The 55712-nt window shown below is 65.9% G+C and carries 49 protein-coding genes; 12 read left to right on the plus strand and 37 right to left on the minus strand.

Translation table 11 applies throughout. From position 1 onward, the window contains the following. Positions 1-88: 88 nt before the first annotated feature. The 5 genes from A7D27_RS19740 to A7D27_RS19760 all read right to left on the minus strand — a co-directional run bounded on the left by A7D27_RS19740 (position 89) and on the right by A7D27_RS19760 (position 4415). On the minus strand, positions 89-1108 hold the full coding sequence (locus A7D27_RS19740; protein WP_069565849.1) for an AraC family transcriptional regulator: 1020 nt from the start codon (positions 1106-1108) through the stop codon (positions 89-91). A 153-nt stretch (positions 1109-1261) separates the two neighbouring features. Next, positions 1262-2029 (minus strand): SDR family oxidoreductase, encoded by a 768-nt coding sequence (locus A7D27_RS19745; RefSeq protein ID WP_069561783.1) that lies wholly within the window; start codon positions 2027-2029, stop codon positions 1262-1264. Between the two features lie 24 nt (positions 2030-2053). After that, a complete protein-coding gene (locus A7D27_RS19750) occupies positions 2054-3124 on the minus strand; it encodes a phosphotransferase family protein (protein WP_044408457.1) in 1071 nt (356 codons plus the stop codon). Positions 3125-3333: 209 nt separating this feature from the next. After that, a complete protein-coding gene (locus A7D27_RS19755; RefSeq protein WP_021221784.1) occupies positions 3334-3648 on the minus strand; it encodes an SCP2 sterol-binding domain-containing protein in 315 nt (104 codons plus the stop codon). A 56-nt stretch (positions 3649-3704) separates the two neighbouring features. Further along, the gene (locus A7D27_RS19760; protein WP_069561781.1) at positions 3705-4415 is read right to left on the minus strand and encodes a histidine phosphatase family protein; all 711 of its coding nucleotides are present in this window, start codon (positions 4413-4415) and stop codon (positions 3705-3707) included. 210 nt (positions 4416-4625) lie between these two features. On the opposite strand from A7D27_RS19760, the gene sohB reads away from it, so the two are divergent. Further along, positions 4626-5651: a protease SohB gene (gene sohB, locus A7D27_RS19765; protein ID WP_069561780.1), complete on the plus strand. Its 1026-nt coding sequence runs from the start codon at positions 4626-4628 to the stop codon at positions 5649-5651. A 426-nt stretch (positions 5652-6077) separates the two neighbouring features. Here sohB and aceK read toward each other — a convergent pair whose 3' ends face one another. Together aceK and A7D27_RS19775 are read right to left on the minus strand one after the other, a co-directional pair. Beyond that, positions 6078-7808 carry a bifunctional isocitrate dehydrogenase kinase/phosphatase gene (aceK, locus tag A7D27_RS19770; protein ID WP_069565850.1) on the minus strand — a complete coding sequence of 577 codons (1731 nt, stop codon included), beginning with the start codon at positions 7806-7808 and terminating at the stop codon, positions 6078-6080. Between the two features lie 114 nt (positions 7809-7922). Next, the gene (locus tag A7D27_RS19775; RefSeq protein WP_069561778.1) at positions 7923-8837 is read right to left on the minus strand and encodes a LysR family transcriptional regulator; all 915 of its coding nucleotides are present in this window, start codon (positions 8835-8837) and stop codon (positions 7923-7925) included. 106 nt (positions 8838-8943) lie between these two features. On the opposite strand from A7D27_RS19775, the gene A7D27_RS19780 reads away from it, so the two are divergent. Then, the gene (locus tag A7D27_RS19780; RefSeq protein ID WP_069565851.1) at positions 8944-10686 is read left to right on the plus strand and encodes an amidohydrolase; all 1743 of its coding nucleotides are present in this window, start codon (positions 8944-8946) and stop codon (positions 10684-10686) included. A gap of 78 nt (positions 10687-10764) precedes the next feature. Here the strand turns inward: A7D27_RS19780 and A7D27_RS19785 are convergent, their stop codons facing one another. After that, entirely contained in the window at positions 10765-11850 is a 1086-nt protein-coding gene (locus A7D27_RS19785; protein WP_069561776.1) for a polyamine ABC transporter substrate-binding protein, read from the minus strand. Positions 11851-12157: 307 nt separating this feature from the next. On the opposite strand from A7D27_RS19785, the gene A7D27_RS19790 reads away from it, so the two are divergent. Both A7D27_RS19790 and A7D27_RS19795 read left to right on the plus strand, forming a co-directional pair. Further along, positions 12158-12679 carry a GNAT family N-acetyltransferase gene (locus tag A7D27_RS19790; RefSeq protein WP_044408498.1) on the plus strand — a complete coding sequence of 174 codons (522 nt, stop codon included), beginning with the start codon at positions 12158-12160 and terminating at the stop codon, positions 12677-12679. A gap of 210 nt (positions 12680-12889) precedes the next feature. Continuing rightward, positions 12890-13561: a TIGR04211 family SH3 domain-containing protein gene (locus tag A7D27_RS19795; protein WP_069565852.1), complete on the plus strand. Its 672-nt coding sequence runs from the start codon at positions 12890-12892 to the stop codon at positions 13559-13561. Between the two features lie 39 nt (positions 13562-13600). Here A7D27_RS19795 and A7D27_RS19800 read toward each other — a convergent pair whose 3' ends face one another. The 6 genes from A7D27_RS19800 to A7D27_RS19825 are packed head-to-tail and all read right to left on the minus strand — an operon-like array spanning position 13601 to position 19104. Then, positions 13601-14329, minus strand: a complete 729-nt coding sequence (locus tag A7D27_RS19800) for an alanyl-tRNA editing protein (protein WP_069565853.1) — start codon at positions 14327-14329, stop codon at positions 13601-13603. Between the two features lie 4 nt (positions 14330-14333). Then, entirely contained in the window at positions 14334-15320 is a 987-nt protein-coding gene (locus A7D27_RS19805; protein WP_069561773.1) for a serine O-acetyltransferase, read from the minus strand. Between the two features lie 23 nt (positions 15321-15343). Further along, positions 15344-16258, minus strand: a complete 915-nt coding sequence (locus tag A7D27_RS19810) for a PLP-dependent cysteine synthase family protein (protein ID WP_069565854.1) — start codon at positions 16256-16258, stop codon at positions 15344-15346. Positions 16259-16267: 9 nt separating this feature from the next. Then, entirely contained in the window at positions 16268-17683 is a 1416-nt protein-coding gene (moeB, locus tag A7D27_RS19815; RefSeq protein ID WP_069565855.1) for a molybdopterin-synthase adenylyltransferase MoeB, read from the minus strand. Positions 17684-17709: 26 nt separating this feature from the next. Continuing rightward, the gene (locus A7D27_RS29225; RefSeq protein WP_044408514.1) at positions 17710-18162 is read right to left on the minus strand and encodes a Mov34/MPN/PAD-1 family protein; all 453 of its coding nucleotides are present in this window, start codon (positions 18160-18162) and stop codon (positions 17710-17712) included. A 3-nt stretch (positions 18163-18165) separates the two neighbouring features. Further along, positions 18166-19104 carry a DMT family transporter gene (locus A7D27_RS19825; RefSeq protein ID WP_044408517.1) on the minus strand — a complete coding sequence of 313 codons (939 nt, stop codon included), beginning with the start codon at positions 19102-19104 and terminating at the stop codon, positions 18166-18168. 98 nt (positions 19105-19202) lie between these two features. Between A7D27_RS19825 and A7D27_RS19830 the strand changes: the two genes are divergently transcribed. Further along, complete coding sequence (locus A7D27_RS19830) at positions 19203-20627, plus strand: PLP-dependent aminotransferase family protein (protein ID WP_069561770.1); 1425 nt, start codon at positions 19203-19205, stop codon at positions 20625-20627. Here the strand turns inward: A7D27_RS19830 and A7D27_RS19835 are convergent, their stop codons facing one another. The 4 genes from A7D27_RS19835 to A7D27_RS19850 are packed head-to-tail and all read right to left on the minus strand — an operon-like array spanning position 20628 to position 22920. Beyond that, positions 20628-21152 carry a DUF2937 family protein gene (locus tag A7D27_RS19835; protein WP_069561769.1) on the minus strand — a complete coding sequence of 175 codons (525 nt, stop codon included), beginning with the start codon at positions 21150-21152 and terminating at the stop codon, positions 20628-20630. A 13-nt stretch (positions 21153-21165) separates the two neighbouring features. Beyond that, positions 21166-21939 (minus strand): class II glutamine amidotransferase, encoded by a 774-nt coding sequence (locus A7D27_RS19840; RefSeq protein WP_069561768.1) that lies wholly within the window; start codon positions 21937-21939, stop codon positions 21166-21168. A 3-nt stretch (positions 21940-21942) separates the two neighbouring features. After that, entirely contained in the window at positions 21943-22389 is a 447-nt protein-coding gene (locus tag A7D27_RS19845; RefSeq protein WP_069561767.1) for an HIT family protein, read from the minus strand. Positions 22390-22428: 39 nt separating this feature from the next. After that, positions 22429-22920, minus strand: a complete 492-nt coding sequence (locus tag A7D27_RS19850) for an MFS transporter (RefSeq protein ID WP_069565856.1) — start codon at positions 22918-22920, stop codon at positions 22429-22431. A 99-nt stretch (positions 22921-23019) separates the two neighbouring features. On the opposite strand from A7D27_RS19850, the gene A7D27_RS19855 reads away from it, so the two are divergent. Next, the gene (locus tag A7D27_RS19855) at positions 23020-25056 is read left to right on the plus strand and encodes a S9 family peptidase (RefSeq protein ID WP_069565857.1); all 2037 of its coding nucleotides are present in this window, start codon (positions 23020-23022) and stop codon (positions 25054-25056) included. Further along, the gene (locus A7D27_RS19860) at positions 25053-25382 is read left to right on the plus strand and encodes a low molecular weight protein tyrosine phosphatase family protein (RefSeq protein ID WP_069565858.1); all 330 of its coding nucleotides are present in this window, start codon (positions 25053-25055) and stop codon (positions 25380-25382) included. The genes A7D27_RS19855 and A7D27_RS19860 overlap by 4 nt, the downstream gene beginning before the upstream one ends. On the opposite strand, the gene A7D27_RS19865 is transcribed toward A7D27_RS19860, so the two are convergent. Next, positions 25379-25696, minus strand: a complete 318-nt coding sequence (locus tag A7D27_RS19865; RefSeq protein WP_069565859.1) for a hypothetical protein — start codon at positions 25694-25696, stop codon at positions 25379-25381. The genes A7D27_RS19860 and A7D27_RS19865 overlap by 4 nt on opposite strands. Before the next feature lie 82 nt (positions 25697-25778). Between A7D27_RS19865 and A7D27_RS19870 the strand changes: the two genes are divergently transcribed. Beyond that, positions 25779-26249 carry a DUF1456 family protein gene (locus A7D27_RS19870; protein WP_069561762.1) on the plus strand — a complete coding sequence of 157 codons (471 nt, stop codon included), beginning with the start codon at positions 25779-25781 and terminating at the stop codon, positions 26247-26249. A gap of 97 nt (positions 26250-26346) precedes the next feature. Then, complete coding sequence (locus tag A7D27_RS19875; RefSeq protein ID WP_069565860.1) at positions 26347-27027, plus strand: type 1 glutamine amidotransferase domain-containing protein; 681 nt, start codon at positions 26347-26349, stop codon at positions 27025-27027. A 242-nt stretch (positions 27028-27269) separates the two neighbouring features. On the opposite strand, the gene A7D27_RS19880 is transcribed toward A7D27_RS19875, so the two are convergent. From A7D27_RS19880 to A7D27_RS19940, 13 genes are all read right to left on the minus strand, one after another. Further along, positions 27270-29753, minus strand: coding sequence for a TonB-dependent receptor (locus A7D27_RS19880; RefSeq protein WP_069565861.1), 2484 nt, complete (start codon positions 29751-29753; stop codon positions 27270-27272). A gap of 128 nt (positions 29754-29881) precedes the next feature. After that, complete coding sequence (locus tag A7D27_RS19885) at positions 29882-30841, minus strand: FecR family protein (RefSeq protein ID WP_069565862.1); 960 nt, start codon at positions 30839-30841, stop codon at positions 29882-29884. After that, the gene (locus tag A7D27_RS19890) at positions 30838-31371 is read right to left on the minus strand and encodes a sigma-70 family RNA polymerase sigma factor (protein ID WP_069565863.1); all 534 of its coding nucleotides are present in this window, start codon (positions 31369-31371) and stop codon (positions 30838-30840) included. Before A7D27_RS19890 ends, A7D27_RS19885 begins: the two co-directional genes overlap by 4 nt. A gap of 198 nt (positions 31372-31569) precedes the next feature. Next, entirely contained in the window at positions 31570-33945 is a 2376-nt protein-coding gene (locus tag A7D27_RS19895) for an RND family transporter (protein WP_069565864.1), read from the minus strand. An 18-nt stretch (positions 33946-33963) separates the two neighbouring features. Beyond that, the gene (locus A7D27_RS19900) at positions 33964-35049 is read right to left on the minus strand and encodes a YCF48-related protein (RefSeq protein ID WP_069565865.1); all 1086 of its coding nucleotides are present in this window, start codon (positions 35047-35049) and stop codon (positions 33964-33966) included. A gap of 201 nt (positions 35050-35250) precedes the next feature. Then, positions 35251-36618, minus strand: coding sequence for a DUF1329 domain-containing protein (locus A7D27_RS19905; RefSeq protein ID WP_069561755.1), 1368 nt, complete (start codon positions 36616-36618; stop codon positions 35251-35253). A gap of 61 nt (positions 36619-36679) precedes the next feature. Continuing rightward, the gene (locus A7D27_RS19910) at positions 36680-38656 is read right to left on the minus strand and encodes a DUF1302 domain-containing protein (protein WP_069561754.1); all 1977 of its coding nucleotides are present in this window, start codon (positions 38654-38656) and stop codon (positions 36680-36682) included. 513 nt (positions 38657-39169) lie between these two features. Further along, entirely contained in the window at positions 39170-41830 is a 2661-nt protein-coding gene (pepN, locus tag A7D27_RS19915; RefSeq protein ID WP_069565866.1) for an aminopeptidase N, read from the minus strand. A 70-nt stretch (positions 41831-41900) separates the two neighbouring features. Beyond that, positions 41901-42737, minus strand: a complete 837-nt coding sequence (locus A7D27_RS19920; protein WP_069565867.1) for a DUF2797 domain-containing protein — start codon at positions 42735-42737, stop codon at positions 41901-41903. Positions 42738-42751: 14 nt separating this feature from the next. After that, complete coding sequence (locus A7D27_RS19925; protein WP_044408569.1) at positions 42752-43012, minus strand: YeaC family protein; 261 nt, start codon at positions 43010-43012, stop codon at positions 42752-42754. 90 nt (positions 43013-43102) lie between these two features. Next, on the minus strand, positions 43103-43966 hold the full coding sequence (locus tag A7D27_RS19930) for a rhomboid family intramembrane serine protease (RefSeq protein ID WP_069565868.1): 864 nt from the start codon (positions 43964-43966) through the stop codon (positions 43103-43105). Then, on the minus strand, positions 43963-44937 hold the full coding sequence (locus A7D27_RS19935; protein ID WP_069561750.1) for a metallophosphoesterase: 975 nt from the start codon (positions 44935-44937) through the stop codon (positions 43963-43965). Before A7D27_RS19935 ends, A7D27_RS19930 begins: the two co-directional genes overlap by 4 nt. After that, positions 44937-45827: an NAD(+) kinase gene (locus A7D27_RS19940; protein ID WP_044408577.1), complete on the minus strand. Its 891-nt coding sequence runs from the start codon at positions 45825-45827 to the stop codon at positions 44937-44939. Before A7D27_RS19940 ends, A7D27_RS19935 begins: the two co-directional genes overlap by 1 nt. Before the next feature lie 96 nt (positions 45828-45923). On the opposite strand from A7D27_RS19940, the gene A7D27_RS19945 reads away from it, so the two are divergent. Next, entirely contained in the window at positions 45924-46862 is a 939-nt protein-coding gene (locus tag A7D27_RS19945) for a DUF1853 family protein (RefSeq protein ID WP_069565869.1), read from the plus strand. A gap of 18 nt (positions 46863-46880) precedes the next feature. Here the strand turns inward: A7D27_RS19945 and A7D27_RS19950 are convergent, their stop codons facing one another. The 5 genes from A7D27_RS19950 to A7D27_RS19970 form a co-directional block, all read right to left on the minus strand. Further along, the gene (locus A7D27_RS19950) at positions 46881-47984 is read right to left on the minus strand and encodes a cyclic nucleotide-binding domain-containing protein (protein WP_069565870.1); all 1104 of its coding nucleotides are present in this window, start codon (positions 47982-47984) and stop codon (positions 46881-46883) included. Beyond that, positions 47981-48955 carry a 1-aminocyclopropane-1-carboxylate deaminase/D-cysteine desulfhydrase gene (locus A7D27_RS19955; protein WP_170832311.1) on the minus strand — a complete coding sequence of 325 codons (975 nt, stop codon included), beginning with the start codon at positions 48953-48955 and terminating at the stop codon, positions 47981-47983. Before A7D27_RS19955 ends, A7D27_RS19950 begins: the two co-directional genes overlap by 4 nt. Before the next feature lie 62 nt (positions 48956-49017). Further along, positions 49018-50388, minus strand: a complete 1371-nt coding sequence (locus A7D27_RS19960; protein ID WP_069561747.1) for a chromosome partitioning protein ParA — start codon at positions 50386-50388, stop codon at positions 49018-49020. Positions 50389-50598: 210 nt separating this feature from the next. After that, the gene (locus A7D27_RS19965; RefSeq protein WP_069565872.1) at positions 50599-51030 is read right to left on the minus strand and encodes a nuclear transport factor 2 family protein; all 432 of its coding nucleotides are present in this window, start codon (positions 51028-51030) and stop codon (positions 50599-50601) included. Positions 51031-51095: 65 nt separating this feature from the next. Then, a complete protein-coding gene (locus A7D27_RS19970; RefSeq protein ID WP_069565873.1) occupies positions 51096-53126 on the minus strand; it encodes an NADPH-dependent 2,4-dienoyl-CoA reductase in 2031 nt (676 codons plus the stop codon). A gap of 205 nt (positions 53127-53331) precedes the next feature. Here A7D27_RS19970 and A7D27_RS19975 point away from each other — a divergent pair, with 205 nt between their 5' ends. Further along, a complete protein-coding gene (locus A7D27_RS19975) occupies positions 53332-54402 on the plus strand; it encodes a carbon-nitrogen hydrolase family protein (RefSeq protein WP_069561744.1) in 1071 nt (356 codons plus the stop codon). Then, a complete protein-coding gene (locus A7D27_RS19980; protein ID WP_069565874.1) occupies positions 54399-55436 on the plus strand; it encodes an AraC family transcriptional regulator in 1038 nt (345 codons plus the stop codon). The genes A7D27_RS19975 and A7D27_RS19980 overlap by 4 nt, the downstream gene beginning before the upstream one ends. Positions 55437-55712 lie beyond the last annotated feature (276 nt).

The following is a 55712-nucleotide window of genomic DNA, read 5'->3' on the forward strand; positions in this document are numbered from 1 at the left end:
GCGTCGCACGGCCAATGATGGGCTTCGCACAGCTCAGCCCATCCTACGGTTGCCGTCGTAGCCCCACCGCCGGCCGGGTCGTGAGTCGTCAGCCTCGGAAGTGGCTGGGTGGCTGGCCGCTCCAGCGCTGGAAGGCGTGGCGGAGGCTGGCGGTTTCGCTGAAGCCGAGGATTTCGGCGATGCGGTAGATGGGCAAGTCGCCTTCGCGCAACAGGGCCTTGGCCCGTTCGAAGCGCAATTCATCGAGCAGTTGCTGGTAGCTGGTCTGCTGCTGGGCGAGGTGGCGGCGCAGGCTGCGGGTGGAGGTGTTCATGGCGCGGGCGAGTTCGTCGAGCCCGGGCGGGGTGGCGAGGCGCTGGGCCAGGAGGTCGCGCACCCGCTCCAGCCAGGCGCGGCGGGCGGCGAATTCGGCGTTCTGCCGGCGACACTGTTCGAGCATTTCGCTGTGGGTGACCGGGTCGGCCAGGGGCAGCGGCCGGTCGAGCCAGGCGGCGGGGAAGCCGAACCCGCTGCGGCCACGGGCGAAGCGCGGGGCGCGCTCGAATACGCGGCGGTAATAGGGCGCGGCTCCAGCCGGTTCGGGGTAGTCCAGCTCCAGGGCGGACACGGGCAGCGGCTGACCGGGCAGGTCGGCGCAGATGATCCGCAACGAGCCCAGGCACAGCTCGGTGTTGAATGGGCGCAGGGCCTCGTCTTCGCCGTAGCCGCTGGCCAGCAGCCAGGCCAGCTCGCCTTCACGCTCCAGGCGCAGGTGGAAATAGGTGCCGAGCAGCACGGGGTAACCGAGGCCGATGCGCAGGGCGTCGCCGAGGGTCGGTGCGGAGAGCAGCGCGTAACCCAGCAGGCCATAGGCGGAGATGCGGGTGCGCTGCCCCAGCTCCAGCCCGAGGGCGGGCGAGCCGGCCAGGCGCACGGCGTTGGCGAAGACCTGTTGCTCCTGCCCGGGGTTGATCAGCCGCCGCAGGTCGCGCAGGTCGTCGACGGTGATGCCGCTGCCCTCCAGCACGGCATCGGCCGCCACGCCGCGCTCGGCCATGCAGGCGACGGTGAGGGTGGACATGTGCAGGGAGTTGAGCCAACTGGCGCGGGAGAAGAGGGTCTCGGCCATGGCATCAGCTTTCGCGGGACGGGTGGGCGTACAGCATGCAGGCATTCCAGATGGGCTGGCGCTGTTCTATATGTGTTTTCGCCGGGCAAGTCAAAGGGCTGGCCACGAAAAAGGGAGCCTGGCGGCTCCCTCTTCTGGCGGACCGAGCGGGGCTCAGGACAGGAAGCCGCCGTCCACGTTCAGGGCCACGCCGGTGGTGTAGCTGGAGGCTGCGCTGGCGAGGTAGAGCACGGCGCCGGCCATTTCGCTCGGGTCGGCCACGCGCTTGAGCGGGATGCGCTGCAGGGCGACGTTGAGGATGGCGTCGTTCTTGGTCAGCGCCGAGGCGAACTTGGTGTCGGTCAGGCCCGGCAGCAGGGCGTTGCAGCGGATGCCGTACTGGGCGCATTCCTTGGCGAACACCTTGGTCATGCTGATGACGGCGGCCTTGGTGACGGAGTAGATGCCCTGGAACTCGCCGGGAGACACGCCGTTGATGGAGGCGACGTTGATGATGCTGCCGCCGCCGTTCTGCTTCATCAGCTTGCCGCCTTCGATGGACATGAAGTAGTAGCCGCGGATGTTGACGTCGACGGTCTTCTGGAAGGCCGACAGGTCGGTGTCCAGGACGTTGCAGAACTGCGGGTTGGTGGCGGCGTTGTTGACGAGGATGTCCAGGCGACCGAACTGCTCGCGGATCTGCGCGAAGACGTTCTGGATCTGCTCCATTTCGCCGATGTGGCAGGCCATGGCGGTGGCCTTGCCACCTTCGGCGACGATGGCATCGGCCACGGCCTGGCAGCCGTCGATCTTGCGGCTGGAGACGATCACGTGGGCGCCCTGCTGGGCCAGCAGCTTGGCGATGGCTTCGCCGATGCCGCGGCTGGCGCCGGAAACGAAGGCGATCTTGCCGTCGAGGTCGAACAGTTGGGTCTTGGACATGGGGTTCCCCTTGTAGTGGTCCGGTTACAGCCGGGATTGGCCGATCACCTGGAGGCTCATCTGCTCCAGCAGCTTGTTCATGTGGATGAACTGGGCGAAGCGCTTGTCCTGGGTCTGGCCGTGGAAGAAGCGGTAGTAGATCTGCTGGACGATGCCGGCCAGGCGGAACAGGCCGTAGGTGTAGTAGAAGTCCAGGTTGTCGATGGGCGGCAGGCCGGCGCGCTCGGCGTAGTAGTCGGCGAACTCGCGGCGGGTGAGCATGCCCGGCAGGTGGCTGGGCTGGCGGCGCATGAGCTGCACCGGGGCCGGGTCCTTGGCTTCGATCCAGTAGGCCAGGGTGTTGCCCAGGTCCATCAGCGGGTCGCCGATGGTGGTCAGCTCCCAGTCCAGCACGCCGATGATCTTCAGCGGGTCGCTGGGGTCGAGGATGACGTTGTCGAAGCGGTAGTCGTTGTGGACGATGCCGGGCTTGCCGTGGTCAGCGGGCATCTTGTCCTTGAGCCAGGCGCGAACCGCTTCCCAGGTCGGTGCGTCGGGCGTCATGGCCTTCTCGTAGCGGTCGCTCCAGCCTTCGATCTGGCGGCGCACGTAGCCGTCGGGCTTGCCGAGGTCGCCCAGGCCGCAGGCGTTGTAGTCGACGTTGTGCAGTTCGACGAAACGGTCGATGAAGGTCTTGCACAGGGCGCGGGCACGGGTTTCGTCCAGGCCCAGCTCGGCCGGCGCATCCGCCCGCAGGATCACGCCCTTGACCCGCTCCATGACGTAGAACTCGGCGCCGATCACCGAATCGTCGGTGCAGTGCACGTAGGCCTTCGGGCAGTACGGGAAGCCGGCATTGAGCTGGTTGAGGATGCGGAATTCGCGGCCCATGTCATGGGCGGACTTGGCCTTGTGCCCGAACGGCGGGCGACGCAGGACGAATTCCTGTTCGGGGTACTCCAGCAGGTAGGTCAGGTTCGAGGCGCCGCCGGGGAACTGGCTGATGCGCGGGGTGCCGCTGAGCCCGGGGATATGCGCCTTGAGATACGGGTCGATGGCCGCGGCATCAAGCTCTTCGCCGTCGCGGATGCGGGTGGACTGATCTGTAAGCGTCATGCTTATCCCTTCTACTTATGATTAGGACCCATGATTATTCGCAAGCCTAATGCCGCCGAGGGGGCGCCTCAAGCACGAACAACCGTTATAGGCAGGCGTGTTGCCACTCGATCAGGCTGCCTGATTGGCCCGGTGCAGAGCCTTCCGGGCGAAAAAAAACCGGAGTCCAGGGACTCCGGTTTCAGGTGTTTCCGGTTCGGCCTCGCCGATCAGACCGGGAACAGCTCGCCGAGCTTCATGGCGAGCATCATGTCGCCTTCGGCGCGCAGCTTGCCGCCCATGAAGGCCTGCATGCCGTCGGTTTCACCGGTCATGATGCCGACCAGGGTCTCGGTGCTCATGATCAGGGTGACGTTGGGGTTCGGGGCATCGCCCTGCTGTACGTCGCAGGTGCCGTCCTTGACGACCAGGTAGTGGTTGTCGCCGTCTTCGATGTTGAACTGGAATACCAGGTCCAGGCCAGCGGCAGCACCGGCGTTGAACTTGGACTGCATGTTTTTGACGATGTCAGCAACGGTGGTCATGGTTCGATCCTTTGTTTTTCAGGTTTTATAACGGCCTTGCGGCCGGTGGGCCGGGCTCATCGGTAGGTGATGAGTTCCGGCGCCCCCAACAGCTCCAGGTGCACATGACTGTTGAAGGAAGCCAGCGCCACATCCCGCCCCCGGAACTTCAGGCGCGAGAGGGAAGTATTGACGATCTGCCAGTTGAGTTCGAACGCCCGGTCGGCCGGCACGCCGGCCACCAGATGAAGCAACGCGGTGATGGTCCCGCCGGAGGTGAACACGGCGACGTTCTGCTTGCTGTCCGCGCGCTCCAGCACCCGCTCCAGGCCGCCGCGCACCTGGTCGACGAAATCGACCCAGCTCTGCAACTGCGGGGCGTCGTAGTCGCCGGCCACCCAGCGCAATACCAGGCTGGAGAATAGCCGCTGGAACTCGGCACGGTTCTGCGCGGCGTTGCGCATGATGTGCAGCGCCTCGGGCTCCTGCTCCAGCACGCTGGGCAGCAGGGCGCGGATCACCGCATCGGCATCGAATTCATTGAAGGCGGGGTCGACGTCCACCTCGGGCGCGGCCAGGCCGGCGGCCCGCAGGCGCTCCAGGGCGGATTCGGCGGTGTGGCGCTGGCGCTGGAGGCTGCCGGCGACGCATCGATCCAGGCGCATGCCGAGGCGGGCGAAGTGCTCGCCGAGGACTTCGGCCTGGCGAACTCCGACGCTGGAAAGCACGTCGTAGTTATCGGCGCCGAAAGAGGCCTGGCCATGTCGGATCAGGTAGATGCTGCCCACGTACGCTGCCGTCCCGGGACGTTGAAAGTTTCGCGAGGTTATGGGGAAGCACAGGGGCTGTCAACGAAAAAACATACGCTTGTTTGAATGCATTCCCGCTGTTTATGACGGGGTTTTTCCGTTGCTGGTGGAGCCCTGCGCGGGGCGGGTATGCTTGGCCGGTTTTCGCGCCCGCAGACAGGGCGCGTGTCGATTCCTGAAGGGGGTTATGTGGAGTTCCTAGCCGATTACGCGGGCTTTCTCGCCAAGACGGTCACCGTGGTGGTGGCCATCCTGATCGTTCTGGTGATGCTAGCCGCGCTGCGTGGCCGGGGCCGTCGTGGTGGCGGTGGCCGCCTGGAAGTGACCAAGCTCAACGATTTCTATAAGGGCCTGCGCGAGCGCCTGGAGCAGAGCCTGCTGGACAAGGACGCGCTCAAGGCAAAACGCAAGGCCGAAGCCAAGGCGGAGAAGGCCGCACGCAAGAACCCCGAGGCCAAGCCCCGGGTGTTCGTGCTGGACTTCGACGGCGACATCAAAGCCTCCGCCGCCGACCAGCTGCGCCACGAGATCACCGCCCTGCTGACCCTGGCCACACCCAAGGACGAGGTGGTGCTGCGCCTGGAAAGCGGCGGCGGCATGGTGCACAGCTACGGCCTGGCCGCCTCGCAACTGGCGCGCATCCGCCAGGCCGGCGTGCCGCTGACGGTGTGCGTGGACAAGGTGGCGGCCAGCGGCGGCTACATGATGGCCTGCGTGGGGGACCGTATCCTGGCGGCGCCCTTTGCGCTGGTAGGCTCCATCGGCGTGGTAGCTCAGTTGCCCAACGTGCACCGCCTGCTGAAGAAGCACGACGTGGACTTCGAAGTGCTCACTGCCGGCGAGTACAAGCGCACCCTCACCGTGTTCGGCGAGAACACCGAGAAGGGCCGGGAGAAGTTCCAGGAAGACCTGGAGAGCATCCACGACCGCTTCAAGGACTACGTGGCGCAGTACCGCCCGCAACTGGCCATCGAGGAAGTGGCGACCGGCGAGGTCTGGCTGGGCACCGCCGCCCGCGAGAAGGCGCTGGTGGACGACCTGCGCACCAGCGACGAGTACCTGGCCGAGCGCGCCCGCGACTCGGAGCTGTTCCTGCTCAGCTACGTGGAGAAGAAGAGCCTGCCGGAGCGTTTCGGCATCGCCGCCAGCGCCAGCGTGGATCGCCTGCTGATGAACGGGTGGAGCCGCCTGCAGCAACAGCGCTTCTGGCAATGAGCCCTGCCCTCCCCGCCTGAATGAAGAACGCCGCGTTGATCGCGGCGTTTTTGTAAGCGCCTGCATCATCTAAGTGGCACACCTCCTTCACCGTGGTGGCTGCGCTTAGCATTGCGCTGGGTGCTCACATTGGGTGGGGCGGGGAAAATTGCCCCTTCAGGAGGCCGAGCGGAGTCATTGCAAAGGGGATTGAGCGGCATGGATGCCGCGAAAGGAGCGCCAGGCCATGGATGGCCTGTCGCGACGTTCCCCGACGCGATGATGAAGCGAGGGAAGTTTGGCGCAGCCAAACCCGCATGCAGGGGCGAGCCTTTTTGGTTTCTTTTTTGGCGACTGAAAAAAGAAACTCGCCAGGCAAGGCGAAACAAAGGCTGTCAGCAAAACGCGGCAATCAACTTGGCTAAGCGACTGCCGCCGCCCAGCAGATCACTGGATCGTGTCATCCCGCCCCTTGCGCCGGTACGGGAACACGTCGATCACCTTGCCCGCCTGGATGGCCTCCTGCAGGGACTTCCAGTACGCCGCGTCATACAGCTCGCCATGCAGCTTGTTGAACAGCCGCCGCTGGCCGATGTCGGCGAACAGGAAGCGCGGGAACTCCTCGGGGAAGACGTCGTTCGGAGCCACGGAGTACCAGGGCTCGGCGGCCATCTCGTCCTCGGGGTAGCGCGGCGGCGGGATGACACGGAAGTTCATCTCCGTCAGGTAGCCGATCTCGTCGTAGTCGTAGAACACCACCCGTCCGTGACGGGTGACGCCGAAGTTCTTCAGCAGCATGTCGCCGGGGAAGATGTTGGCCGCGGCCAGTTGCTTGATGGCCAGGCCGTAGTCGTCCAGCGCTTCCAGCACCTGGGGTTCGCTGGCGTTCTCCAGGTAGATGTTCAGCGGGGTCATGCGGCGCTCGGTCCAGCAGTGGCGGATGAGCACGGTGTCGCCTTCCAGCGCGACGGTGGAGGGCGCCACCTCCAGCAGTTCGGCAAGGCAGTCCGGGTCGAACTTGGCGCGGGGGAAGCGGAAGTCGGCGAACTCCTGGGTGTCGGCCATGCGCCCGACGCGGTCGACGTTCTTCACCAGCCGGTACTTCTCGATCACGGTGTTGCGGTCCACCGTCTTGGCGTGGGCGAAGCGGTCCTTGATGATCTTGAACACCGTGTTGAAGCCCGGCAGCGTGAACACGCTCATGACCATGCCACGCACACCCGGCGCCATCACGAAGCGGTCGTCGGTGTTGGCCAGGTGGTTGATCAGCGCGCGGTAGAACTCCGACTTGCCGTGCTTGTAGAAGCCGATGGAGGTGTACAGCTCGGCGATGTGCTTGCCCGGCAGGATGCGCTTGAGGAAGCCGACGAACTCCGCCGGCACGGCCACGTCCACCATGAAGTAGGAGCGGGTGAAGGAGAAGATGATCGACACCTCCGCCTCGTCGGTGATCAGCGCATCGGCCTGGATGCCCCTCCCCTCGCGGTGCAGCAGCGCCACCACCAGCGGCCACTGCTCATCACGGTTGTAGATGCGCCCCACCAGGTAGGCGCCCTTGTTGCGGTAGAGGGTGGAGGAGAACAGCTCGATGCACAGCGCCGGGTCCTTGATGACCCAGTCGGGCAGGCTTTCGCGCAACTGCTCCACCAGGCGGTCGAGGTCGCGCTCCTTGTCCTCGAAGGGCACATCGAAGCGGTAGTCGGCAAAGACCTCGCGCAGCACGTCGCGCAGATCGCCGCGCGGGTGGTAGCTGCGGGTCTGCGGGGCACGTTCCTGGCTGCGCAGGGAGGGCCGGGTGGTGTGGATGAACATGCAGCCGTCGCTGATCAGGTCGTGGCTGAAGAGGCTGCAGAAGATGGAGTTGAACCAGGTCTCGGCCAGTTCGTCGTCCAGGCGCAGGTCGATCTGCTTGATGTAGGCGCTCTTGACCAGCGGCCAGAGCTGCACGTCCAGCAGCACCTCGTCGTCGAAGGTGCTGCGCAGGCGTTCGCTGACTTCGCCGACCTTGTCTTCGTAGAGGGCGATGCGCGCTGCGGCGGCGCCCTGGATCTCCTGCCACTGGGCCTGCTCGAAGCGGCTGCGCGCGCCATCGGTGATCTGGCGGAAGTGCTCCCGGTAGTCGTCGAACCCTTCGAGGATCAGGCGCGCGATGTCGGCGGCCGGCCATTGCTGCGTCATGGACTCACACTCGGCTGTGGTGTCGGAACAGCGAGCTTAGCCACAGGTCGGGCCGAAAAAAAGCGCCGCCCCGGACTGACTCACGGGTCGCGTTGCAGCCGGGTCAAGGAGGACTCAGGCCAACCCGCGGTCACGCAGGTGGGCTGCCAGGTAGTCGATGAAGGCCAGCACCTTGCCGGTGGCCCGACGGTGGCTGGGGTAGACGGCGAGGATGCGATCGCCGAAGGCATCCGGGTCGATCTCGTGATCCGGCAGCAGGTTCACCAGGCGCCCGTCGGTCAGGTAGGGAGCGGCGCTCCACAGCGGCGCGTGGATCACTCCCATGCCTGCCAGGGCGTTGGCCAGCAGCAGGTCGTAGTTGTCGCTCTCCAGCCGCGACACGCTCGGGTGCAGCAGGCGGGTGCGCTGGCCATCGCGCTCGACCCACCAGAACTGCCGGCTCAGGGCCGGGTGGCGGTAGCTGAGCCAGTCGTGGGCGTCGATGGCGTCCAGGCTGAAGGGGCCGCGCCGGGCGACGTAGGCGGGGCTGGCGCAAAGGGCGATGCGGTTGCGCCCGACCGGGCGGGCGATGAGCCCCGGCAGGTCGCAGGGGCCTTCACGCAGGGCGAGGTCGTAGCCGGCCTCCACCAGATCGACGAAGGTGTCGGTCAGGTCCACCCGCAGGGTGATCTGTGGGTAGGTGGCGAGGAAGCCGGTGCACACTTCATCGAGGAAAGCGCGACTGAAGGCCAGTGGTGCGGTCATCCGCAGGCTGCCCTTGAGCCCGTGCTGCAGTTGACCGATCTCTTCGCCGACATCGTGCAGGCGCTGCAGCAGTTGCCGCGCCGTTTCCAGGTAGAGCCGCCCGGCCTCGGTGAGGACGATGCGCCGGGTGCTGCGCTCGAACAGGCGCGCGCCCAGCTCCGCCTCCAGGTGGCTGACAGCCTTGGTCAGGGCCGAGGGGGTCTTGCCCAGGTGCTCGGCCGCCCGGCTGAAACTGCCGTGGTCGGCAGTGGCGACGAACATCGTGATGGCACCGAGCTTATCCATGGGACTTTTCCAACGGGGCAAAAGCGTTTTGCGTGACCTCGCCGTTATCCACGGCGGAACGAGCCGCTAGTCTCGCCGCCACACCTACAAAAACAAGGGGGCTCCCGTGAAAAACTTCGTTCCTCGACTCCTGGCCACGGCACTGGCTTTTGCCTCGTGGGAAGCCATGGCCGGCGCCGACATGGTGCTGCTCAACGGCAAGGTCTTCACCGCCGACAAGGCCCGGCCGATGGCTCAAGCCCTGGCCGTGGCGGACGGCAAGGTGCTGGCGGTGGGCAGCGATGCGGAAATCAGCGCCCTGGCGGACGCCGGCACCCAGCGCATCGACCTGGGCGGCAAGGCGCTGATGCCGGGGCTGATCGACACCCACGCCCACGCCATCTTCGGCGGTCTGGAGATGTCCACTGCCAACATGGGCGATGAGCAGGTGAGCCTGGACGAGCTGGAGAAACGCCTGCGGGCCTGGCGTGACGATGGCACCGCACGCCGGGGCGATGCGCTCTACGTGGGCGGGATGACTTCGGCCTACTGGGCTCAGGCCGAAGCGTTGGGCCAGCGCTTCGACCGGGGCGAATGGGCCGGGGTGCCCATCGTCTTCGTCGGCAGCGACCACCACACCGCCTGGGCCAACGCCGCCATGCGCCAGCGCGCCGGCATCGACGCCAAGCTGCTGGCCAGCCTGCCCGAGGCCGAGCGCGGCACCATCGGCCTGGGCAAGGACGGCACACCCAACGGCTTCCTGGTGGATGCCGGCTGGGACCGCGTGGCCGCCGTACTGCCACCGCTGGAGGTCGCGACCCTGCTGCGGGCGGGCGAAAACGCCGTGAACACCTTCAACAGCCTGGGCGTGACCGCCTGGATGGACCCGGCCGCCAACGGTGCACCGGGTGAGCCGCTGTTCGCCCTGAAGCCCACGGAGAAGTCCGTCGGCGTGCTGCCGGTGTACAAGGCCCTGGCGGACAAGGGCGAGCTGACCGCCCATGTCGCCGCGCTGCTGGTGGCCCACCCGAAGAGCCGCCCCGCCGACCTGGACACCCTGGAGAAGGTGCGCCAGCAGTTCCAGGGCATCGACAACCTGAGCCTGCCGGGGATCAAGATCTTCGCCGACGGCGTGCTGGAGTACCCGGCGCAGAGCGCGGCACTGATCGACCCGTACAGCAACAGCCACAAGCAGGGCGAACTGCTGATCGACCCGGCGCACTTCGGCGAACTGGTCAGTGCGGCGGATGCACGCGGCTGGCTCGTACACATCCACGCCATCGGTGACCGGGCCGTGCGCGAGGCGCTCAATGGCATCGCGCAGGCACGCCGAGACCGGCAGAGCGGCATCACCCACTCCATCACCCACCTGCAACTGGTGAACCCCAAGGAGTTCGCGCGCTTCAAGCCGCTCGACGTGAGCGCCTCGATGCAACTGCTCTGGGCTGCCGGGGACGACTACACGCTGGACATGGTCAAGCCCTACGTCAGCGCCTTCGCCTTCCGCTACCAGTACCCGGCCCATTCGCTGTTGAAGCAGGGAGCAACCCTCGCCGGCGCCAGCGACTGGCCGGTGTCCTCGCCCAACCCGTGGGCCGCCATGGCCCAGGCCATGACCCGCGAGGGAGAGAAAGGCGTGCTCAATGCCGACGAGCGTCTGGACCGGGAGACGATGTTCTACGCCTACACCCTCAACGCCGCCCGGGCCATCGGCCAGGAACAACGCATCGGCTCGCTGGCCGCCGGCAAGCAGGCCGACTTCATCCTCCTCGACCGCGACGTGTTCACCGTGGACGCCAAGGCCCTGGCCGAAACCCGGGTACTGAAGACCTGGTTCGGTGGCCGCGCGGTGTACGAGGCTGGCCTCTAGCTACAGCAACGCCCGCAGAACGGGCCGGCCCAACAAAAACGCCCCGGCAAGCCGGGGCGTTTCGGGTTCGGGTGCGACTTACTTGCCGGTCTTTACCGTGCTCCACACGCGGGTACGGACGCGGTCGAGCTTCATGGGCACGGCTTCGAGGGCGAACAGCTTGGCCATGACCTCTTCCGGCGGGTAGATGGTCGGATCGGCCTTGATGTCCGGGTTCACCTGGACGTCGGAGGCGCTGTTGCCGTTGGCGTACTTCACGTAGTTGCTCACGCCAGCGATCACCTCGGGGCGTAGCAGGTAGTTCATGAAGGCGTAACCGGCCTTCTCATTCGGAGCATCGGCAGGCATGGCCACCATGTCGAACCACATGGGCGAACCTTCCTTGGGAATCGAGTACTTCACCTCGACGCCGTTGCCGGCCTCCTTGGCGCGGGTGGCGGCCTGGAGGATGTCGCCGGAGAAACCGACGGCCACGCAGATCTCGCCGTTGGCCAGGTCGCCCACGTACTTGGAGGAGTGGAAGTAGCGCACGTAGGGGCGCACTTTGAGCAGCGCAGCCTGGGCGGTCTTGTAATCATCAGCCTTCTGGCTGTGGTGCGGCAGGCCCAGGTAGTTGAGGGTGATGGGCAGCAGCTCGGGGCCGTTGTCGAGGATGGCGACGCCGCACTTGGCGAGCTTCTCCATGTACTCGGGCTTGAAGATCAGGTCCCAGGAGTCCAGCGGGGCGTTGTCGCCCAGCACGGCCTTGACCTTGGCGGGGTTGTAGCCGATGCCGGTGCTGCCCCACATGTAGGGGAAGCCGTGCTCGTTGCCCGGGTCGTTCACTTCCAGCGCCTTCATCAGCACCGGGTTGAGGTTCTTCCAGTTGGGTAGCTGGGACTTGTCCAGCTTCTTCAAGGCGCCGGCCTGGATCTGCTTGGCCATGAAGTGGTTGGAAGGCACCACGATGTCGTAGCCGGATTTGCCGGTCATCAACTTGCCGTCGAGCGTCTCGTTGCTGTCGTACACGTCGTAGACGGCCTTGATGCCGGTCTCCTTGGTGAAGTTGGCGACAGTGTCGGGGGCGATGTAGTCGGTCCAGTTGTAGATCTTCACCGTATCCGCTGCCTGGGCCACACCGGATACGGCGAGGGTCAGGAGCATGGGCGCGAAGGAACGTCTCATTGTGGTTGTTTCCTGGCTGTAGAAAGGGTGAACGAGGCACCGCAAGCGTAGAACGATACCGGCGTGTCGCCAGCTTCATCCGCAGGATGGGACGAGACAATGTCTGCGCGGGGCCCATCCTTCCCTGCGGGCCCGCTGGCAAGAATGCGACTGGCGCGGGCGGCCTACAAGTACTTGCCGGCGCTCTGGCGCGCGGGCCGCGGCGCTTTGCCAGGGCCGACGCCGCGCCCTGCGGCGATTCGGGCGTTTACCGCCGGCCCGACCGCGACGAAAATACGCACCCCGCCTTCACTGCCACGAGTGCCCGATGCGCGACCTGCCTCCCTTCTCCGCTCCTGTCGTCGAGCTGGTCCAGACCGGCCCGGACCAGGCCGACCTGATCCGCAATCTCTACCAGTTCTATGCCTATGAGTCCTCGGACTGGGAGCAGGAGGACGTGGAGGCCGACGGCCGTTTCTACCTGCATGAGGAGCACCTGGTGCGCTACTGGCAGGAGCCCGACTGGAGCGCCAACCTGCTGCTGGTGGACGGCTTCATCGCCGGGTTCCTGCTGGTGGAAGCCAGCGAGCTGCCGGGAATGGACGCGCTGGAGCTGGCGGACCTGTTCATCCTCAAGAAGTACCGGCGCCAGGGCCTGGGGCGCGCACTGGTCACCCAGGTGCTGACCAGCGGGGAACGCGATTGGCTGGTGCGTTTCTACCAGGACGATGCCACCGCCCTCGCCTTCTGGCAGGCGGTGCTGCAGGACCTGCCCCGTGCGGTGCAGCAGATCGAGCTGGCGGACGAGCCGCTGCTGCTGAACTACCGGGTGGTGCAGGCCACTCACTGAGTCGCTGGCCGGGCTGGAACGACGGGGCCACCCGTCTCGCTTTCCGGCCACGAGTGAACTCCGGTGGGTGACGAGCTGTCAGTTCGCTGTCGGCTCGCCGGGTGGACGGCATGGCCATGGGCCATCCGGGCGCGACACTCCCGCGACAGGGAGCCGGCTTCCGTCATGCCCGCCCGGCGGGCCCGTCCATCACCCTATGAAGATTGCGCCATGTCCCGACCCCGTCCCCCGTTCGCCTTCCACTCCCTGCTCTCCCCGCGCCTGCTCGGCGCCAGCCTGGCCACCGGCCTGCTGCTGGCTGGCAGCGCCGCCCTGGCCGAGGAGGAGAAAGCCGGCAACGTCCGCTGGATCAGCGACAGCCTGACCACTTACGTCCGCAGCGGGCCTACCGATGGCTACCGCATCGTCGGTACGCTGACCTCGGGTCAGAAGGTGAAGCTGCTCTCGACCCAGGGCGACTACAGCCAGGTACGCGGGGAGAACGGCAGCGCCGTGTGGATTCCCAGCCGCGACCTGCAGGAGGTGCCCGGCCAGGCCGAGCGGCTGCCGCAACTGGAACAGGAGGTGGCAGAGTTGAGCACGCAACTGGCCGGCATCGACGACACCTGGAAGCAGCGGGTGCAAGGCATGCAGGAGACGCTGGACTCGCGCAAGGCGTTGATCGACGAACTCCAGGCCGCCCGCGCCTCGCTGGACAGCGAGCTGAGCCAGGCCCGTTCGGACCTGCGCGAGGCCCAGGCGCAGCTGGGAGATGAGAACAAGCAGGTGCTGATGCGCTACATGATCTACGGCGGCAGCATTGCCGGCGCCGGCCTGCTGGCCGGGCTGGCGCTGCCGACGCTGCTGCGGGTCAGGCGCAAGCGCAACGACCAGTGGATCTGAGGCGGGTGCTGGCCCGAGTCCATCCGGGCCGATCGCGCTTCACGCGAAGCGCAGGGTGACGCGCCGGTTGTGCCGGCTCTTCTTCTCGATCTTGTCGCAGACCACCTGGCCGACCTCGGCGGTGTTCTTCACATGGGTGCCGCCACAGGGCTGGATGTCGACACCGGGAATGTCCACCACCCGCACCATGCCCTGCATGACCGGCGGTGCCACGGCCTGGGTGCGGGTCATCTCCAGCACGGTCTGGTACTCGCTGGACGGCAGCATGTGGACGCGCACGTCCAGGGCGCCATTGACCAGCTCGTTGAGGCTCTGGGTGATCACCTCCTTGTCGAGGGTGGACTCGGGCAGGTCGAAGTCCAGACGGCCCTTCTCCGCACCGATGCTGCAGCCGGTGACCGGCGCATCGATGATCGAGCAGAGCAGGTGCAGGCAGGTGTGCATGCGCATGTGCTGGTAGCGACGCTCCCAGTCGAGGCAGCCCTGCAACTCCATGCCGGTGGTGACCACCGGTGCGCCCTCCTCCAACTGGTGCCAGATGATCGATTTGAGCAGCGGGTCGCGCTGGGTGCCGATCACCGTCGCCACCGAGCCATCGGGCAGCAGGAAGTGCCCCTGGTCACCCGGCTGGCCACCACCGGTGGGGTAGAACAGGGTCTGGTCGAGGGCCACACCCTGCTCGCTGACGGCAAGGACGCGGGCGGTGAAGGTGCGCTGGTAAGGCGCCTCGTCGAACAGGGCATGGGTATGCAGGTTGAATACCGACATGAGGTCAGCCTCCTATGCTGATGAGGTGGGGTTGCAGCACGGACCTGACCAGGGCACAGAGGCCCGGCGGGTCCAGCAGGGTGATGTCCTGGACCGGGCCGACGATGCGCAGGTTCAGGGGGTAGCGCGGGGCCGGTACCACGGCACCGAGGTTGCGCAGGCGGTACTGGCGGTGGTGTTGCTCGCTGAGGGTGCATTCCAGGGACAGGCAGCCGAGGCGACGGTGGTCGGCGTCCAGCACCATCACCTCGCCCGACTCGGGCAGCTCACCCACCAGGTGCAGGCGCTCGCCGAGAACGAACGCACCGAGGAAGCCGCAGTTGGACGACATGCTGGCCCGCTGCATCTGCAACTGGTTGACGATGCTCACCCGGGTGTTGGCGGGCACGTCCCGGGTGATGACGCAGGCGGGACTGATGAACACGTTGTCGCCGATGCTCACCGCGCCGAGGATGCGCGCTCCAGCGCCGACTTCCACACCGTTGCCAAGCCGAGGGTGGCGCTTGCCGCCGGGGTTGTCGGCGATGCCGCTGGCGCCGAGAGTGACGCCCGCCAGCAGGTAGCAGTCGTCGCCGATCTCGCAGGTTTCGCCGATGACGGTGCCGAAGCCATGATCCAGCACGAAGCGCCGCCCGATGCGCGCGGCCGGGTGGATCTCCGCGCCAGACTGCAGCTTGCCGGCGCTGGCGAGCTTGTGGGCGATGATCTCGCGCTCCGCCAGCCCGCCATGCAGCCACACCTGATGGGCCAGACGATGGAAGAGGATGGCCTTGAACGACGCATAGGTCTCGAGGATCAGCCCGGTACGTCCGCAGGACGCGGGATCGCGCGCGGCATAGGCCTGGAGGTCCTCGGCCACCTGCTGCACGGTTGCTTCCATGATGCCGTCGAGGTGCGGCATGAGCATGCCCAAGTCATCGGAAGACAGGATGCGGACCAGGTGGTCCAGCAGCCTGTCGTAGAGTTTCAACCGATCAAGATATCCCCACATGCTGTTAGCCCTCCCCTGGCTGGTCATTCGAAATGTGGCAGGTAGCTGTCGACGCCGTCGTACACCAGGGTCAGCACCCGGGTTCCGGTGGGCAGCTCATGGGCCAGCTCGGCGATGGCCACGAGGTTGGCCGCCGAGGACAACCCCAGGCTGATGGCATCGGTGCGCATGGTGTGGCGCACCCGATCCAGGCAGGCGGCCTTGGAGACCTTGAGCATGCCGTCCAGCACGCCGAGGTTGAGGATGCGCGGCACCAGGCCGATGGACAGGCCCTGGATCTCGTGCGGGGCGTGGCGGTCGTTGAGCAGGTCGCATTGCTCCGGCTCGACGCCGAACACCCGCAGGTGCGGCCAGCGTGCCTTGAGGATTTCCCCCAGGCCGGTGATGTGCCCACCGGTGCCGATGCCGGCCACCAGGCAATCCAGCGGCCGGTCGTCGAAGTCCCGGAGGATTTCCTGCGCGGTGGTGCGCCGGTGGATCTCCGGGTTGGCCGGGTTGCGTTGCTGGTTGAGCATCACGTAGCCGGGGTTTTCCAACTGCAGCTCCATGGCCTTCTCGCCGTGGGAGTTGTTGCCACGGCGACTGTCGGAGAGCACCACCTCGGCGCCATACAGCCGCAGCAGCTTCTGCTTTTCGGGGCTGTAGTTGTCGGGGATGACCAGCACCACGCGGTAGCCGAGCAGGTTGCCGGCCATGGCCAGGCCGATGCCGGTGTTGCCGCCGCTGGGTTCGATGATGGTCTGCCCGCTGCCTGGCACGAGGATGCCGCGCGCCTCGGCGTCACGGACCATGGCCAGGGCGATGCGGGCCTTGTGGCTGCCACCCGGGTTGAGGGACTCCAGCTTGGCGTAGACCTCCAGGCCGGTTTCGGCACTGAAGGCGGCGAGGCGGACCACTGGCGTCTCGCCGATAGCCTGAAGCAGCGATTCGTGGATCATCTCGGTCCCTCAGTACAGCGGCATGTCGTGGTCGACATCCCGGGCCCAGGCCTTGATGCCGCCTTGCAGCACCCGCAAGCCGGTGAAGCCGGCACTCAGCAGCAACTGGGCGGCGCGCTCGGCGCGCGTGCCGCCGTAGCAGACGATGCACAGTGGACGTTCGCGATCGAGTTCAGCGAGGCGGGCATCCAACTCGCCCAGGGGCAGGTTGAGACTGCCGGGCAGGCGACATACCTCCAGCTCGTTCGGCTCGCGCACGTCGAGCAGTTGCAGCTTCTCGCCTCGGGCCAGACTCAGCTGCAGCTCGCGCGGGCTGACGAAGAAGTCGGCGGGCAGGGTCGATTCGCTCATCTGGCTGGAGGCACAGACCACCGGCTCCTCCACCTGCAGCTCGCGGTCGGTACGACTTGGCGAGCAGGTGGGGCAGTCCGAGCGGCGCTTGAAGCGGATCTCGGAGAACTTCATCGACAGCGCGTCGAAGCGCATCAGGCGCCCCACCAGGGGTTCGCCGATACCGAGGATTAGCTTGATGGCCTCGGTGGCCTGGATCAGTCCGACCACGCCCGGCAGTACGCCTATGACGCCGCCGGCATTGCAGTTGGGGGCGAGTTCGGCAGGCGGGCTCTTGGGAAACAGGCAGCGGTAGCAGGGACCGTCCTGGTGGTTGAACACGCTCATCTGTCCGTCGAAGCGATGCAGGGCACCGTACACCAGCGGCCGGCGCAACAGCGCGCAGGCATCGTTGAGCAGGTAGCGGGTGCCGAAGTTATCAGTGCCATCCACCACCAGGTCGTAATCACCAACGAGGCGCATGGCGTTGTCGGGGGTGATGGCGCAGTCGTGGGCGTGGATCTGGATGCCGGGGTTGAGGTCCTCCAGGCGGCGCCGAGCGGATTCCACCTTCGGCAACCCGAGGGTGGAGGTGCCATGCACCACCTGGCGCTGCAGGTTGCTGCTTTCCACCCGGTCGAAATCCACCAGCCCCAGGGTGCCGACGCCGGCTGCCGCGAGGTAGAGGCTCACCGGGGAGCCCAGGCCACCGGTACCAACCACCAGCACGCGAGACTTCTTCAGTCGCAACTGACCCTGACGCCCGACATCCGGCAGGGTGATGTGGCGCACGTAGCGCCGCACTTCATCGTTGCTCAGTTCGTCGACATCCAGCCCGCCGGAGGTGGCGAGCATGATGTCCAGCTCGACGCCCGGGGCCAGTTCGCTGTCCACGTCCACTAGCTCGCCGTTGGCGGTGAGCAGGAAGTGCTCCTTGATCTGGGCGTTGCCGTAGAACAGGTGCTCGCGCAGGGCGGCATGCCGTTCGCAGATGCCTTCCACCAGCTCGCGCACCGTCCGGCCTTCGCCTTCCACCCGCGCGGCGGGCAACTTGGCGACCCGCGCCAGTACGTCGGGGAAGATCACCACATTCATAGCCAAACTCCTTTTCTTGCAGGTCGTTATGGGTTGCCGGGGAATTCCCGGCTGCAGACGAATCCTTCGCCGTTCCATTCGAATAGCTTGGCGCCCATCGCCTCGCCGGCGCGGACGTCCACCACGAGGTAGGTCACGGGGTGGATGGGCTGTCCCATGAACAGCGCCTTGTCCTCGTCCTCACGGCTGAAATAGGCCCCCACGTCCGGGTGGGAGTGGTAGATGACGCGCACCGGGTTGTCCCCGCGCAGGCTGCGGTTGAGCAGCAGCGTGTCGGCGACGGCGAAGGTGTAGCCGTTGGCGGCGCTGCGTCGGTACACCTCGGGGCTGCGTTCGTTGAGCTGGTTCTGAATGTTCTCGCCACGGTGTACCCGGGCATCGGCGAACACGAAGCCGCAGCACTCTTCGGGGTAGGTCTCGGCGGCATGGCGGTAGATGGCGCCGAGGACTTCGGCGCTGAAGACGTCCTGGTCAGCCATGGGTCAGTCCTTCTTCGCCAGGAACTTTTCCATGGGCACCTTGGTTATGGCGAAGCCGATCAACAGCAGCGAGGAATAGAACGCCAGGTCACGGGAGATGGTGTGGCCTTCGTACCAGGCCCCGATGATCACCGCGAACACCGGGAAGATGATGAAGACGAAGGACAGGATCACCGGATTGAGGCGCTTGAGCAGGAAGAAGTACACGATGAAGCCGCCCACCGATGCGCACAGCCCCAGGTAGGCCAGCGCCCCCCAGGAACGGCCGCTGATGGCGCCGAAATCCGGCTGCTCCACGCCCAACCCCACGAGGAACAGCATCAGGCCGGCCAGGCCGATGGGCAGGGTGTTGTAGGTGATGACGCTGATCTCCGCGCCCTTCTTCTTGGTCACCACGTAGCACAGCGCATGCATCACGGCCGCCGCGAGGATGGCGAGCACGCCGACGGCCTCGGAGTGCTCCAGGCTCAGCCCCTGCCCGCGCAGGATCATGAACAGGCTGCCGAAGCCGATGGCGATGCCGACCACTTGGGAGAGGTAGATGCGCTCCTGCAGGAACAGCGAGGAGAAGATCAGGATGAACACCGGCATGCAACTGAACAGCAGTGCAGTGAGCCCGGAGGAGACGTGGGTCTCCCCGTAGTTGAGCAGGTAGTACGGCACGCTGAAGTAGCACAGGGTGACGAACACGAAGAAACCGAAGCTGCCCCGAGGGAAGAAGATCGAGTCGCCACGGATCAGGGCGAAGCAGAGGAACAGCGGGAAAGCGATGAGGAAGCGCAGGCCGGAAGCGGTGAGCGGTGGCACGGTTTCCACGGCGATCTTGATGCCCAGCCAGGTGGTGCCCCAACTGAGGCACACAGTCAGGAACAGCAGGCTGGTGACCAATGCCCCCAGCCATTGCTTCCTGGATTTGCTGGTGTTTTCAATTACCGCGGACATTGGCATGATGACAATCCTTCGTAGCTGCTAAATTGACCCTCAAATACCAGGTATCAATCACTGATTGACACGGCTCAATCAGGCTATTAGGACGAAAAATGGCTGTCAAACCAATTATTGACACGGTGTCAATCCTGAAAGACGCACTGAATTCCGGGCAGGGCGCCAAGTACAAGCGCCTCGCCGGAGCGATGGAGATCAGGATCCTGGAAGGGACGATCGAAGGCGGCTCGAAGCTGCCCCCCCACCGTAACCTGGCGGACCGGCTGGGGGTCACCATCGGTACGGTGAGCCGTGCCTATGCCGAGCTGGAGCGGATGGGGCTGGTGGTGGCGCGGGTCGGCGACGGCACCTTCGTGCGGCGTCGCGGCCTGGAGCGCAAGCGCGACGAGGGCTTCCGCAACTTCATCGAGGAGGCGCCGGAGCTCTACGACATGAGCCGGAACATGCATATCCCCGGCCCTGAAACCGCCTTCCTCGCCCAGAGCCTGATGGACCTGGCACGAGACCCGCAGACCCTGCGGGAACTGGCGCTCTATACGCCGGACGCCGGTTTGCCACGCTACCGCCAGGCCGGCGCTGCATGGCTCGCCCATGGCGAGTTCCAGCCCCAGGCGGACCAGGTGCTGTGCGTCAACGGCGGCCAGCACGGCCTGCTCTGCACGCTGATGGCACTGTTGCGGGCCGGAGACACCATCGTCACCGAGCAGCTCACCTATCCCGGACTGATCACCGTGGCGCGGATGCTCGGCATCAAGCTGCTGGGCGTGGACATGGACGAGGAAGGACTGGTCCCGGAATCCCTCGACGAGCTATGCCGCAGCAACCGGGTGTCGGCACTGTACTGCACACCAACCATCCAGAACCCCACCACGGCCGTACTCTCGTCGCAGCGGCGGGAGGCCATTGCGCGGCTGTGCCGCGAACACAACCTGCTGATCATCGAGGACGAGGCCCACGCGGTGCTGGTGGAAGACCGCCCGCCACCGATGACCCACTACGCGCCGGAGCGCTGCATCCTCATCAGCAGCCTGAGCAAGGCGGTGGCGGCCGGGCTGCGGGTGGGCTACCTGCATGCACCGACTACGCTGGTCAGCCGCATCGCCGCCGCGTTGCGCGCCACCTGCTGGATGGCCACACCCCTGGCGCTGGAGCTGTCTACCCAGTGGATCGAGAACGGCACGGCGAGCAAGTTGCTGCACCAGCAGATCGCCGAGATCGGCCGGCGCAAGGCGCTCGTGGAGGGCTTGCTGGACGGGTTGCAGTACCGCACCCACCCGCAAAGCCCGCACTTCTGGATCGAGGTGCCGGAGGCCTGGCGCGCCTCCGACGTGGAGGCCGACCTGAAGCTGCGCAACTACCTGATCACCGCCGCCGAAACCTTCGCCGTCGGCCGGGCGGCGGTGCCCCAGTACGTACGCGCCAGCGTCAGCAATGCCTCCACCAGTGACCAGTTGCTGTACGACGGCTTCCTCGCCCTCGCCAGCACCCTGCGCCACGGGGCGGAACGTTTCGAAGCCTGATCAGCGCCAGTGGCGCTGCTGAACCTTGCGAGCACGGCCGACACCGGCCAGGCGCGCCAGGCCCAGCGCCAGGCTCTCCAGCAGCCAGGCCAGGAGGAAAGCCCAGGCCAGGCCCCAGCCGATGGCCTCGGGCACCAGCAGCACCTGGTAGCTGTAGGCGTTGGCGGTCTCCAGCAGCAGCTCGCGGTCGGCCGCGCTCAGCACGTGCCAGGTGCGTGCGTACCAGGCACCCTGCATGGCCTGCCATTCCAGCTGCAGCAAGGTATCGCGGTTGACCAGGGTGGCGACGCTGTCGGCGTCGCTGCGCATCACCGGGTCGTCGCTCTGGCGGTAATGCGCCACCAGGGCGTCGAGGTTGCCGTCGAAGAAGCGCTTGGCCGTCTCGCGGAACCCTGCCAGGGCGCGTTCGGCTTCCAGTCGATGGGCCTCCACGCGCTTGGCGTAGTCATCGACGAAGCCGGGAACCTGGACGCCAACCAGCAGCCCCAGGGTGAACAGCACCAGCCTCAGGTAGCTTCTCAGCATCGCCCCTCTCCTCTCAGGTCTGGCCCGAGGCCAGGCATTCGCCGCGTCGCCACAGGGCCCAGGCCCCGGGCTGGTAGCGCGTCCAGGTTTCGTTGTCGGTGAGCGGCTCGGTGGCGATCACCGTCACCACGTCATCCGGGGTGGTCTCGGCCTGGAAGTCCACCGTCAGGTCGGCGTCCTTCAACCGCGCCGGGCCGAAGGGCGCACGGCGGGTGATGTGGGCCAGCTTGGTGGAACAGAAGCAGAACAGCCAGTCACCGTCACTGACCAGGGCATTGAACACGCCCCGGGTACGGTACTCGGAACAGGCCTGCACCAGCACCGGCAGCAGCACCTCCACCGGCACCGGTTCCGGGAAGCCCTGGCGCACCCGGTTGAGCAGGTCGCAGAAGGCCGCCTCGCTGTCGGTGTCACCCACCGGGCGGTAGAAGCTGGGAACGGGCTGGAAGTCCGCCAACTGGCCGTTGTGGGCAAAGCACCAGTTGCGCCCCCAGAGCTCCCGCACGAAGGGATGGGTGTTGGCCAGGCAGACCTTGCCGACGTTGGCCTGGCGGATATGGCCGATGACGGTCTCGCTCTTGATCGGGTAGCGCTGCACCAGGCGCGCCACCTCGGACTCGACACTGGCCGACGGGTCCTGGAACAGGCGCAGCCCCCGCCCCTCGTAGAAGCCGATGCCCCAACCGTCACGGTGGGGGCCCGTACCGCCGCCACGCTGCATCAGGCCGGTGAAGCTGAACACGATGTCGGTGGGGACGTTGGCACTCATGCCGAGCAGTTCGCACATGGATCAAGGCTCTCGTTTCATGGCCCGCCGCAACAGGTCGGCTTCCCGTTCCAGGCGCGCCTGGAGCGCAGTGCGCCCCAGGGGCAGGAAACGGGTCAGCGCCCGCCACAACAGGCCCGCCAGGTCACCCCGGCGTCTTGGAATCAGGTGGAGATGCAGGTGGGGCACGTGCTGGTTCGCATCCGGCCCGTCGTTCACCAGCATGTTGATGCCCTGTTCGCCAAGGCCAGCCCGGCGCATCGCCGCCATCAGCTCATCGGCCAGGGGCAGCAGGCGCGCGCGGGCGCTCTCGGGCAGGTCATGGAGATACGGCGCATGTTGCCGGGCGACCACCAGGACGTGGGCCGGGCGCAGGGGGAAGATGTCCAGCAGCACCAGGAAATCCGCCTCCTCGTGCAGCACATGAGCCGGTGCATGGCCACCGGCGATGGCGCAGAACACGCAATCCATCGGGCACTCCCTGGCGAATGAAAGGGTCCTGCTGCGTGGCTAGAGGCGCGGTTCGATCCGCAGGCGGCGGTCGCCGCGGGCATCGGTGCGGGTGTCGAAGCGGGCATCGCCCTCGCGCTCCATCAACTGGCGCAGGGTGGGTTCCTCGTCGTCCACGGGCTCCTCGACCGGCCGCTCGCGCGCCGCACGACGAGCCTTGATCGCCCGCTCGATGGGCCAGCGGATGGCCACGAAGATCAGGTACAGCACCAAGCCGATCATGCCGTACATGGCCAGATCGGAGACCGCCTTCCAGGCGTTGTTGCCCACCTTGAACACCATGTCCAGCGCCGTCACCGCCACGGCAGGGGCGTACAGGTCGCGGCCCGGGTCCACCGGCGTCGGGGTCAGCAGCAGCACCGCCACTACCAGGCGCACCGGCTCGCGCAGCCAGCGCCACATCCAGCCGGTCGCACGGAAGCACACCAGCAGGCAGCCAAGGGCCGCCACGGCGTAGGCACCCCAGGCAAGTAGGTAGTCGTGTTCGTTCATTGGCTTCCGTGGCATGGCGGGCAAAGGGGCGCTTATGATAGCGACTTTTCCCCGCTCCGGCGTCCCCCCGCCGTCGCCCGCCGCACCCGAGAGGACCTCATGTCACACGCCCCCATCGCCCGAGCCCAGGATGGCGCCGATCCCTACCGCTGGCTGGAAGAACGCGACGCCCCCGAGGTGCTGGATTACCTGAAGGCCGAGAACGCCTGGCTGGACGAGCAACTGGCCGACCAGTCCGACCTGCGCGAGCGCCTGTTCCAGGAAATCCGCGGCCGCATCCGCGAGACCGACCTGTCCCTCGCCACGCCCTGGGGTCCCTACCTTTATTACCAGCGCACCACCGCCGGCGATGAATACCCGCGCCACTACCGCTGTGCGCGCCCGCAGGACGGCTCCCTGGACATCGACCCGGCCACCGAGCAGTTGCTGCTGGACCCGAACGCGCTGGCGGGCGACGGCTTCCTCTCGGTCGGTGCCTTCAGCGTCAGCCCCGACCACCGCCTGCTGGCCTACAGCCTCGACACCAGCGGCGACGAGGTCTACGAGCTGTTCGTCCGCGACCTTGTGGACGGCACCCTGCATGCCCTCCCCTTCAACGACTGCGACGGCAGCATGACCTGGGCCAACGACAGTCGCACGCTGTTCTTCGGCGAGCTGGACGAGACCCACCGCCCCTTCCGCCTGCACCGTTACCGCCTGGGCGAGGCCCGTGCGGAACAGGTCTTCGAGGAACCGGACGGGCGCTTCTTCCTCGGCTGCCACCGTGCCAGCTCCGAGCGCCAGTTGCTGCTGGACCTGTCCAGCAAGACCACCAGCGAAACCTGGGTGCTGGACGCCGAGACGCCCGATGCCGACTTCCGCTGCATCGCCCCTCGCGAGGAAGGCCACGAGTACTACGTCGACCACGGCCAGGTCGATGGACGCTGGTGCTGGCTGATCCGCAGCAACCAGGCCGGCATCAACTTCGCCCTCTACCTGGCCGAGGAGGCGGACCCGAGCCGCGAGCACTGGCAGGAGCGTATCCCCCACGACCCCGAGCGCATGCTGGAGGATCTCAGCCTCAACAGCAGCGCCCTCACCCTCAGCCTGCGCGAAGGCGGCCTGCCGGTGATCGAAGTGCACCCTACCAGCGGCACCGCCTACCGCGTGCAACTGCCGGATGCGGCCTACAGCCTCTACGTGCAGGACAGCCTGGAGTTCGACAGCCCGGTGATCCGTCTGCGCTACGAAGCCCTCAACCGCCCTGCCCAGGTCCGCGAGCTTCGCCTGGCCGACGGTGAGCAGCGAGTGCTCAAGCAGACGCCGGTGGAAGGCCCGTTCGACGCCGATGCCTACGTCAGCCAGCGCCTCTGGGCCACGGCAGCGGACGGCACGCGCATCCCCATCAGCCTGGTCGCCCGCCGCGAAACCCTGGGCCACCCGGCGCCGCTCTACCTCTATGGCTATGGCGCCTACGGCGCGAGCCTCGACCCCTGGTTTTCCCATGCCCGCCTGAGTTTGCTGGACCGTGGCTTCGTCTTCGCCATCGCCCACGTACGCGGCGGCGGTGAGCTGGGCGAAGCCTGGTACCGCGCCGGCAAGCTGGAGCACAAGGCCAACACCTTCGGCGACTTCATCGCCTGTGCCGAGCACCTGCTGGCGGAGGGCCTGACGACCCGCGAACAGCTGGTCATCAGCGGCGGCAGCGCCGGCGGACTGCTGATCGGCGCCGTGCTCAACCAGCGCCCGGAGCTGTTCGCAGCGGCCATCGCCGAAGTGCCCTTCGTCGACGTGCTCAACACCATGCAGAACCCCGACCTGCCGCTCACCGTCACCGAGTACGACGAGTGGGGCGACCCGAACCAGCCCGAAGTGTTCGAACGCATCCGCAGCTATGCCCCCTACGAAAACGTGAAGCCCCAGGCCTACCCGGCGCTGCTGGTGGTGGCCGGCTACAACGACTCGCGGGTGCAGTACTGGGAAGCCGCCAAATGGGTGGCGAAGCTGCGGGCGACCCGCACCGACGACCACCTGCTGCTGCTCAAGACCGACCTCGGTGCCGGCCACGGCGGCATGAGCGGGCGCTACCAGGCGCTGCGCGACGTCGCCCTGGAATATGCCTTTCTGTTCAAGGTGCTGGGGCTGGCTACTGCGTGAAGGTCCAGCGCCTGCTGTTCATCTGCGGCCAGAATCGGCTGCGCAGTCCCACCGCCGAGCAGCTGTTCGCCAGCTGGCCCGGCGTGGAAACCGACTCGGCCGGCCTCAAGGCCGAGGCGGAGACCCCGGTAACGCCCGAGGCCCTGGCCTGGGCGGACCTGATCCTGGTTATGGAGGGCAGCCATCGGCGCAAGCTGGCGGCACGCTTCCCCGCCGCGCTCAAGGGCAAGCGCGTGGTCAGCCTGGATATCCCCGACGAGTACGACTACATGGACCCGGCCCTGGTGGCGCTGCTCCAGGCCCGGGTACCGCCGCTGCTGCGCTAGGGCGCCGGCTTCTTCTCACCGTTGCCCAGCCCCCTGCTGTTACGGTCGAGCTGTTCCTGCAGCAGCGGAATGCGTTCGTCACGCGGGTCTGCCTGGCGCGTGGTCGGCGGGTTCACCAGCAACGGCGGACTACCCGGCGGGGCGGCAGACGGAAGGCTCGGCGGACTGGGTTGGGAATAGGGCTGTGGCGTGGCGGTACCGGGCGAACCGGGTGCCGGCGTGCCGGGCGAGCGCAACAAGGGCGGCTGCTGGGCCTGGGCGGCGCAACTGATCGCGACCAGCGCGGAAAATGCGAGCACAATGGCGCGCTTCATCTGGACCTCCTGCCTTTCGGCATCGACGTTCCCAGTCTAACGGCCAGCTCACGGCTGCCCGACCACTCCGACGGAATGCCCCATGACCAACAACGACATACTGCGCAGCCTGCGCTACCTGCTGGACATCAGCGACGCACGGGTGGTGGAAATCATCGGCCTGGCCGACCAGGAAGTGAGCCTGCAGGAAGTCGCGGCCTGGCTGACCCGCGAAGATGAGGAGGGCTACCACGCCTGCAGCGACCGGCGCCTGGCCGGCTTTCTCGACGGGCTGGTCTACGCCATGCGCGGCAGGGACGAGAGCCGCCCGCCCTTCCCCCTCGAACTGCCGATGAGCAACAACCAGGTACTGAAGAAGCTGCGCGTGGCCCTGGAGCTGCGCGAGGACGACATCCTCGACATCCTCCGCGAAGCGGACCTGCCCATGACCCGTGCCGAGGTGGGGGCGCTGTTCCGCAAGAAGGACCACAAGAACTACCGCCCCTGCGGCGACCAGGTGCTGCGCAACTTCCTCCGCGGTCTCACCGCCAGACGGCGCCCGCCTCAAGGCTGAGAACCTTCATCGGCGCGTCTAGAATTCATCGGCCGGCCACCGGAACCTTGCCGTAACGGCGCCAGTCACACCCCTCGATGACCTCAAGGAGTAGCCGATGAAAATCCTCATGGTGCTGACCTCGCATGACCGCCTGGGCGATACCGGCCAGCCGACCGGCTTCTGGCTGGAGGAGTTCGCCGCACCCTATTTCGCCTTCCGTGATGCCGGGGCCGAAGTGGTACTGGCCTCTCCCCGGGGTGGGCAGCCGCCGCTGGACCCGAAGAGCGACGACCCGGCCGCGCAGACCGAAGCCACCCTCCGCTTTCGCAGCGACCCGCAGGCCCAGCAGGCGCTGGCCAACACCCTGCCGCTGGCGGGGCTGGTCTCGGCCGACTACGACGCCCTCTTCTACCCCGGCGGCCATGGTCCGCTGTGGGACCTGGTGGACGACCCCTTCTCCATCCTTCTGATCGAAGACCTGCACAACGCCGGCAAGCCGGTGGCCGCGGTATGCCACGCCCCTGCCGTGCTGAAGAATGCCCGCGCCGCCGATGGCAACCCGCTGGTGCAGGGCTGCGCGGTAACCGGCTTCTCCAATTCGGAGGAAGCGGCGGTAGGCCTCACCGAGGTAGTGCCCTTCCTGGTGGAGGACATGCTCCGCGACCTCGGCGCCCACTATTCCAAAGTGGCCGACTGGCAACCCCATGTGGTCGCCGACGGCCACCTGATCACCGGGCAGAACCCGGCCTCCTCGGAGCCCACCGCCGCCGCGTTGTTGCAGTTGCTCGGGGAGTGAAGTGGCGCCCGGTGGGCCAGCTTGAGCCCTTCCCGCCCGGGCGGATCATCAGGCGCTTCGCGAGCAGAGCCGGCTCCTAAGGGAAGGGACGGGCCGTAGGTGGGCCTCAGCCCACCGCATCCAGGCGACTCATGGATGAGATGGACAGCGGTAGGCCCGTAGCCACATCACGTCCACAAACCAACCATCTCAGAGCTCTGGACGCATCCCTGTCAGCTCGTCGTTGTCCATGCCCTGTGTTTTCAGAAGAACTGCGAAACGCTCAGTTTCACGTTCCGCCCCACACCGGAGACGGCGTCGCCGAGATAGGGGTAGTACTCACGGTTGAACAGGTTGTCGACCGCCAACCGCGCTTCGAAACCTTTGGCGAATTGAGGCTTCCAGCTGGCAAACACACCGTGCAAGGCATAGCCCTGGCTCTGCGTGTAGCTCCAGAACGCCATCCGAGGGTCATCATCTACCGGCGAACGGTCCTGTTTGCGCACAAACTGCCCGGTCCAGCCCATGGCCATGTCCACTTCCGGCACCTTCACGCCCAGCGTGGCCACTGCCTTGCGAGGCGGTATCTCGGCAATCCAGGTCGGTTGTCCCCAGGGGTTCGCCGGAGATGCATCACGACGTCCGCGGACGTAGGAGATCGACAGGCTGCCGAACACCCGTGCGCTGTCATAGAACGACTCCACCTCCAGTCCTTCGATGGTGTAGCCCGGCAGGTTGCGGTTGTTCGAGAGAGTGCCCGGGCAATCGGTACTGCTGCTGAGCTTCTCGGCGCAGTAGACACCTGTGCGCTTGAAGATCTCATCCTTGCCACGGTTGCGGAACAGGGTGGTACGGATCTGCAGGCTGTCGCTGTCAACCAGCAACCGGTCCACGTTTAAGATGCTCCCCAGACGAATGCCCGTGATGCGTTCGGGATCGAGATTGCGACTGGTGCCCGGAACACTGCTGAGCGCACTCTGCACCTCGTACAGCTCGTCGATCAGGGGCGCGCGCCAGGTCTTGCTGTAATCCGCGAAGAACGCCAGATTCTCCGTCGCGGTCCAGAATATACCCAGGCGAGGCGACCACCCGGTATAGCGGACCTGACTGTAGTCATGCCCAACTGCGGGGTCCGGGTTGTTGAAGCGAGGAGCCAGGTTGGGCTCCCCCTTGCTGATTACCTGATCGTAGCGAAGGGCCGGTGTGATGGTCACCGAGCCGAAGGTGATGGCGTCCTGCAAGAAGCCGCTACGCGTCTCCTGCTCGCCTGATGGCATGTAGTAGGGCTGATAAAGGCCAAAGTTGTAATTCGCATCACGGGACTTCCCGAGGTCCTTCATCAGAGTGTCGCGCTCATGTCCGTGCCACTGCACACCCACCGTTGCCACATGGGCAAACGGCCCGGTGTCAAAGCGGCTTTCATTCTTCAGTTCCGCCAAGCGGTCGGTGTAGTTCACCCAACTCTCGTTGCCCAATGAACCAGACAGCCAGGTCGAGGCATTGTCCGGCCGCTTGTCGTGCTGATCGGTCTTGGAATAGGCGTAGCTGGCTGTAACGTTGACCCAGGGATTGTCGAGCGGTGCGTAGTTCCATTTGAGGGAGTAGTTCTCATCATCCTGGTCGCGGTAGACCAACTTGCGCTTCCACGCACCGTCCAACCCGTAGCGAGCGATCTCAGCCGCCGTGGGCGCGGCCATTTCATCGCGCTTGGCTGCGAACGGCTCCCAGGCCTGGCTTCCGGACTGCATCGCAGACAGGGTGAGCACATGCTCCTCATTGAGGCGCAGGTTGCTCTTGAACAGAAAGGCATCGAGCTGATTCTCGGAGTATACGAAGCGCGTGCCATCGGGACGCTTGATATTCCCACCGTCACGCCAGTTCATGAACAGCAGGCCGTCGAGCATCTTGTCTTCGGTCTGACCGTAGACGGCTCCGCTGTATATCTCCTGGCGGTCATTGGTGTGGTAGCCGTACTTGACGAATGCCCCTACATCACGCCCGTCCTGGAGAAGGTCGGCCGGGTCCTTGGTGTCGACCTTGATCACGCCGCCGAAGCCACCGTTTCCGTAGAGCGAATTGTGTGGCCCCTTGTCGACCTCGACGTTCTTGATCAACTCCGGCTCGATGAACACCGAGCCCTGGCGGTACTTCTCGAAGCCCTTTGGGGCGCCATCGAGGATAACCTTGACGTCCTCGACATCCCCCATGCCCCAGATATTCAGAGTTTGCCCACCTGGCCTGGGTGAGCCACTGGAGCTGACCCCAGGCAACGTATCCAATAGTTCGCCAATGTTGTCGGCCTGCTTGCGGTCGATGTCTTCCTGGGTCAGCACCGAGCGCCCCACAGTACTGCTATCGATGGCATCCCCCATGATGCTGGTGCTGCCCAGGTTGAGGACGTTGTCATTAGCAGGTGCCTGATCATTCCCCGGCAAGCGCCGCACCACGAACCCATCCCCTGCTTCCACCAGCTCCAGCCCCGTCCCCGACAGCAACCGCTCCAGGGCCAGGCGCGGGCTGTAGCGGCCCTTCAGCGCCGGCGCACGCACATCGCGCAATTGGGCCTCATCGAACAGCACCTGAAGTTGCCCCTGCTGGGCGAGGCTGGTCAGGGCGCTGGCCATGGGTTGGGCCGGTAGGTCGAAGTCGTGGTCCTGTGCCAGGGCCGAGGCGCTGGCCAGCCAGGCCGCCAGAGCGCTGCCGGCAACGAGCCGGCGCAGGGCGAAGCGGGTGGTACGGGTGTTCATGCAGGTCTCCCCTTGTGCTGCAGGACCGCCACGGCAACTGGCGGTTACCGGGAGGAAGACGCACAGACGAGAAAAACCCACATATGCGAATGAAAAATATTTTTATTTGTAGCGAATCAACCAGGCCTTCAGCGCGGATGGATCAACGCTCGCCCATCCGCCAGACGCTCGACCTGGACCGGCAGCAATTGCGGCAAGGCAGCGAGGAAGGCATCCGGGTTGGCGAGGTTGAGGCTGCCGGAGACACGCCGCTGGGCCAGCCTCGGGTCTGCCAGGCCCACCGGGGCCGGGCGATAGCGCGACACCTCGTCGAGTAGCTGCGCCAAGGGGCGATCCCGGAAGAGCAGTTGCCCCCTGCGCCAGCTGGCGATCTCCTCGGGCCGGCGTTGGCCTTGTTCGAGGGTGGCGGTGCGGTAGTCGTAATCGAGGCTGTCCCCTGCCAGCAGTTCCAGCGGCTGCGCCGTTCCTGGATGAGGCTCGACGGCCACATGGCCGCTCTCCACCGCCACATCCAGCCGCTGCTCGCCGCGCCTTACGTTGAAGCGGGTGCCCAGTACCCTCACCCGCCCTTCTCCGGCGATGACGTCGAAGGGACGAGCTTCATCACGGGCAACAGCGAAGAAGGCTTCACCTTCCAGCAGGTCCACCTCCCGGTGATCGTCATACAGGCGAACGCGCAAGCGCGTGGCGCGGTTGAGGTCGATGCGGGTGCCGTCGGCCAGGGTCACCTGCTGCGTGGCGCTACGGGGGCTGGCAAAGGTCTCGTCGACCTCGGGCCCGCCCCGGGAGACCAGTATCAGGACACACGCGAGCAGCAAGGAAGCAACGGCAGCCAGGGGCAGGCGCCAGCGGCGCGGACGCAGCGGCACTACCGGTGCTGAAAGGCTCGGGCGCGGTACGCGATCAAGTTCAGCCCAGATCTGCTGCATCTCGGAAAAGGCGCGGGCATGAGCAGGGCTGGCGGCCAGCCAGGCCTGCAACTCGGCTTCATCCCGTGCGCTGAACTGGCTGCCGGAGCGCCGCGCCTGCCAGGTCGCGGCCTGCTCGTCGATCGAGGGGCGTGCTTCCATCCACGTGTTCTCGTTCATGGCACATCCTCCTGTCCCGCATCGAGCAGGCGCTGCCTGCAATGCAGGAGGGCACAGGCGACGTGCTTCTCCACCATGCTGAGGGAAATCCCCATGCGCTCGGCGACTTCGGCCTGGGAAAGCCCGTCGAACTTGTGCAGAACGAAGGCCTCCCGCCGGCGCGGCGGCAGATCATCCAGCGCCCGGGCCAGGTGATGCAAGCGCTGGTGCTGTTCGGCCTTGTCCTGGGGGCCTGGGGCGGCGTGCTCGAACAACGCCCCATCGTGCTCGACAGAGACTGGCTCCGTCCCGCCCCTCACCTGCTGGCGTCGCCAGTGGTCACGCAGGAGGTTGCGGGCGATCTGGAACAGGAAGGCGCGGGGCTGGGCCACACGGGCGCGATCGCGGGAACCCAGCCACTGGGCGAAGGCGTCCTGGGCGAGATCAGCCGCATCGGCCTGGCTGCCCAAGCGTTTGCCGAGGAACTTCAGCAGTTCGGCATGGAAGGCCCGGTAGGCGCCCGAGACGGTGCCACGGAACTGCTCATCCATGGCGGGCTTCCCCACCGGCCAGACCTGACTTCACGACACCCCCGACTGCAGGTGCTTCCCGCCCGGTCAAGGCTGACAGATAACGGAAAGCAACAAATGAGAATGCATATCATTAGATGTCAGACTTTTCACGGCGTCAAGATCAGTCTCCTGAAACGAAAAACCGCGGCCGAGGCCGCGGTTTTCGAAGAGCACCGATCAGTGCGCGAGGAGTGAGCCCCCGGTCTTGCCGGCAAGCTTCTCGGGCTTGATCAGGAAGCGGGCCAGGGCCGGCAGCAGCCAGAGCGCGCCGAACATGTTGACGATGAACATGAAGGTCAGCATCAGGCCCATGTCGGCCTGAAACTTGATTGCCGAGAACATCCAGGTCGCCACGCCGATGGCCAGGCACAGGCCGGTGAAGAGCACCGCTTTGCCGGTGGACTTCAGCGTCTGGTAGTAGGCCTCCTGCAGGGTCAGACCGGCGCGCAGGAAGCTTTCCAGGCGGCTGTAGATGTAGATGCCATAGTCGACACCGATGCCCACGCCCAGTGCAATCACCGGCAGTGTCGCCACCTTCACGCCGATGCCGAGGAAGGCCATCAGGGCGTTGCCCAGCACCGAGGTGAGGATCAGCGGGATGACGATGCAGATGGTCGCCGGGATCGAGCGGAAGGTGATCAGGCACATGGCCGCAACGCAGATGTACACCAGGATCAGGATGGTCAGCTCGGTCTGGGCGATCACCTCGTTGGTAGCCGCTTCGATGCCGGCGTTACCGGCGGCGAGCATGAACTCCAGCCCGTCCTTGTTGTGCTCCTCGGCAAAGCCCTGGACTGCCTTGACCACGCGCTGCAAGGTCTCGGCCTTGTGGTCGTTGAGGAACACCAGCACCGGTGCCAGGGAGCAGTCGGTGTTGTACAGCCCATCGGCGCGGCTGATGGAGTTGTTCAGCACGTCCTGGTTGCGGGAGAGGGTTTCCCACTTCAGGTTGCCTTCGTTCATCCCTTTGATCACCTGCTTGGAGACGGTGACCATGGAGATGGCGGACTGCACGCCCTGAGTGTTCTCCATCGTCCACATCAGCTCGTCGATGGGGGCCAGCGCTTCATGGGTGGAGCACCCTTCAGGCTTGGTCTTGACCATCACCACAAGCACGTCGGAGCTGGTGGAGTAGTTGCTGATGATGAAGTTGTTGTCCTTGTTGTAGCGCGAGTCCGGACGCAACTCCGGTGCGCCCTGGTCAAGGTCGCCGATCTTCAGGTTCTTGCCGTACCAGAGGCCGCCACCGAAGGCCATGATGGCGATGACCACGGAGATGGGTGCCACGGTGGGGTGGGCGAAGTTGGACAGCAGGCGCCAGAACGGGTGCTCGCGGGTGGCGTCCTTCTTGCTGCGCTGGATGGCTTTCTTGCTGATGCCGACATAGGAGATGGCGACCGGCAGCAGGATCAGGTTGGTGAAGACAATCACCGCCACACCGATGGAGGCCCCGATGGCCAGTTCGCGGATCACGCCGATGTCGATGATCAGCAGGGTGATGAAGCCCACGGCGTCGGCCAGGATGGCGATCATCCCCGGCAGGAACAACTGGCGGAAGGTGCGCCGGGCCGCAGTCAGGGCATTGTCGGCGTCACTGGATTGCAGGGCGATGCCGTTGATCTTCTGCACCCCGTGAGAGATGCCGATGGCGAAGATCAGGAACGGCACCAGCATGGAGTACGGGTCGAGCCCGAAGCCCACCGAGTGCATCAGGCCCAGCTGCCAGATCACCGCCACCAGGGTGGTGGAGAGCACGGCGATGGTGCTGCGGATGCACCAGGTGAACCAGTAGAGCAGCACCAGGGTGGTGAGGAAGGCGATGCCGAAGAAGGCCACGACCATGATCAGGCCGTCGATCAGGTCACCGACCTTCTTGGCGAAACCGACGATGTGCACCTGGACGTTCGGGTTCTGGGCCTGGTACTTGTCGCGGATCTTCTCTTCCAGCTCATGGGAGAACTGGCGATAGTCGAGCTTCAGCAGCTTGCCCTGATCGTTCGGGTCCGGGTAGGACTCGAGCAGCGGCACGTCGATGATGCTGGACTTGAAGTTGTTGGCCACCAGGCGACCGATCTGGCCGGACTTGAGCACGTTGTTGCGCAGCTCTTCCAGGCTGTCGGCAGAACCGTCGTAGGTCTGCGGGATGACCTCGCCGCCGGCGAAGCCTTCCTCGGTCACTTCGGTCCAACGGACGCTGGGACTCCACAGGGACTTCAGGCCGGAACGGTCGACACCGGGAATGTAGAAGACCTCGTCGTGGATCTGGCGCAGGGTCTCCATGTAGTCCTTGCTGAAGATGTCCCCGTCCTTGGCTTCCACCGAGATGCGCACGGTGTTGCCCAGGTTCGCCAGGTCGTTGCGGTGCTCCATCATCTTCTGGATGAAGGGATGGTGCAGCGGAATCATCTTCTCGAAGCTGGTGGACGGGCGCACCTGGGTGGCCTGCCAGAAGAGGAAGATGCTGACCAGCAGGCAGATGACGATCACCGCCGGCCGGTTGTTGAAGATCAGGCGCTCCAGGAAGGTCGCCTTGTCCTGGTGATGGTTACTCATCGAAACTCCCCCACCTTGTTATTGTTGGCCCAGCTCGGCGCCAGTCGGCGAGGCGACGCGCGCCCCACCCTGTCCCACCAGGATCAGGTTGCCCTTGCTGTCGACCGTGACACTGGCCAGCGACAGGCGATCGGCGCGGTTGACCACGCTGAAGGTGCGACCGGCGTCGGTGCTTTTCAGCACAGTGCCACCGTGGCCGACGACCAGCAGAGTGCCATCAGCAAGCAGGCTGCCGCCGGAAAGACCAAATTCCAGCTCACCGCCACGGGCGTTCTTGAGCGAGATGGTTTCCCAGGTCTGTCCGAAATCGGCGGAGCGGAACAGGTGGCCACGCAGGCCGTAGGCAATCACGACGCCGGGCTCTGCGGTACCGGAAACGCCGAACAGCGAGCCCTCGTAGGGGCCTTCAAGACGTTCCCAGGTCTGGCCCCAGTCGGGGGAGCGGAACATGCTGCCCATCTCGCCGACGATGAACAGGCCGGAGTCCTTCACCGCTGCAATGGCATTGATGTGGTACTGGTCTTCGTTGTCGAGGCGGTCGCTGACGTCTTCCCAGTTCTTGCCACCGTCCTCGGTGGCCAGCAGGGCGCCGTAGGAGCCAACGGCGAAGCCGGTGCTGGCGTCCTTGAACCAGACATCCAGGAGTGGGGCTTCACGCTGCAGGTCTTCGAACTGGAGTGTCCAGGTCGCCCCGCCATCCTCACTGGCGAGAATCTGCGCGTCGTGGCCAACGGCCCAACCTTTCTTGTCGTCGACGAAGTAGACGGCGGTCAGCATCTGCCGGGTAGGCACCTTGGCCTGGGTCCAGCTCTTGCCGTCGTCGTCGGAATAGAGGATGTGGCCACGATCCCCCACGACAACCAGGCGCTTGCCGGCGTGGACGACGTCCAGCAGCAGGCTGGTGATGGCCTTGGGTGATTCGATGGAGTAGACCGGCGCTGCCTCGGCAGCATGCACGGTGGGCACCATGGCGGAAGTCAGGATGGACAGCACACTGAACAGCGAGAGCGCTTTGGCCAGCGGCGAGTGGAAGCGGAACGCCGGCTGGGCGGAATGACGCGCGCCACGACCGGACTGGGTGCGCCGCATGATGGGCTCACTCATACACCTTTCCCCCTTATTGTTATAGGTGGTCCTGCCCCACGGGCAGGCGGCTTATGCTATCCAGCTTTGGAAAGCGCTGACAATCGGCGGGACGTTATGTTTTGTTAAGCCAAACCCGCGTGATTGAGCCCTTATCAGGGCCTCTGATGAATGAAAAAGGCCGCTACCAGAGTAGCGGCCTTTTTCTGTCCTGCGAATCGATCAGCGAGTACCGCGACGACGCAGGGCAGACGGCTTGAAGTAGCCGTCATCCGGGATCGGCTGAGTGAAGTCGATGGTGCTCGACTCCTCGTTGTCGAGGTTCTGCACGTGGTAGCGGCGGGCCTGCAGATCATGGAACACGTCCAGCGCGGACCAGGTGGTCGGCAGGTCGTAGTAGTTCTTCAGGTAGGCCACCGAGACACGCCACAGCTCGCCGCGACCGTCGTACTGGTCGACCACGGCAGCTTGCCAGCTGTCCTCATCGAGGAACAGGGTGCGCTTGGAGTAGATGTGGCGGGCACCCGACTTCAGGGTGCCTTCCACGACCCACACGCGGTGCAGTTCGTTACGGGTGACGGCCGGATTCAGGTGGCCAGGCTTGAGCAGGTCCTTGTACTTAACCTCAGGGCTGGAGACCTTGTAGTTGTTGTACGGGATGTAGATTTCCTTCTTGCCCACCAGCTTCCAGTCGTAGCGATCCGGCGCACCGTTGAACATGTCGGTGTCGTCAGCGGTACGCAGGCCGTCGGCGGCAGCGATGGGGGTGTCGTAGGCCAGGTTCGGCGCGCGGCGAACGCGGCGCTGACCGGCGTTGTAGCCCCAGGCCTGACGCGGCTCCTTCACCTGGTCCAGGGTTTCGTGCACCAGCACGGCGCCGCCAGCCAGGCGAGCCGGGCTCTTGGTGAAGGACAGGTAGTAGAACAGGATGTTGTTCAGGTCAGCGTACGACCCCTTCGGGTTGTAGTACTTGAACAGGGCTTCCTGCTGCGAGGTGACCAGGGAGTAGTCGCCGTTGCGCTGCACGGCCACTTCGGAGGCGCGACGCACGATGTAGGAACCGCGGTAGCGAACGATGTGGTTCCACAGGGCCTCGACACCGTTCTGCGGGATCGGGAACGGAATGCCACCGTAGGCATCGGCGAAACCGTTACCACCATCCAGCAGCTTGGCAGTGGTGGCGTTCTTGACGGTGTTGTCATAGACCCACTGTGGTGCGGAGCCGGAGCGACGGGTCGGGTAAACCGGCATCTGGAAGGTGTCCGGGTAGGCATTGAACAGGGCGATCTGACCGGGGGTCAGGTTGGCCTTGTACTGGTCCAGATTGGCCTTGGTGATGGTGAACAGCGGCTTGTCGCCCGGGAACGGATCGACATGGTGCTGGCCCGGCTTGTAGCCGGCCGGGGCCTGGGTGATGCCACCGGTCCACTCGGGGATGGTACCGGCAGCGTTGCCGGCCTTCTCGGCGCCGAAGGGGGTCAGGCTGGCGCCCAGCTTGGCGGCTTCCTGTGCAGACACTGTCGCCAGCGCGCTACCGGCGGACAGCGCAAACGCGACTGCTGCGCCAATCAGCGAAAGCTTTTTCAGCATGTTGAATCTCCGTGAGGGTTCAGCGGCGGGAGCCCATGAAGGCCCCCGCGTTCTTTTCTAGTTAGAAGGAGTACTTGACGTTGACGCCGATGTTGTCGCGGTCGCGGATGGAGTTGTTCTGGCCACCACCGAAGAACTCGGTGTACTGGATCTCGCCTTCCAGGCTGTTCAGGTAGTTCGCCTTCAAGCCCAGGGTGTAGGCCTTGCGCCCTTCGATGAAGTTACCGGTCTGGTAGGAGTTACCTTCGAAGTCATCCTTGTAGACGACGAACGGGGAGACGTTTACGCCGGCAATCACGTCGTTCCAGGTACCGTTCAGCACCAGGGTGTAGCCATAGGCGTTCTTGTTGACCTGATCGTCACGATCACCACCGGACACATAGGAGTTGTTACCACGGCCGGAGTAGTAGCGAGTGGAACCGTCATAGGCGGTGTACTTCAGATCGGAACCACGCAGGTGTTCGGAGGCGAGTTCGGCTACGCCGAAGAGCGAGTCGAAGCCCAACGCAGGCCCAAAGTTGTAGATGGTGCCCAACGAGGTGTTGTAAGCCTCAACACGCTCGTAGTTGTGGATCTGATCACCCAGCCGGACGCTCTGACCACCAATGTTGGTAGTACCGCCACCGCCAAGGGTCAGGGCCTGATTCAACAGATCACCCAGCAAGTCGTTGGTGGTCGCCACGCCAATGGGGAGATTGGGGCGATAAGCCAATTCACCAAAGACTGAAGCATCGCCGACAGTGGTGTTGAAGCTAAATCCGTACATGCGGATATCTTCGGCGTACTCGCGGCGGGCGTTGACCTGATTTGCTACGTCGATGGCTGCGACACCACCAGCAGCAGCCAAGGCATCGGCAGCGGCAGCACTACCGCCTGCTGCTGCAGCTTGAAGGTTGGCACAGGTGGTGCCGCCAATGGTGCTGCAAATGGCATTCGCGTTCAGCCCGGTGTAGGACGAGTTGAGATCCGCGTAAATAGTTGGCTCTTTCGAATGGTAGTTGACGAAGTAAGCCCCGAATTCGGTGGAGTTCAGCTCTTCAGCGATATAGCGGAAGGCGACACCAAACTGGCCGTCGTTCTTCGCATTCAGATCAGGACCAACCTGGGCGACTTTTACGACCCCGGCTTGCCGGTCGTAGTACTGCGTCCCCTTCAGGAGACCACCCGCGACCAGTTGGTCGTAAAGCCCTACGGTCGGAGTAGAAATCAACGGGTTAGCAAATCCGGAGCTAGTGGTGTATGCCCTGTTACCGCCATCAGCAAACAGGTCGGTCTCAGAGAAATAGGTACCTGCCGGGTCAATAGCACTTTCCTTCCAGTTGAACTGGTAGAAGGTTTCCATCGACAGGTTGTCGGTCAGGCCGATGCTGAAGCTCAGGGCTTCAACCGGCACCAGCACCTCCTTCAGCTCGGAACCCGGCAGGCGGAACTGCGCAGCGTTGACCGGGTTGGTGGTGTTGACGCCACCACGATAGAAGATGCCCTCCCCCCAGTTGAATACTTGCTTACCGATACGACCAGTGACCGGCATGTCAGCAATATCCCAGTTGCCATACAGGTAGGCGTCGAGGATCTGCGCATCGCGACCGGCCTTGTGGCGGGTCTCGCGGGTGAAGCTGCTGTCGTTCGGGTAGCTCTGGCTCGGCTGACGCGGGTTGTTGTTGTCGTAGTAGTCGTTGCGCTTGTCCATGATCTGGGTGTCATAGAAAGCGGTGCCGCGGACGAACACACCGTAGTTCTTGTAGGTCGCTTCCAGATCGGAAGTGATCTTGTACACCTCGGAAACCAGGCCGGTGTCGAAGTTGCGGTTGCCGTCGTTGGTGTTGATGTCGTTGTTGGTCTTGTCCTGGCCCTGGACACGCCACAGTTGGCCGTAGGAGACGGTGGTGTCGATGGAGCCGCTGATCTCGTCGTCGGCGAAGCTGAATTCAACCGCCTGGGCCTGGACGGCGCACATCAGGGGCAGGAGGCCGGCGAGGGCGAAACCGGCCTTGGCCGGTGCGAAACGCAATTGGGGCTTGCGGGACTTGAGTTCCATCGAGGTGTCTACTCCGTGGACAGATCATTTGTTATGGCTCCCGTCATGGGAGCTGTTTCGGCCGCCTGGGGCGGCTCCGGCGTTGGCACTTCGAAGCCCCAACGCGTCTGGCTCGCACTTTCCAGCGATCAACTGCCGGTCGGACGAACCTGGATCGGATTGCGCACGTGCAACCAAGGTGCCAAATCCGTACGACTGAAGTCGAAAACCCGACTTGATCACCCGGGCAACTATCATTCAAACGTGTGACTGATCATCCACTGATCAAATCGGAAAATTCGGCCGATTTTGTCCTACAAGCTGGCTCGATTTGTCACTCAAAACCACACATTGAGCGATGGCCAACTCACACCTTCTCCGTACGGTCAAGGAAAATACGACGCCCTTCACGCTTTTTACGCCTAAGAAGGGGACCAATTATTCCCATGAGTAACAAAAAAGTGTTACCGGCAGTTTGCCAGTAACACTTTCCAGAGGGAGGAATCCGACACGGAGGGGCAAGCCCTCCTCGGATCAGGCGAGGCTCTTGCTGACCACCTCGAAGACATCGCTGGACAGCTCGCCAGAGGCGAGGATGCGCTCCAGCTCGGCACGCATCAGGGCCTGCCGGGCCACGTCGTACTTGCGCCAGCGGGTCAGCGGCGCCAGTTGACGCGAGGCGATCTGCGGGTTGAGCGCGTTGAGGGTGATGACGTGGTCGGCAAGGAAGCGATAACCCGCACCGTCGGCCCGGTGGAAGTTCACCAGGTTCTGGTTGGCGAACGCCCCGATCAACGCACGCACCTTGTTGGGGTTCTTCAGGGTGAAGGCCGGGTGGGCCATCAGCGCCTGCACCCGCTCCAGCCCGCCCGGCAGGGTGCAGCCGGCCTGGACGCTGAACCACTGGTCCATCACCAGCGGATTGTCCTTGAAGTAGTCGGCGAAGCTCGCCAGCGCCTTGGCCTTCTCGTCCTCGAAGCTGGAGTTGACCAGCACCGAGAGTGCCGTCAGGCGTTCGGTCATGTTGTCGCAAGCCTCGAACTGCTCCAGACAGGCCTGGAGAACCTCGGCCTTGCCACTGAGCATCAGGTAGGACAGCGCGATGTTCTGCACGGTGCGGCGGGCAAAATGTTCAGCGGAGGCGACATAGGGCGTCTCGCGCGAGAGGGCGCGATTGGCCTGGTAACGCGCCAGCAGCTGCGGGAACAGGGCATCACTGATCGAACGACGGGCGAACTCGCGGGCCGCGTGGATGGCGTCCACATCCGCCACCTCGCTGATCTCGGTCAGGTAGGCCTCGCTGGGCAGCGACAGCATCTCCGCCACCATCGCCTGGTCCAGGGCCTGGTCCTCCAGCAAGGTACGGAAGGCATCCAGCAGGCGGCTGTCCAGTGCCAGTTGTTCGCCACGCTGGTGCTGCCCGATCAGCTCCTGCAGCACCTGCACGGAAAGCTGCTGACCGGCATCCCAGCGGTTGAAGCCGTCGCTGTCGTGCTGCATGAGGAACATCAGTTGATCGCGGCTGTACGGGAAGCTCAGCTTCACCGGCGCGGAAAAACCGCGGAGCAGGGACGGCAGCGGCTTTTCCGCCACGTCGACGAAGGTGAAGGTCTGCTCAGCCTCAGTGACGGCGACCACCCGGTTGGCGCCCTCGGCCTTCGCCTCGCCCGCCAGGCGCAATGGCAGGTCGTTTCCGGCGGCGTCCAGCAGCCCCAGCTCCACGGGGATGACGAAGGGCAGCTTCTCGGTCTGACCGGGGGTGGCCGGGCAGCTCTGGCGGAAGGTCAGGCTGTAGGTCCTGGCGGCGGCATCGTAGGCGTCCTCGACCACCAGGCGCGGGGTGCCGGCCTGGCTGTACCAGCGCTTGAACTGGGTGAGGTCGACGCCATTGGCGTCCTCCATGGCCTTGACGAAATCGTCACAGGTCACGGCCTGGCCGTCGTGGCGCTCGAAGTACAGGTCGGTGCCCTTGCGGAAGCCCTCGGCGCCCAACAGGGTGTGGATCATGCGCACCACTTCCGAACCCTTCTCGTAGACGGTCAGGGTGTAGAAGTTGGAGATCTCGATGAAGGAGTCCGGGCGCACCGGGTGGGCCATGGGGCCCGCGTCCTCGGCGAACTGGTTGGTACGCAGGAAGGCCACGTCCTCGATGCGCTTGACCGTGCGCGAATTCATGTCGGCGGAGAATTCCGCATCGCGGAACACGGTGAAGCCTTCCTTGAGCGACAGCTGGAACCAGTCGCGGCAGGTCACGCGGTTACCCGACCAGTTGTGGAAGTACTCGTGGGCCACCACCGCCTCGACGCGCTGGTGGGCAGCGTCGGTGGCAGTTTCGGCACGGGCCAGCACGCAACTGGAGTTGAAGATGTTGAGCCCCTTGTTCTCCATGGCGCCCATGTTGAAGTCGTTGACCGCGACGATCATGAAGATATCCAGGTCGTACTCGCGGCCGTAGACCTCCTCGTCCCAGCGCATGGACCTCTTCAGGCTGTCCATGGCGTGCTGCACCTTGTCAATGTTTTCCGGCTCGACATAGATGCGCAGGGTCACGTTGCGCTGGCTCATGGTGGTGAACACGTCTTCCACGCACCACAGGTCGCCCGCTACCAGGGCGAACAGGTAGGCCGGCTTCTTGAACGGGTCCTCCCAGGTCGCCCAATGGCGCCCGCCCTCCCCGGCCCCGCTGGCCACCGGGTTGCCGTTGGACAGCAGCACCGGGTAGCGATGCTGCTCGGCACTCACGGTGGTGGTGAAGCGGCTCATCACATCGGGGCGGTCGAGGTAGTAGGTGATCTTGCGGAAACCTTCTGCCTCGCACTGGGTGCAGAACATCTTCCCGGACTTGTACAGGCCTTCCAGCGCGGTGTTGCTCTCCGGGTGGATGCGCACGGTGCTGTCCAGGGTGAACTGCTCGGCGACCGGCTGCAGGGTCAGGTGGCTGTCGGTCAACTGGTAGTCGGCGGCGCCCAGCTCGCGGTCATCCATGGACAGCGACAGCAGTTCCAGTTGCTGGCCGTCCAGCACCAGCGCCGGCAGGGTGCCATCGGCACGCTCGGGGTTGCGGCGCATCACCAGTTGGGCATGGACCAGGGTGTGGTCCTCGTGCAGCTCGAAGGTCAGGGCGGTCTCGTCGATCAGGTAGTCCGGCGCCTGGTAGTCCTTGAGGTGGATGACGTTCGGTTGCTCGGTTCGCATGCTTGCCTCTCCGGTTCAGCGCGGGCTCGTGGCCCGCCTGCGCATGGTTGGATTACTGCCTGCCAGTGGCTCAGCCTTCGCAGCTGGCCGCGACCTGGTAGGACGTGAACTTGCGGATGTTGATGACGCCGGTGTCGAGGATCAGGTACTGCCCCTTGATGCCGCGCAAGGTCCCTTCCACCACTGGCGTCTTGTCCAGGTCGAGGCTCACCACCTTGGTCGGGTAGGCCTCGACGGGGTAACGGATTTCCAGCGGCTCGACGTCATTGAGCGGCTGGATGGCCTGGAGGCCGAAGCGCGATTGCAGGGCCTGGAGGCCCTCGCCACAGGTGTCGAACAGTGCCTCGCGCACTGCGAGCAGGTCGAGCGCCTCGGCCTCGCCCTTGAGTAGCGCGCGCCAGTTGGTGCGGTCCGCCACCTGGGTGCGCAGCAGGTCCTCCACCAGGCCGGACTGCTGGCGCGTGGCGACCCGCAGGATGGGCAGCGCCTGGCGGGCGCCCTGGTCGATCCAGCGGGTGGGCACCTGGCTGGCGCGGGTGATGCCAACCTTGATGCCCGAAGAGTTGGCCAGGTAGACGATGTGGTCGGTCATGCAGAACGACTCGCCCCAGCTCGGCTCGCGGCAGGTGCCGGCGTCGTAGTGGCAGCGCTCCGGGCTCATGATGCAGGTGTCGCACTGGGCCAGCGAGGTGAAGCAGGGGTAGCAGTAGCCCTGGCTGAAGCTCTTGCTGGTCTTTCGCCCGCAATGGCTGCAATGGATGCCGCCGAGGTATTCCAGGCGGATGCGCTTGCCCAACAGCGGGTTCACCGACACCTGCTCATCGCCCAGGCGGAAGGCGTACTGCACCACCGGGTCGCCCAGTTGCGCCGACATCTTGCTCAGCGCACCGCGCCCCAGCTCCAGCATGGTTTCAGCCCCCATCAGTGGATGGAGTCGGATTTGAAGAGGATGTTCGGCACGGGCTCGGACTTGGAGCTGCAGACCTGCGGGCCCATGTACCCGGTGCGCTGGTCTTCCGGCAGATTCTTGGCCTCCCAGGCGATGATGGCCTGCAGGCTCAGCTCCTTCTGCTCCTCGGTGAGCTTGCGACCATCGGCCCACTTGCCGATTTCCACGGCGAGCTTGAGGCTCTGGTAGACATCTTCGGTGATGTTGCTGATCAGTTGGGCGAAAGACGACATGGCATGACTCGCTGCATTCGTTCGGGGGAACAAGGAGCGGCATTCTAGCAGCTCGCAGCGAGCGCCAGGCGAGGCCGCCCGTGTCCCGATCTAGCGGCGCAAGCGGGCCAGCAGGCCGCCGATCAGGCCGGTGGCGCAGCCCGCCAGCAGGCCGCCCACGTGGGCACCGTTAGCGATTGCGCCGAATCCCAGCAGGCTGACCACGCCAGACAGGCACACCACCAGCCACACCAGCATCATCACCATCACCCCCGGCGGCAGCCGGTAGGCCGGGCACGGCGCCAGGCGCTGGAACAGCCAGCAGTGCCCGAGCAAGCCATAGAGCACACCCGACAGGCCACCGAACAGGCTCGGCCCGCTCACCCCGTACTGCACCAGGTTGGACACCAGGCTCAGCAGCAAGGTGAGTCCCAGCAGCATCCAGCCGCCCTGGCGGTATTCGATGCGCCGCCCCAGCTCCCACACCCACATGCCGTTCATGGCCAGATGCAGAATGCCGAAGTGCACCAGCATGGGCGTCACCAGGCGCCACCATTGGCCGGCCTGCAGGCTGTCGGCCAGCGGGGTGAAGAACACGTAATCGCCTTCCACGCGGAAGTCGAGGAAGGTCAGCCAGCTGACGGCCTGGAGGTTGTCACCCAGCGCCGTCACACCGGCACAGACCAGGGTCACCAGCAGCAGGGCCACGGTGAAAGGCGTGGCCTTGAGCCGCGCCCCCCAGGACTCGCGTACCGGCTCGGCCGGCGCGTGCCCCAGCACGAACTGAGGATCACCCTGGGGGAAGCGCGCATACAGGCCACGCACCTGCTCCGCCCAGTCTTCGCCGGGCACCCAGAGCACCTGCTCCTCGCGCTCCTCGCTGACCCGGTGCGGCACCTCCAGGCGCTGCAGCAGGGTGACGAATCCACTCAAGTCCACCGAGGCCGGCAGACGCATCGCGGCCACCACCGTCATCGGGGCTCCTCCGGGCGTTCCACCTCGACCCACACGAACTTCGCGGGGTCCAGGTGCAATTCATCGTCCAGCCGGTAGGCCACCAGCTTGCCGTACATCACGGCGCTGTAGTCCAGGCAGGCCAGGTTGGGGCGCAGCGGCGCCGGGCGCCCACGGCGCCAGTAATGCCCGACGAACAGCAGCGGCTCGTTGACGCCGTAGCTGAGCAGCGCCGAGCGGTGGGCGTCGGAGAGCGGCTGCCGCGCCACGTCTTCCGGCAGCGCATCGGGCTGGAAGACCACGTCGCCGTATGTACGCGGGTTGTCTTCCCAGAACTTGGTGCGGAACACCGAGCGGGTGAAGCCATCGCTGCCGGTCAGGGTCATGCCGCCGGGCAGTGGCAGGTCGGTCCCCCGCAGCAGGCGCTTGAACACCCGCTCGGCGAAGCCACCGCGCTCGGCCGAGGCCCGGATGAAGGCGGCGTCGATCCGCCCGTCCGGGTAGTCGCGGCGCACCGCCTCGATCAGGTCGTGGTCCCAGCAGGCATGCACCAGGCGGAAGCGGCCACCGTCGATGAACAGCGGCAGGTCCTGGAACCAGCGGAGGAAATCCTGCCAATCGCCGGGGTGGCCCTCGAACTGCTCGAGGGTCTCCTTCAACAGACGGGTATGCCGTTGCGTGTGGTCGTGTACGAAGGCCCGGCCACTGCCGGCCGGCGCCGGCGTCACCCAGCCGAGGGCGTTGTATTCATGGTTGCCCATGATGCAGCGGGCCTGGCCCGCCTCGACCATGGCGTGGACCAGGTGCAGCGCCTCGCGGATGCGCGGCCCACGATCAATGAGGTCACCGAGAAACAGGGCCATGCGCCACGGGTGGCGCCAGACATCGCCCTGCTTGCGATAGCCCAGCCGATCCAGCAGGCGCTCCAGGGTGTGCGCACACCCATGGATGTCGCCGATCAGGTCGTAGCCACGCCCGGCGTCCAGTTCCATCAGTCGCCACCACCCAGGCGGCTTCCCCAGCCGAGCTTGGTGCGGCACACCTCGTAATAGTTGTGGTCGAGCGGGTGAATCAGGCGCAGCTTCTGCGGCTTCTTGCGCACCGTGATGGTGTCGCCGGGGGCGCAGGTGAAGTGGTTCTGGCCATCGCAGGACACCAGCGGATAGATCTGCAGGTTGGGCGAGACCACGATCTTCAGCTCACTGGTGCTGTCCACCACGATGGGCCGGCTGGACAGGGTGTGCGGGTACATGGGCACGACAACGATGGCATCGAGCTTCGGGTGCATGATCGGCCCCCCGGCGGACAGCGCGTAGGCCGTGGAACCGGTGGGCGTGGCGATAATCAGGCCGTCGGCCTTCTGGGTGCAGACGAACTGGCCGTCGATGTGCAACTCGAACTCGATCATCCGGGTCGACTTGCCCGGGTGCAGCACGACGTCGTTCAGCGCGTCGCCCTGGCCGATGGCCTCGCCGTGCTGGCGGCGCACCTCGGCCTCCAGCAGGAAGCGCGTCTCGACGCTGTAGTGGCCGTCCAGCACCTCGGCCACCTTCACCTCCAGCTCATCGGGCTTGATGTCGGTGAGAAAGCCCAGGCTGCCACGGTTGATGCCCAGCACCGGGATGTTGTGGCGAGCCAGGGCGCGGGCGGCGCCGAGCATGCTGCCGTCACCGCCGACCACGATCACCAGGTCGCAGACCTCGCCAAGGATCTTCCGCGACGACGTCTGCAGGCCGTGGCCAGGCAGCACCTCGGCAATGGTGTCCTCGAGGATCACGTGGAGGTGGCGATCCAGCAGGAATCGCTTCAGGCGGCGGATGGTATCGAGCACATGGGGGCTCCCCAGGCGTCCGATGATGCCGATATTGCGGAATTGCTCCATGGGGCTCCAGCAGGGCTCTACGACGGGAGGAAATGCCGGCGATTATGGGCGAAAGCCCCTGGCAGCGGCAAACCGCTGCTCGACTATGCTGCCTGCATGACGCCCCTCCCCACCCTCACCGACCTGCCCCGTCACCTGCACCACCCCGCCGTGCGTGACCTCGCCTGGGCACTGCTCGCCCCACCCCTGCTGGCGCGCCCGGGGCCGACCCAGCGGCACCCGCTGAGCGCCTCCGATTGGGCCGCCGCGCCCCACCGGCTGGAAGCCTGGTTGCAAAACCTTGAGCAGGCACCGCAACCGCTGGAAGCATGGCTCGCCGGCCTGGCCTCCAGCCGCCTGGGGCTTCGCTTCGAGCGGCTTTGGCAGTACGCCCTGGCGCAGGCACCGGGCGTGCGCCTGCTGGCCAGCAACCTGCCGGTGCGCCAGCAAGGCAAGACGCTGGGGGAAATGGACCTGCTGCTGCAGGACGACCACGGCATCCACCATGTGGAGCTGGCCATCAAGCTCTACCTCGGCCCCCAGGCAGGGGGCGGGCATGACGCGGAGCACTGGTGCGGCACCGATATCAGCGACCGCCTCGACCTCAAGCTCGCCCACCTGCGCGAGCGCCAGTTGCCCCTTTCCAGCCTTGCTGTCAGCCGCTCTGCCCTGGAGAGCGTCGGCGCCTGGCCGGCCCAGGCATCGGCCTGGCTGGGCGGCTACCTGTTCTACCCCTGGCCTGGAGGGTGCGCAGCGCCGACCATCGCCAGCCCTGGCCACAACCGAGGCCTGTGGCTGCATCGCCGCCACTGCCAGGCCCTCATCGACCAGCATCCCCACGCCCGCTGGTACCCCCTGCCCCGCCCGGACTGGCTGGGCCCGACGCAGGTAGCGACCGAGCAGGCCTGGACACGGACACAACTGATGCAATGGCTGGCTGCACAGCCACCCGGCGGGCCGGCTTGGATACTGACAAGGCTGGCGCCGGAGGGCTCCCACTGGCGGGAGGTGGAAAGAGGGTTGGTGGTGAACGACGACTGGCCCGCGACGGGCTGAGCCCGCCGCAGCGACCGGTCAGCGACTGCGCTCGGTGCGCCCACCGGAACGGGCCAGGTAACCGGCACCGCTCTCGCACAACAGCGCATCGCGTTGCACCGCCGGCAGCGCGTCCAGGCCATCCCGCAGGGCGTAGGCGCGGAACCCCAACTGGGACAGCAGGAACACTGCGCTTGCGCTGCGCTTGCCGCTGTCGCAATAGCAGAGGTAGTCCCGTGATGGATCAAGCAGGCGGGTCTTCAGCCGCAGCAGATGCAGCGGCATGTTCAGCGCTTCGGGGGCATGGGCCCGCTCGTATTCGTCCTGCAGGCGCACATCCAGCCATTGGCCGCCTGCCGCCAGCAGCCGCGACGCCTCACCGAGGGACACCTCGTCCACCACGGGGGCACGCAGGAGGGCGAAGAAATCCTGGCGGTCCAGGCGCATCACCACCCCGTCCTCCAGCAGGGTGACACTGGCGTTGCGCGGTCGGTCGGACAGCAGCGCCTCTTCGCCGAAGCAGGCCCCCACCTCCAGCTCCGCCAGCACCTGGTGATCACTGCCGGCCCCACGGATCACCTCCGCGCGGCCCTCGCGGAGGAAGTAGCAGCAATCCCCCGCCTCGCCTTCGTGCAGCACCTCGCTGCCCGCCGGCAATTCGATCCGCTGCAGCCGCCCGACCATACGCTGGACGTTGGCCGGCGGCACCTTGCTGAACAGCGGGTTCTCCAGCAGGCGCTCCAGCCATTCGACGTCATCGCTGTCCATCTGCAGCAACAGGTCCTGGTAGGCGGAACGCCAGGTGATGAGGCGCGCGAGGGTGGCGCTGTCGATCGCCAGCACGCTGACCTCGGTGAGTGCCACAGCCTCCTGCAGACGCGGCAGGCTTGGCGAGAGCGGGTGGCAACTGGCTTCGCTGCCGGCCACCAGGCGGATTTCCGCCCCCAAAGCGTCCCGCAGCAGCAGCTCGCCGGCCAGCAGGTAATAGGTCAGCCGGGCCTGGTCACCACGCCGGAACAGCACCTGGCCCGCCAGCAGGGGCTGGGGCACCAGCTGCCCACGCAGCTCCCGCCACTGCTGCTCGGAAAGCGCATTGAGCGGTGTCAGGCTGCGCAACTGATCCGGATTGAGCGGTTCGGTCATCGATTGATTTCCAGAGCGTCGGCGGAGGTGGAAGTGTAGCCAGCCAGGAGATGCAGGCGCGTTGAAAGGGCGCGACGCCCCTGCAGTCCACCGGTGTGCAGCAGGACGATCCGACTGCCGGCAGCAAGGTAACCGGCCTCGATCTGCTGGCGCAACGCCAGCAATGCCTTGACGGTGTAGAGCGGGTCCAGCTCGATGCCACCCTCGGCCTCCCAGGCGAGCATGGCGCGGGCCAGCTCGGCGTCGACCCGGCCGAAACCGCCTCGGCTGGCGTCCAGCAGGCGGTACCCGCCATCGGCCACACCCACCTCGTTCAGCAGCGCGCAGACCTGCTCCGCCACGCCGTGGTCCGCCGGCACCGCCAGGGCCCCCACCACTGGGTGGTGGCCAGTCTCGCCGAGCACCAGCCCGGCCAGGGTGGTGCCGGTGCCGGCAGCGGTCCACAGCGCGTCGTAGTCGGCCCAGCCCAGTACCGGCAACTGCCGTTGGATCATCGCCACCAATGGCGCGCAGCCGAGGGCGCCCGGTAATCCGCCACCGCCCTCGGGTACCGGCATCAGCGCGGGGTAGCGGGCCTGCCAATCGTCCCAGAAGCCCGGCGCATGGCGGGCCCGATAGCCGCCATAGCCCAGCCAGTGCAGGGTCATGCCGAAACGGCGCAGGTCCGCGACGGTCGGGGTGTCCTGGGGGTTGCCACGCATCAGGCCCACGGTGTCGAAGCCGAAGCGCTGGCCAGCCGCCGCCACCGCATGCAGATGATTGGAATGGGCCCCGCCCAGGGTCATCACTCCATTGCAGCCGGCAGCCGCCGCCCGCTGCAAATGGGGCGCCAGCTTGAACCACTTGTTGCCGCTCACCAGCGGGTCGATGCGGTCGAGGCGCAGCATCGCCACCTCGACGCCCGCACGCCTCAGCCACCCCAGGCGCAAGGGTTCAAGAAGGGCTTGCGGGTTCCAGTCGGGAGGCGGCAATGGCACGGATGGGCTCGCTCGGAAAAGGCGCGGAGCTTACGGCAAGCGCCACGCCATGGCGATCAGCTCACCGTGCGCAGACGGGCCGTGGCCTTGTGGCGGGCACAACAGTTGGAATCGCCCACCACGAAGCGGCTGGGCGTGTCCACCCGGTCGATGGGCATGCCGCAGCGCTCGCCGCTGGGCAGGGACGCTTCGCAGGTGGGCTGCTGGTAGTGGGCCAGCCACTGGCGGTACTGCGCCTCGGAGACGAAGCACTTGGCCGCCGCGTAGGCGTAGGGGTTGTCCTGGTAGCGGGCAATATCCTGCAGCGGGATGGTCAGGTGGCCGGCGCCCGGATGGTAGACCACGAACACAACGCCCAGGCGGGCCAGGCGTTCGAGGATCTGGTCGCCGCCCTGGTTCACCAGTTGCTCGCGCTCCTGCTTGAGGCGGTCGATTTCCTGCTGCAGCTGGGTATCCAGCTCGTTGCGGTAGGCCAGCTCGACGTCGCGGATGGCGATCTGTTCCTTGTAGTCCATGACGGCCGCGGCCACCTTGGCCTGCAGCTCGCCTTCGAACTGGGAGCGGAGAATGTCCACCTCGGTGCGCCCGTGGCGCTCCAATGCGCGCAGTTGCTGGCTCATCTCCTCGCGGGACTTCTGGAAGCCTTCGGCCTGGACCTGCAACTGACGCTTGAGGTCGGCGTTCATCTCCTGCTGCTGGCGCAGCTCCAACTGCAGGGACTCGATGGTCTGCTGCTGTTCGCGCGCCTTCTCCTCGGCGGCCAGGCGGTACTTGGCCAGGGCCTCTTCGTTCTGCTGGCCGAGGCTGGCGATGCGCAGGCGCTGCTGCTTGATCAGTTGCGCGGTCTTGAGGCGGTGCTCCTGCTCCAGTTGCTGCGCCAGCTTCTCGGCCATTTCGGCGGCGGCATCCGGCGGCGCGTACCACTTGTCCTCCGGCGCCATCTGCAGGCGCTGGGGCTCGACCACCTGGGGCGCGTCCTCTTCCACCATCAGGCCGAGGGCGTTGCGGCGCACGGTGTCGCGCACCAGGGCCAGATCGTTCTGGCCGGGGGCGAGGCTCGGGTCCCACATGTGCATCTGGTGCCAGGAGACCGGGCACTGGCTGCGGCAGGCGAGGCGGATGGGGCCGGCGCCCAGATCGGGGCCGCGCCCGGCGCGTTCGGCCAGGTGGCGCAGGGGCATGTTCCAGCCGGTGTCGGCCTGCCCTTTTTCGTCAAAGTCGAGGTAGAAGAAGACCAGCGAGCGGACCATCAGGCGCGGGTTGATCAGGACGTAGACCAGGCGCATCTGCTGGTCGGCGAACTCGGGCATGTTCACCACGCCATCGAGCATCGCCTCGAACTCGGGGAAGAGCATTTCCTTGCAGATGCCCCGTTCATTGAAGAACAGCACGGCCTCAACCATCTGCGGCTTGTTCTGCATGCTCATCGGGTTTACCTCTGGCCAACGCGGTGAGTCCCAGGTGGGACGGGCGACTTCCTTGTCGGTAAAACGGGGCCTTTTTGACAGGCGCACCGGCTGATCGTCGGAGTCTAGGGTAAAAGCCGAGGCGGGCAATGTGACTGGGTTGGCACTCGTCCGGCCCCTGGCGAGAGGCGGACGAAGTGCACGGCTGTTTTGTGATGGGGTTGGAGAGTTTCAGCCTTTCAGGGTGGCGAGATAGGGTGCCAGGCGCCGCCCCATCTCCTCGCCGAGGGCCGCCAGGCCGCTCATCGGGCGCACCATCACCTCGAATTCGCGGATCAGGCCCTGCTCGTCGAAGCGGATCATGTCGATGCCCTTGAGGTCACGCCCGCCCACCCGCGCACTGAACTCCAGCACCACGTTGAGGCCATCGTCGCTGACCAGTTCGCGGTGGTAGGCGAAGTCCTGGAACACCTGCAGCACGGTATTGAGGATGAGGTTGACCGCCTGCGCGCCCGGGTAGGGCGTGTGGGCCATGGGCGAGCGGAACACCGCCTCGGGGTGCAGCAGTTCGGGCAGGCGGCTGAGGTCCTGGCTGGCGATGAACTGGTGCCAGCGCTGCAGGCTGGCGGCCGCGGCAGGGTTGAGTCGGGCGTCGAGGGACATCGGCTTCTCCTTGTTTTTATCAGCCTATAAAGAGAGCGCCCCGCACGAGGCGGGGCGTCTGTCGATCAGAGTTCGGCGGCGAGGCGCGAACCCTGGTTGATGGCGCGCTTGGCGTCCAGCTCGGCGGCCACGTCGGCCCCGCCCACCAGGTGCACGGACTGCCCGGCAGCCACCAGGCCCTCGTGCAGCTCGCGCAGCGGGTCCTGGCCGGCGCAGACGATGACGGTGTCCACCGGCAGCACCTGGGGCTCACCCTCGGCGATGCGGATGTGCAGGCCGGCGTCATCGACCTTGAGGTACTCCACCGAGTTGAGCATCTGCACCTGCTTGTTCTTCAGGCCGGTGCGGTGAATCCAGCCGGTGGTCTTGCCCAGGCCGTCGCCCACCTTGGATTTCTTGCGCTGCAGCAGGAACACCTGGCGGGCCGCCGCATGGGGCTGCGGTTTGACGCCGGCGATGCCGCCACGGGCTTCCAGCGCGCCGTCGATGCCCCACTCCTTCCAGAACGCCTCGCGGTCGAGGCTGGTGGAGGTGCCCTGGTGGGTGATGAACTCGGAGACGTCGAAGCCGATGCCGCCAGCGCCGATCACCGCCACGGTCTGCCCCACCGGCTTGCGCTCGAGGATGGCGTCCAGGTAGCCGATCACCTTCGGATGGTCGATGCCCGGAATGGCAGGGGTGCGCGGAGCGATGCCGGTGGCCAGGATGATCTCGTCGAAACCGCCCTTGACCAGGTCCTCGACGCTGACGCGGGTGTTCAGGCGCAGGTCGACACCGGTGGTTTCCAGCTTGCGCTTGAAGTAGCGCAGGGTCTCGTAGAACTCCTCCTTGCCCGGCACGCGCTTGGCCACGTTGAACTGGCCGCCGATCTCGGCGGCCGCGTCGAACAGGGTCACGCTGTGGCCGCGCTCGGCGGCGACGGTGGCACTGGCCAGGCCCGCCGGGCCGGCACCGACCACGGCGATCTTCTTCACCTGGGTGGTGGGGATGTAGTTCAGCTCGGTTTCGTGGCAGGCACGCGGGTTCACCAGGCAGCTGGTCAGCTTGCCGCCGAAGGTGTGGTCCAGGCAGGCCTGGTTGCAGCCGATGCAGGTGTTGATCTCGTCGCTGCGGCCTTCGGCGGCCTTGTTGACGAAGTCAGGGTCGGCGAGGAACGGGCGGGCCATGGACACCATGTCGGCGTCGCCTTCGGCCAGCACCTGCTCGGCCACTTCCGGGGTGTTGATGCGGTTGGTGGTGATCAGCGGGATCTTCACCTCGCCGCGGAGCTTGGCGGTGACCTTGGTGAAGGCCGCGCGCGGCACCTTGGTGGCGATGGTGGGGATGCGCGCCTCGTGCCAGCCGATGCCGGTGTTGATGAAGGTGGCACCGGCAGCCTCGATGGCCTTGGCCAGGGTGACGATCTCGTCCCAGGTGCTGCCGCCTTCCACCAGGTCCAGCATGGACAGGCGGTAGATGATGATGAAGTTCGGGCCCACGGCCTCGCGCACGCGGCGGACGATCTCCACCGGCAGGCGCATGCGGTTCTCGTAGCTCCCACCCCAGCGGTCGGTGCGCTGGTTGGTGTGGGCGGCGAGGAACTGGTTGATGAAGTAGCCTTCGGAGCCCATCACCTCGACGCCGTCGTACTCGGCCTTCTGCGCCAGTACGGAGCAGTTCACGAAGTCCTGGATCTGCTTCTCGATACCCGCCTCATCCAGCTCGTGGGGCTTGAAGGGGTTTATCGGCGCCTGGATGGCGGACGGCGCGACGGACTTGGGGCTGTAGGCATAGCGGCCGGCGTGGAGGATCTGCATGCAGATCTTGCCGCCCGCCTCGTGCACGGCGCGGGTGACGATGCGGTGCTTCTCGGCCTCTTCCTCGGTGGTCAGCTTGGCCGCACCGGAGTAGACGCCGCCCTCCTCGTTCGGGCCGATGCCGCCGGTCACCATCAGGCCGACGCCGCCACGGGCGCGCTCGGCGAAATAGGCGGCCATGCGCTCGAAGCCGTTGGGCTTCTCCTCCAGGCCGGTGTGCATCGACCCCATCAGGGTACGGTTGCGCAGGGTGGTGAAGCCCAGATCGAGGGGCGCGAGCAGGTGCGGGTAAGCGGCCATGGGGTGGGATCTCCAGCAGACTTTTTCTATCACGGGTGCCACGGCCTCACTGGCTGTGGTCGGTTATGGGCCAGACGATAGTCAGCGATACGAAGCCGCTCAATGATCGAAAGTGACAACTTACTGATCCAAGCGCGCAGCGGCCCTTGGCAATCCGAGCCCGCTCCCCTACCCTGGCCGGCACCTTCACGATGACCGAGCCGACATGCGCAAACTGCTCTACACCCTCGCCTGTGCCCTGCTGGCCGGCCTGCTGGTGGCCTACTCGCTGTGGACCGACCAGCGCCCTGTCGGCCATTACCTGTCGGACCTGCGCAGCGAAGTGGCGATCAACCAGGGGCAGCCCGGCGAGCGCGGCAACCTGCTGGGCATCCAGCCCGAACTCTTCGCCGCCGACTACCAGAGCGTGGAGCGCCTGCGCCTGAAACTGGCCGCCTACCTGGGCAAGGCCCGTGACCAGGGCCTGCTCAACGAGCGCACCATCGTCGTGCTGCCCGAGCATATCGGCACCTGGCTAGTGGCCGCCGGTGAGAAACCCCAGGTCTACCAGGCCCACCACCTCGATGAGGCGATGCTCTGGCTGGCCGCCGCCAACCCCCTGCGCCTGGTCCGCGCCCTGGCCGGCGGCCACGGTGACGACCGCTTCACCGACGCGGTCTTCCGCATGAAGGCCCGGCGCATGGCCGACGACTACCAGGCGCTGTTCGGCGGCCTGGCCAAGGATTTCGGCGTGACCCTGGTGGCCGGCTCCATCCTGCTACCCGCGCCCCGAGTCGAAGGCGGCGCCCTGCAGGCCAGCGACGGCCCGCTTTACAACGTCAGCCTGGTCTTCGACAGCCACGGCCTGCCCATCGGCCAGCCGCAGCCGAAGCTGCACCCCGACCACCATGAGCGCGCCTACACCCAGGCCGGCCCGATCGCCAGGCTGAGCGCCGTTGACACTCCCACCGGCCGCCTGGGCGTCCTCCTCGGAGAAGACGGCCGCAGCCCCGAAGGCCGGGAGGCCCTCGCGGAACAGGGTGCGGAGCTGCTGGCCTACCCGGCCTTCGCTCCCGGCAACGGCAGTTGGGATCGTCCACTGGCCGGCGGCGCACACGCCCTGGATCTCTGGCGCGAACAGCTGCACGCCCCCCATGCCCGCGCGACGCTGGCGGTATTCCTGCGTGGTCAGTTGTGGGACCTGGGCAGCGATGGTCGCAGCCTGGTGGGCACCGCCACGGACACGGCGGTGGCCGATACCGGGCGCGGCGCCAAGCTGGTGAACATCTGGCTATGAAGGCGCCCCGGGTCAAACTGGGGGACCTGTCCGTCGGCTTCGTGCAGAACCTGGCGGAAACCCTGCGCGCCCACGGCCATGACCCGGTGCCGCTGCTGGACCAGTACGGCCTGGACGCCGCGCGCCTGGCCGAACCCCGTGGCCGACTGTCCATCCCCCGCTACATGCGCCTGGGCCACGCCGCCAGCCAGTTGCTGGACGAACCCGCCCTGGGCCTGGCCATGGGCCGCCTGGGGCGCTTCAGCCAGTTGGGGCTGGCCGGCGTCACGGCTGAACAAGCGCCCAACGTGCGCGAGGCGGCCCGCACGCTGACCCGCTTCGAGCCGCTCTATGCACAGAACTACCGGGGCCAATCGAGCTTCCACGAGGACGCCAGCGGGGCCTGGCTGCGCTTCTATTCCATCAGCCCGTACAACGCCTACAACCGCTTCGTGGTGGATTCGGTGCTGGCAAGCTGGGCCTGCCAGCTCGGCCATCTCGCGGGCCGAGCGCTGCAGCCGGAACGAGTCGAGATCGAATTCCCCGCCCCGACTTACGCCGAGCGCTACGGCGAGCTGTTCGGCTGCCCAGTGGAGTTCGGCGCCGCCACCAACCAGTTGCGCCTGTCGAGGGACACCCTGGCCCTGCGCAACCCGGCCCACTGCCCCAGCACCTGGCGCCAGTTGCTGGAACTGTGCGAGCGCGAGCTGGAGCAACTGACCCGCACACGCAGCCTGCGCGAGCGCATCGCCCAGTTGCTCGGCCCCCTGCTCCACGGCCGCGAACCCGACCTGGAAGAGGTCGCGGCGCGCCTGCAACTGCCCACCTGGACCCTGCGACGCAAGCTCGCCGAGGAAGGCACTCAGTTCCGCAGCATTCTCAACGACACCCGCCGCGACCTGGCCATGGCCTACATACGCGACACCGAACTGGCCTTCGGCGAGATCGCCTACCTGCTGGGTTTCGCCTCCGCCGAGGCCTTCCAGCGCGCGTTCAAGCGCTGGAGCGGCAACACCCCCGGCGAATTCCGCCGCGCCCAACGCCAGGTCGGCTGATCACAGTTCGGTGGCGTCATCGGCGGGCTCGGGCAGGTCGCGCTCGCAGGCATGCAGGTCGAGCAACTCCTCTTGGTAATCGTCCATCTCTCACCCTCCAGACGGCCCCGTGCGGGCCCCTTTGGGAGGTAACGAACCGGCTGAAGCGAAATCCAGGAATCCCCCATCCAGCGCACACCATGGCACCGGGGCCGTGCAGCGGTTCGGGAAAGGAAGGGAGCCCAGGCCAACCGGCCAGGCCCCCGGCAGGCCTATAAAAAGGAAGGCAAAGAAAAA

It is taken from the genome of Pseudomonas sp. 1D4 (assembly GCF_001728925.1).
GTDB lineage: Bacteria > Pseudomonadota > Gammaproteobacteria > Pseudomonadales > Pseudomonadaceae > Metapseudomonas > Metapseudomonas otitidis.

Excerpts from the sequence above, each read along its gene's own strand:
- A7D27_RS19740 (WP_069565849.1), bottom strand. The coding sequence starts at position 1,108 with ATGGCCGAGACCCTCTTCTCCCGCGCCAGTTGGCTCAACTCCCTGCAC.
- A7D27_RS19745 (WP_069561783.1), bottom strand. The coding sequence starts at position 2,029 with ATGTCCAAGACCCAACTGTTCGACCTCGACGGCAAGATCGCCTTCGTT.
- A7D27_RS19750 (WP_044408457.1), bottom strand. The coding sequence starts at position 3,124 with ATGACGCTTACAGATCAGTCCACCCGCATCCGCGACGGCGAAGAGCTT.
- A7D27_RS19755 (WP_021221784.1), bottom strand. The coding sequence starts at position 3,648 with ATGACCACCGTTGCTGACATCGTCAAAAACATGCAGTCCAAGTTCAAC.
- aceK (WP_069565850.1), bottom strand. The coding sequence starts at position 7,808 with ATGACGCAGCAATGGCCGGCCGCCGACATCGCGCGCCTGATCCTCGAA.
- A7D27_RS19775 (WP_069561778.1), bottom strand. The coding sequence starts at position 8,837 with ATGGATAAGCTCGGTGCCATCACGATGTTCGTCGCCACTGCCGACCAC.
- A7D27_RS19785 (WP_069561776.1), bottom strand. The coding sequence starts at position 11,850 with ATGAGACGTTCCTTCGCGCCCATGCTCCTGACCCTCGCCGTATCCGGT.
- A7D27_RS19790 (WP_044408498.1), top strand. The coding sequence starts at position 12,158 with ATGCGCGACCTGCCTCCCTTCTCCGCTCCTGTCGTCGAGCTGGTCCAG.
- A7D27_RS19795 (WP_069565852.1), top strand. The coding sequence starts at position 12,890 with ATGTCCCGACCCCGTCCCCCGTTCGCCTTCCACTCCCTGCTCTCCCCG.
- A7D27_RS19800 (WP_069565853.1), bottom strand. The coding sequence starts at position 14,329 with ATGTCGGTATTCAACCTGCATACCCATGCCCTGTTCGACGAGGCGCCT.
- A7D27_RS19805 (WP_069561773.1), bottom strand. The coding sequence starts at position 15,320 with ATGTGGGGATATCTTGATCGGTTGAAACTCTACGACAGGCTGCTGGAC.
- A7D27_RS19810 (WP_069565854.1), bottom strand. The coding sequence starts at position 16,258 with ATGATCCACGAATCGCTGCTTCAGGCTATCGGCGAGACGCCAGTGGTC.
- moeB (WP_069565855.1), bottom strand. The coding sequence starts at position 17,683 with ATGAATGTGGTGATCTTCCCCGACGTACTGGCGCGGGTCGCCAAGTTG.
- A7D27_RS29225 (WP_044408514.1), bottom strand. The coding sequence starts at position 18,162 with ATGGCTGACCAGGACGTCTTCAGCGCCGAAGTCCTCGGCGCCATCTAC.
- A7D27_RS19825 (WP_044408517.1), bottom strand. The coding sequence starts at position 19,104 with ATGTCCGCGGTAATTGAAAACACCAGCAAATCCAGGAAGCAATGGCTG.
- A7D27_RS19830 (WP_069561770.1), top strand. The coding sequence starts at position 19,203 with ATGGCTGTCAAACCAATTATTGACACGGTGTCAATCCTGAAAGACGCA.
- A7D27_RS19835 (WP_069561769.1), bottom strand. The coding sequence starts at position 21,152 with ATGCTGAGAAGCTACCTGAGGCTGGTGCTGTTCACCCTGGGGCTGCTG.
- A7D27_RS19840 (WP_069561768.1), bottom strand. The coding sequence starts at position 21,939 with ATGTGCGAACTGCTCGGCATGAGTGCCAACGTCCCCACCGACATCGTG.
- A7D27_RS19845 (WP_069561767.1), bottom strand. The coding sequence starts at position 22,389 with ATGGATTGCGTGTTCTGCGCCATCGCCGGTGGCCATGCACCGGCTCAT.
- A7D27_RS19850 (WP_069565856.1), bottom strand. The coding sequence starts at position 22,920 with ATGAACGAACACGACTACCTACTTGCCTGGGGTGCCTACGCCGTGGCG.
- A7D27_RS19855 (WP_069565857.1), top strand. The coding sequence starts at position 23,020 with ATGTCACACGCCCCCATCGCCCGAGCCCAGGATGGCGCCGATCCCTAC.
- A7D27_RS19865 (WP_069565859.1), bottom strand. The coding sequence starts at position 25,696 with ATGAAGCGCGCCATTGTGCTCGCATTTTCCGCGCTGGTCGCGATCAGT.
- A7D27_RS19870 (WP_069561762.1), top strand. The coding sequence starts at position 25,779 with ATGACCAACAACGACATACTGCGCAGCCTGCGCTACCTGCTGGACATC.
- A7D27_RS19875 (WP_069565860.1), top strand. The coding sequence starts at position 26,347 with ATGAAAATCCTCATGGTGCTGACCTCGCATGACCGCCTGGGCGATACC.
- A7D27_RS19880 (WP_069565861.1), bottom strand. The coding sequence starts at position 29,753 with ATGAACACCCGTACCACCCGCTTCGCCCTGCGCCGGCTCGTTGCCGGC.
- A7D27_RS19885 (WP_069565862.1), bottom strand. The coding sequence starts at position 30,841 with ATGAACGAGAACACGTGGATGGAAGCACGCCCCTCGATCGACGAGCAG.
- A7D27_RS19890 (WP_069565863.1), bottom strand. The coding sequence starts at position 31,371 with ATGGATGAGCAGTTCCGTGGCACCGTCTCGGGCGCCTACCGGGCCTTC.
- A7D27_RS19895 (WP_069565864.1), bottom strand. The coding sequence starts at position 33,945 with ATGAGTAACCATCACCAGGACAAGGCGACCTTCCTGGAGCGCCTGATC.
- A7D27_RS19900 (WP_069565865.1), bottom strand. The coding sequence starts at position 35,049 with ATGAGTGAGCCCATCATGCGGCGCACCCAGTCCGGTCGTGGCGCGCGT.
- A7D27_RS19905 (WP_069561755.1), bottom strand. The coding sequence starts at position 36,618 with ATGCTGAAAAAGCTTTCGCTGATTGGCGCAGCAGTCGCGTTTGCGCTG.
- A7D27_RS19910 (WP_069561754.1), bottom strand. The coding sequence starts at position 38,656 with ATGGAACTCAAGTCCCGCAAGCCCCAATTGCGTTTCGCACCGGCCAAG.
- pepN (WP_069565866.1), bottom strand. The coding sequence starts at position 41,830 with ATGCGAACCGAGCAACCGAACGTCATCCACCTCAAGGACTACCAGGCG.
- A7D27_RS19920 (WP_069565867.1), bottom strand. The coding sequence starts at position 42,737 with ATGCTGGAGCTGGGGCGCGGTGCGCTGAGCAAGATGTCGGCGCAACTG.
- A7D27_RS19925 (WP_044408569.1), bottom strand. The coding sequence starts at position 43,012 with ATGTCGTCTTTCGCCCAACTGATCAGCAACATCACCGAAGATGTCTAC.
- A7D27_RS19930 (WP_069565868.1), bottom strand. The coding sequence starts at position 43,966 with ATGACGGTGGTGGCCGCGATGCGTCTGCCGGCCTCGGTGGACTTGAGT.
- A7D27_RS19935 (WP_069561750.1), bottom strand. The coding sequence starts at position 44,937 with ATGGAACTGGACGCCGGGCGTGGCTACGACCTGATCGGCGACATCCAT.
- A7D27_RS19940 (WP_044408577.1), bottom strand. The coding sequence starts at position 45,827 with ATGGAGCAATTCCGCAATATCGGCATCATCGGACGCCTGGGGAGCCCC.
- A7D27_RS19945 (WP_069565869.1), top strand. The coding sequence starts at position 45,924 with ATGACGCCCCTCCCCACCCTCACCGACCTGCCCCGTCACCTGCACCAC.
- A7D27_RS19950 (WP_069565870.1), bottom strand. The coding sequence starts at position 47,984 with ATGACCGAACCGCTCAATCCGGATCAGTTGCGCAGCCTGACACCGCTC.
- A7D27_RS19960 (WP_069561747.1), bottom strand. The coding sequence starts at position 50,388 with ATGAGCATGCAGAACAAGCCGCAGATGGTTGAGGCCGTGCTGTTCTTC.
- A7D27_RS19965 (WP_069565872.1), bottom strand. The coding sequence starts at position 51,030 with ATGTCCCTCGACGCCCGACTCAACCCTGCCGCGGCCGCCAGCCTGCAG.
- A7D27_RS19970 (WP_069565873.1), bottom strand. The coding sequence starts at position 53,126 with ATGGCCGCTTACCCGCACCTGCTCGCGCCCCTCGATCTGGGCTTCACC.
- A7D27_RS19975 (WP_069561744.1), top strand. The coding sequence starts at position 53,332 with ATGCGCAAACTGCTCTACACCCTCGCCTGTGCCCTGCTGGCCGGCCTG.
- A7D27_RS19980 (WP_069565874.1), top strand. The coding sequence starts at position 54,399 with ATGAAGGCGCCCCGGGTCAAACTGGGGGACCTGTCCGTCGGCTTCGTG.